This is a genomic window from Citrobacter sp. CtB7.12, assembly GCF_001297795.1.
Lineage (GTDB): Bacteria > Pseudomonadota > Gammaproteobacteria > Enterobacterales > Enterobacteriaceae > Citrobacter_A > Citrobacter_A amalonaticus.
The window spans coordinates 1-56697 of sequence record NZ_LIFT01000022.1; the positions used below are offsets into that span (position 1 = coordinate 1).

57 protein-coding genes are annotated in these 56697 nt (G+C 51.3%); 23 read left to right on the forward strand and 34 right to left on the reverse strand.

Translation table 11 applies throughout. The annotated features are described in order from the left end of the window. The first annotated feature begins 51 nt into the window (after positions 1–51). Positions 52–1415 (forward strand): IS3 family transposase gene (locus AOY24_RS25060; protein ID WP_099433379.1). Its coding sequence is split into 2 segments (ribosomal slippage): positions 52–520 and positions 520–1415, totalling 1365 coding nucleotides; the frame shifts between segments, so codons are not numbered across the junction. A gap of 60 nt (positions 1416–1475) precedes the next feature. Here the strand turns inward: AOY24_RS25060 and aldB are convergent. The 7 genes from aldB to AOY24_RS19775 all read right to left on the reverse strand — a co-directional run bounded on the left by aldB (position 1476) and on the right by AOY24_RS19775 (position 9953). Further along, positions 1476–3008, reverse strand: coding sequence for an aldehyde dehydrogenase AldB (gene aldB, locus AOY24_RS19745; RefSeq protein WP_042998591.1), 1533 nt, complete (start codon positions 3006–3008; stop codon positions 1476–1478). A gap of 92 nt (positions 3009–3100) precedes the next feature. Further along, the gene (yiaY, locus tag AOY24_RS19750; RefSeq protein ID WP_054177203.1) at positions 3101–4252 is read right to left on the reverse strand and encodes an L-threonine dehydrogenase; all 1152 of its coding nucleotides are present in this window, start codon (positions 4250–4252) and stop codon (positions 3101–3103) included. 184 nt (positions 4253–4436) lie between these two features. Then, on the reverse strand, positions 4437–6284 hold the full coding sequence (selB, locus tag AOY24_RS19755) for a selenocysteine-specific translation elongation factor (RefSeq protein WP_054177204.1): 1848 nt from the start codon (positions 6282–6284) through the stop codon (positions 4437–4439). Beyond that, on the reverse strand, positions 6281–7672 hold the full coding sequence (gene selA / locus AOY24_RS19760) for an L-seryl-tRNA(Sec) selenium transferase (RefSeq protein ID WP_054177205.1): 1392 nt from the start codon (positions 7670–7672) through the stop codon (positions 6281–6283). Before selA ends, selB begins: the two co-directional genes overlap by 4 nt. A gap of 98 nt (positions 7673–7770) precedes the next feature. After that, a complete protein-coding gene (locus AOY24_RS19765; RefSeq protein WP_042998595.1) occupies positions 7771–8379 on the reverse strand; it encodes a glutathione S-transferase in 609 nt (202 codons plus the stop codon). 72 nt (positions 8380–8451) lie between these two features. Further along, positions 8452–9588, reverse strand: coding sequence for an HlyD family secretion protein (locus AOY24_RS19770; protein WP_044254327.1), 1137 nt, complete (start codon positions 9586–9588; stop codon positions 8452–8454). A gap of 2 nt (positions 9589–9590) precedes the next feature. Continuing rightward, positions 9591–9953 carry a DUF3302 domain-containing protein gene (locus tag AOY24_RS19775; RefSeq protein WP_044254559.1) on the reverse strand — a complete coding sequence of 121 codons (363 nt, stop codon included), beginning with the start codon at positions 9951–9953 and terminating at the stop codon, positions 9591–9593. Positions 9954–10483: 530 nt separating this feature from the next. On the opposite strand from AOY24_RS19775, the gene mtlA reads away from it, so the two are divergent. The 3 genes from mtlA to mtlR all read left to right on the forward strand — a co-directional run bounded on the left by mtlA (position 10484) and on the right by mtlR (position 14269). Next, complete coding sequence (mtlA, locus tag AOY24_RS19780; protein ID WP_042998597.1) at positions 10484–12397, forward strand: PTS mannitol transporter subunit IICBA; 1914 nt, start codon at positions 10484–10486, stop codon at positions 12395–12397. Between the two features lie 136 nt (positions 12398–12533). Next, on the forward strand, positions 12534–13679 hold the full coding sequence (mtlD, locus tag AOY24_RS19785) for a mannitol-1-phosphate 5-dehydrogenase (RefSeq protein WP_042998598.1): 1146 nt from the start codon (positions 12534–12536) through the stop codon (positions 13677–13679). Between the two features lie 2 nt (positions 13680–13681). Then, complete coding sequence (gene mtlR, locus AOY24_RS19790; protein ID WP_072185421.1) at positions 13682–14269, forward strand: mannitol operon repressor MtlR; 588 nt, start codon at positions 13682–13684, stop codon at positions 14267–14269. 15 nt (positions 14270–14284) lie between these two features. On the opposite strand, the gene AOY24_RS19795 is transcribed toward mtlR, so the two are convergent. Continuing rightward, entirely contained in the window at positions 14285–14491 is a 207-nt protein-coding gene (locus tag AOY24_RS19795; protein ID WP_042998600.1) for a hypothetical protein, read from the reverse strand. A 287-nt stretch (positions 14492–14778) separates the two neighbouring features. On the opposite strand from AOY24_RS19795, the gene AOY24_RS19800 reads away from it, so the two are divergent. The 5 genes from AOY24_RS19800 (at position 14779) to trmL (ending at position 19526) form a co-directional block, all read left to right on the forward strand. After that, entirely contained in the window at positions 14779–15141 is a 363-nt protein-coding gene (locus AOY24_RS19800) for a YibL family ribosome-associated protein (protein WP_042998601.1), read from the forward strand. 256 nt (positions 15142–15397) lie between these two features. Further along, a complete protein-coding gene (gene lldP / locus AOY24_RS19805) occupies positions 15398–17053 on the forward strand; it encodes an L-lactate permease (RefSeq protein WP_054177207.1) in 1656 nt (551 codons plus the stop codon). Next, on the forward strand, positions 17050–17826 hold the full coding sequence (gene lldR / locus AOY24_RS19810; protein ID WP_042998603.1) for a transcriptional regulator LldR: 777 nt from the start codon (positions 17050–17052) through the stop codon (positions 17824–17826). Before lldP ends, lldR begins: the two co-directional genes overlap by 4 nt. Next, on the forward strand, positions 17823–19010 hold the full coding sequence (gene lldD, locus AOY24_RS19815) for an FMN-dependent L-lactate dehydrogenase LldD (protein WP_054177208.1): 1188 nt from the start codon (positions 17823–17825) through the stop codon (positions 19008–19010). Before lldR ends, lldD begins: the two co-directional genes overlap by 4 nt. A 39-nt stretch (positions 19011–19049) precedes the next feature. Next, positions 19050–19526 (forward strand): tRNA (uridine(34)/cytosine(34)/5-carboxymethylaminomethyluridine(34)-2'-O)-methyltransferase TrmL, encoded by a 477-nt coding sequence (gene trmL / locus AOY24_RS19820; protein ID WP_042998605.1) that lies wholly within the window; start codon positions 19050–19052, stop codon positions 19524–19526. 78 nt (positions 19527–19604) lie between these two features. Here the strand turns inward: trmL and cysE are convergent, their stop codons facing one another. From cysE to AOY24_RS19845, 5 genes are all read right to left on the reverse strand, one after another. After that, the gene (cysE, locus tag AOY24_RS19825) at positions 19605–20426 is read right to left on the reverse strand and encodes a serine O-acetyltransferase (protein ID WP_042998606.1); all 822 of its coding nucleotides are present in this window, start codon (positions 20424–20426) and stop codon (positions 19605–19607) included. A gap of 79 nt (positions 20427–20505) precedes the next feature. Next, on the reverse strand, positions 20506–21525 hold the full coding sequence (gene gpsA, locus AOY24_RS19830; RefSeq protein ID WP_042998607.1) for an NAD(P)H-dependent glycerol-3-phosphate dehydrogenase: 1020 nt from the start codon (positions 21523–21525) through the stop codon (positions 20506–20508). Further along, positions 21525–21992 (reverse strand): protein-export chaperone SecB, encoded by a 468-nt coding sequence (secB, locus tag AOY24_RS19835; protein ID WP_003024155.1) that lies wholly within the window; start codon positions 21990–21992, stop codon positions 21525–21527. The genes gpsA and secB overlap by 1 nt, the downstream gene beginning before the upstream one ends. Positions 21993–22054: 62 nt before the next feature. Further along, positions 22055–22306 carry a glutaredoxin 3 gene (gene grxC / locus AOY24_RS19840; protein WP_012908148.1) on the reverse strand — a complete coding sequence of 84 codons (252 nt, stop codon included), beginning with the start codon at positions 22304–22306 and terminating at the stop codon, positions 22055–22057. Positions 22307–22338: 32 nt separating this feature from the next. Continuing rightward, positions 22339–22770, reverse strand: a complete 432-nt coding sequence (locus tag AOY24_RS19845; protein ID WP_042998608.1) for a rhodanese-like domain-containing protein — start codon at positions 22768–22770, stop codon at positions 22339–22341. A gap of 247 nt (positions 22771–23017) precedes the next feature. Here AOY24_RS19845 and gpmM point away from each other — a divergent pair, with 247 nt between their 5' ends. From gpmM to AOY24_RS19860, 3 genes are read left to right on the forward strand one after another with little or no spacing between them, the layout of a single operon-like run. Then, positions 23018–24562 (forward strand): 2,3-bisphosphoglycerate-independent phosphoglycerate mutase, encoded by a 1545-nt coding sequence (gene gpmM / locus AOY24_RS19850; protein ID WP_054177209.1) that lies wholly within the window; start codon positions 23018–23020, stop codon positions 24560–24562. 9 nt (positions 24563–24571) lie between these two features. Then, complete coding sequence (envC, locus tag AOY24_RS19855; RefSeq protein WP_042998610.1) at positions 24572–25855, forward strand: murein hydrolase activator EnvC; 1284 nt, start codon at positions 24572–24574, stop codon at positions 25853–25855. 3 nt (positions 25856–25858) lie between these two features. Continuing rightward, entirely contained in the window at positions 25859–26818 is a 960-nt protein-coding gene (locus AOY24_RS19860) for a divergent polysaccharide deacetylase family protein (RefSeq protein WP_054177210.1), read from the forward strand. Here the strand turns inward: AOY24_RS19860 and AOY24_RS19865 are convergent. The 3 genes from AOY24_RS19865 to kbl all read right to left on the reverse strand — a co-directional run bounded on the left by AOY24_RS19865 (position 26805) and on the right by kbl (position 30307). Further along, entirely contained in the window at positions 26805–27839 is a 1035-nt protein-coding gene (locus AOY24_RS19865; protein ID WP_042998612.1) for a glycosyltransferase, read from the reverse strand. The two genes, AOY24_RS19860 and AOY24_RS19865, sit on opposite strands and share 14 nt — an antisense overlap. 236 nt (positions 27840–28075) lie before the next feature. Then, entirely contained in the window at positions 28076–29101 is a 1026-nt protein-coding gene (gene tdh / locus AOY24_RS19870) for an L-threonine 3-dehydrogenase (RefSeq protein ID WP_042998613.1), read from the reverse strand. Between the two features lie 9 nt (positions 29102–29110). Then, positions 29111–30307 (reverse strand): glycine C-acetyltransferase, encoded by a 1197-nt coding sequence (gene kbl / locus AOY24_RS19875; protein ID WP_042998614.1) that lies wholly within the window; start codon positions 30305–30307, stop codon positions 29111–29113. 215 nt (positions 30308–30522) lie between these two features. On the opposite strand from kbl, the gene rfaD reads away from it, so the two are divergent. Genes rfaD through AOY24_RS19895 form a run of 4 tightly spaced genes read left to right on the forward strand, consistent with a single transcriptional unit; the run spans position 30523 to position 34762 of the window. Beyond that, positions 30523–31455 carry an ADP-glyceromanno-heptose 6-epimerase gene (gene rfaD, locus AOY24_RS19880; RefSeq protein ID WP_042998615.1) on the forward strand — a complete coding sequence of 311 codons (933 nt, stop codon included), beginning with the start codon at positions 30523–30525 and terminating at the stop codon, positions 31453–31455. Between the two features lie 12 nt (positions 31456–31467). Further along, positions 31468–32514 (forward strand): ADP-heptose--LPS heptosyltransferase RfaF, encoded by a 1047-nt coding sequence (gene rfaF / locus AOY24_RS19885; RefSeq protein WP_042998616.1) that lies wholly within the window; start codon positions 31468–31470, stop codon positions 32512–32514. A 3-nt stretch (positions 32515–32517) separates the two neighbouring features. After that, positions 32518–33480, forward strand: coding sequence for a lipopolysaccharide heptosyltransferase RfaC (gene rfaC, locus AOY24_RS19890; RefSeq protein WP_054177211.1), 963 nt, complete (start codon positions 32518–32520; stop codon positions 33478–33480). Positions 33481–33490: 10 nt separating this feature from the next. Further along, entirely contained in the window at positions 33491–34762 is a 1272-nt protein-coding gene (locus AOY24_RS19895; protein ID WP_054177212.1) for an O-antigen ligase, read from the forward strand. A gap of 26 nt (positions 34763–34788) precedes the next feature. On the opposite strand, the gene AOY24_RS19900 is transcribed toward AOY24_RS19895, so the two are convergent. From AOY24_RS19900 to rfaQ, 10 genes are all read right to left on the reverse strand, one after another. Continuing rightward, complete coding sequence (locus AOY24_RS19900; protein ID WP_054177213.1) at positions 34789–35865, reverse strand: glycosyltransferase family 9 protein; 1077 nt, start codon at positions 35863–35865, stop codon at positions 34789–34791. Positions 35866–35902: 37 nt separating this feature from the next. After that, positions 35903–36757 carry a 3-deoxy-D-manno-oct-2-ulosonate III transferase WaaZ gene (waaZ, locus tag AOY24_RS19905; RefSeq protein ID WP_042998620.1) on the reverse strand — a complete coding sequence of 285 codons (855 nt, stop codon included), beginning with the start codon at positions 36755–36757 and terminating at the stop codon, positions 35903–35905. A 180-nt stretch (positions 36758–36937) separates the two neighbouring features. Next, positions 36938–37636, reverse strand: coding sequence for a lipopolysaccharide core heptose(II) kinase RfaY (gene rfaY, locus AOY24_RS19910; protein ID WP_044267560.1), 699 nt, complete (start codon positions 37634–37636; stop codon positions 36938–36940). A 13-nt stretch (positions 37637–37649) separates the two neighbouring features. Then, a complete protein-coding gene (locus tag AOY24_RS19915; protein ID WP_054177214.1) occupies positions 37650–38666 on the reverse strand; it encodes a glycosyltransferase in 1017 nt (338 codons plus the stop codon). Positions 38667–38686: 20 nt separating this feature from the next. Beyond that, complete coding sequence (gene waaO / locus AOY24_RS19920) at positions 38687–39700, reverse strand: lipopolysaccharide 3-alpha-galactosyltransferase (RefSeq protein WP_054177215.1); 1014 nt, start codon at positions 39698–39700, stop codon at positions 38687–38689. A 5-nt stretch (positions 39701–39705) separates the two neighbouring features. Further along, positions 39706–40785: a lipopolysaccharide 1,6-galactosyltransferase gene (gene waaB / locus AOY24_RS19925; RefSeq protein ID WP_054177216.1), complete on the reverse strand. Its 1080-nt coding sequence runs from the start codon at positions 40783–40785 to the stop codon at positions 39706–39708. Between the two features lie 34 nt (positions 40786–40819). Continuing rightward, entirely contained in the window at positions 40820–41764 is a 945-nt protein-coding gene (locus tag AOY24_RS19930; RefSeq protein WP_054177217.1) for a hypothetical protein, read from the reverse strand. A gap of 50 nt (positions 41765–41814) precedes the next feature. Further along, positions 41815–42612, reverse strand: coding sequence for a lipopolysaccharide core heptose(I) kinase RfaP (rfaP, locus tag AOY24_RS19935; protein WP_054177218.1), 798 nt, complete (start codon positions 42610–42612; stop codon positions 41815–41817). Further along, on the reverse strand, positions 42605–43729 hold the full coding sequence (locus AOY24_RS19940) for a glycosyltransferase family 4 protein (RefSeq protein WP_042998627.1): 1125 nt from the start codon (positions 43727–43729) through the stop codon (positions 42605–42607). Before AOY24_RS19940 ends, rfaP begins: the two co-directional genes overlap by 8 nt. Beyond that, positions 43726–44796 (reverse strand): lipopolysaccharide core heptosyltransferase RfaQ, encoded by a 1071-nt coding sequence (gene rfaQ / locus AOY24_RS19945; protein ID WP_072185418.1) that lies wholly within the window; start codon positions 44794–44796, stop codon positions 43726–43728. The genes AOY24_RS19940 and rfaQ overlap by 4 nt, the downstream gene beginning before the upstream one ends. 411 nt (positions 44797–45207) lie before the next feature. On the opposite strand from rfaQ, the gene waaA reads away from it, so the two are divergent. Both waaA and coaD read left to right on the forward strand, forming a co-directional pair. After that, on the forward strand, positions 45208–46485 hold the full coding sequence (gene waaA / locus AOY24_RS19950) for a lipid IV(A) 3-deoxy-D-manno-octulosonic acid transferase (RefSeq protein ID WP_042998628.1): 1278 nt from the start codon (positions 45208–45210) through the stop codon (positions 46483–46485). Positions 46486–46493: 8 nt separating this feature from the next. Then, positions 46494–46973, forward strand: coding sequence for a pantetheine-phosphate adenylyltransferase (gene coaD / locus AOY24_RS19955; protein WP_042998629.1), 480 nt, complete (start codon positions 46494–46496; stop codon positions 46971–46973). A 25-nt stretch (positions 46974–46998) separates the two neighbouring features. On the opposite strand, the gene mutM is transcribed toward coaD, so the two are convergent. The 4 genes from mutM to radC all read right to left on the reverse strand — a co-directional run bounded on the left by mutM (position 46999) and on the right by radC (position 49263). Beyond that, a complete protein-coding gene (mutM, locus tag AOY24_RS19960) occupies positions 46999–47808 on the reverse strand; it encodes a bifunctional DNA-formamidopyrimidine glycosylase/DNA-(apurinic or apyrimidinic site) lyase (protein ID WP_044328861.1) in 810 nt (269 codons plus the stop codon). A 98-nt stretch (positions 47809–47906) separates the two neighbouring features. Then, positions 47907–48074: a 50S ribosomal protein L33 gene (rpmG, locus tag AOY24_RS19965; protein ID WP_003024094.1), complete on the reverse strand. Its 168-nt coding sequence runs from the start codon at positions 48072–48074 to the stop codon at positions 47907–47909. A gap of 20 nt (positions 48075–48094) precedes the next feature. Beyond that, a complete protein-coding gene (gene rpmB, locus AOY24_RS19970; protein ID WP_002436699.1) occupies positions 48095–48331 on the reverse strand; it encodes a 50S ribosomal protein L28 in 237 nt (78 codons plus the stop codon). A 266-nt stretch (positions 48332–48597) separates the two neighbouring features. Then, positions 48598–49263 carry a DNA repair protein RadC gene (radC, locus tag AOY24_RS19975; protein ID WP_042998631.1) on the reverse strand — a complete coding sequence of 222 codons (666 nt, stop codon included), beginning with the start codon at positions 49261–49263 and terminating at the stop codon, positions 48598–48600. Positions 49264–49436: 173 nt separating this feature from the next. On the opposite strand from radC, the gene coaBC reads away from it, so the two are divergent. From coaBC to slmA, 3 genes are all read left to right on the forward strand, one after another. Further along, positions 49437–50657 carry a bifunctional phosphopantothenoylcysteine decarboxylase/phosphopantothenate--cysteine ligase CoaBC gene (gene coaBC / locus AOY24_RS19980; protein ID WP_104446880.1) on the forward strand — a complete coding sequence of 407 codons (1221 nt, stop codon included), beginning with the start codon at positions 49437–49439 and terminating at the stop codon, positions 50655–50657. Beyond that, positions 50635–51093, forward strand: coding sequence for a dUTP diphosphatase (gene dut / locus AOY24_RS19985; protein ID WP_042998633.1), 459 nt, complete (start codon positions 50635–50637; stop codon positions 51091–51093). Before coaBC ends, dut begins: the two co-directional genes overlap by 23 nt. A 108-nt stretch (positions 51094–51201) precedes the next feature. Beyond that, positions 51202–51798, forward strand: a complete 597-nt coding sequence (gene slmA / locus AOY24_RS19990) for a nucleoid occlusion factor SlmA (RefSeq protein WP_042998634.1) — start codon at positions 51202–51204, stop codon at positions 51796–51798. A 39-nt stretch (positions 51799–51837) separates the two neighbouring features. Here slmA and pyrE read toward each other — a convergent pair whose 3' ends face one another. Together pyrE and rph are read right to left on the reverse strand one after the other, a co-directional pair. Beyond that, positions 51838–52479, reverse strand: a complete 642-nt coding sequence (pyrE, locus tag AOY24_RS19995) for an orotate phosphoribosyltransferase (protein ID WP_042998635.1) — start codon at positions 52477–52479, stop codon at positions 51838–51840. Positions 52480–52557: 78 nt separating this feature from the next. Then, entirely contained in the window at positions 52558–53274 is a 717-nt protein-coding gene (gene rph / locus AOY24_RS20000; protein ID WP_042998636.1) for a ribonuclease PH, read from the reverse strand. Positions 53275–53398: 124 nt separating this feature from the next. On the opposite strand from rph, the gene AOY24_RS20005 reads away from it, so the two are divergent. Then, on the forward strand, positions 53399–54262 hold the full coding sequence (locus AOY24_RS20005) for a YicC/YloC family endoribonuclease (protein WP_042998637.1): 864 nt from the start codon (positions 53399–53401) through the stop codon (positions 54260–54262). A 194-nt stretch (positions 54263–54456) separates the two neighbouring features. After that, the gene (locus AOY24_RS20010) at positions 54457–55719 is read left to right on the forward strand and encodes a site-specific integrase (RefSeq protein WP_054177220.1); all 1263 of its coding nucleotides are present in this window, start codon (positions 54457–54459) and stop codon (positions 55717–55719) included. A gap of 57 nt (positions 55720–55776) precedes the next feature. Here the strand turns inward: AOY24_RS20010 and AOY24_RS25065 are convergent, their stop codons facing one another. Both AOY24_RS25065 and AOY24_RS20015 read right to left on the reverse strand, forming a co-directional pair. Continuing rightward, positions 55777–56130: a hypothetical protein gene (locus AOY24_RS25065; protein WP_072185419.1), complete on the reverse strand. Its 354-nt coding sequence runs from the start codon at positions 56128–56130 to the stop codon at positions 55777–55779. 18 nt (positions 56131–56148) lie between these two features. Continuing rightward, positions 56149–56694 (reverse strand): hypothetical protein, encoded by a 546-nt coding sequence (locus AOY24_RS20015; RefSeq protein ID WP_152967214.1) that lies wholly within the window; start codon positions 56692–56694, stop codon positions 56149–56151. Positions 56695–56697: the final 3 nt, after the last annotated feature.

Below are 56697 nucleotides of genomic sequence, written 5' to 3' on the forward strand. Positions count from 1 at the left end.
TGGACTGCACCCCAAAAGTTGGACACTCAACTGAGTAAGGTGCAGTTTTTTATGGCAAAGCCAAAATATTCCCCTGAAACAAAACTGGCTGTGGTTAATCATTATTTGTCCGGAAAAGACGGAGAAGAGCGTACAGCCGACCGTTTTGGTGTTGAAAGAACTTCCGTCCGTCGCTGGGTCAGGGCGTGGCAACTCCACGGTATGGAAGGGCTGTCAGGGAAAAATAAACATCATTCAGCTGAATTTAAACTCGTCGTCGTCCGGGCGGTTATCCGTGACCACCTGACGATGCGTGAAGCAGCTGCCCGGTTTAATCTCTCTGCAGAAACGCTTGTCCGACACTGGGTCTGCGTGTACAACGATGCCGGAGCGGAAGGACTGCTAAACATTCAACGCGGACGGCCTGGAAAAATGACAAAACAAAAAATCCCCCCATCCCCTACAGATAAAGAACTGGAAAAACTCTCCCCCGAAGAACTCCGGGCTGAACTCCGTTACCTGCGGGCAGAGAATGCCTATCTAAAAAAGTTGAAGGCCTTGGTTCAGAGCGAAAAAAACGGCAGCAAGCCCTGATAATCAGTGAACTGAGGCATAAGCACGCTCTGCGAGACCTCCTGCGCGCGGCAGGCATGTCCCGCAGTACATGGTATTACAATATGAATGCCCTGAAGCAGGTGGACAGGCATGCCGGGCTGAAAGATAAAATCCGTGAGATATACGCCTGGCACAAAGGCCGTTATGGCTACCGCAGGATCACGCTTTCGCTGAGAAAGCAGGGTCTGCTGGTGAACCATAAAACCGTGCAGCGGCTGATGACAGAGCTGTCGCTCCGGTCTCTGATAAGGGCGAAGAAATACCGCTCATGGAAGGGGGAAACAGGCAAGGCAGCCCCCAATATCCTGAGCAGGAACTTCAGTGCATCAAAAGCCAATGAAAAATGGGTTACGGATGTTACAGAGTTCTCGCTGCAGGGTAAAAAGCTGTACCTGTCGCCGGTACTCGATCTTTTTAACCGGGAAATAATCTCCTACAGCCTGTCGGAAAGGCCGGTGATGGAGATGGTTAATACCATGCTGCGGGATGCGTTCTTAAAGCTCGGACCAGACGACGCCCCCTTGCTGCACACAGATCAGGGCTGGCAATATCGGATGGCAGGCTATCAGGCAAAGTTAAAGGCGCAGGGCATGACGCAAAGTATGTCCCGAAAAGGAAACTGTCTGGATAATGCCGTGATGGAAAACTTCTTCGGGACGCTGAAATCGGAGTGTTTTTACCTGAGTCAGTTCAGCAATATCAGCGAACTGAGGAAGGCGATAGAGGATTATATCCGTTACTACAACAACGAGCGGATAAGCCTGAAACTAAAAGGCCTGAGTCCGGTAGAGTACCGGGCCCAGGCTCTGAAGGCCGCTTAATATAAACTGTCCAGATTTATGGGGTCAGTCCAAAAGCGCCATCGGGCATAACGCGGTCAGTTAAAAGAGTCCCAGCGGTTTATCGGAGTAGCTCACCAGTAAACATTTTGTCTGCTGATAGTGCTCCAGCATCATCTTGTGGGTTTCGCGTCCAATCCCCGACTGCTTGTAGCCACCAAAGGCCGCATGAGCCGGGTAAGCATGGTAGCAGTTGGTCCATACGCGTCCTGCCTGAATACCGCGTCCCATTTTATACGCCAGGTTACCGTTACGGCTCCAGACGCCCGCTCCGAGGCCGTACTGGGTATCGTTGGCTAGCTCAAGCGCCTCGTCCATTGTTTTGAACGTGGTCACCGCCAGTACCGGGCCAAAGATCTCCTCCTGGAACACGCGCATATTATTCTTACCAGACAGGATGGTCGGCTCGAGGTAATAGCCGTCTTTCAGTTCACCTTCAAGCTGCTTACGCCGCCCACCGGTCAGGACATCCGCCCCTTCTTTCTTACCGATATCAATGTAATTCAGGATAGTTTCCATCTGCCCATGAGAGACCTGTGCCCCCATTTGCGTCACGCTGTCCAACGGGTTACCGCTGCGGATGCTTTCTACGCGGCGAATGGCGCGCTCCATAAAGCGTTCGTAGATGGATTCCTGCACCAGCGCGCGGCTCGGACAAGTGCACACTTCACCCTGGTTAAAGGCAAAGAGCGCAAAACCTTCCAGCGCCTTATCGAAAAATGCATCCTCTTCGTCCATCACGTCGGCGAAGAAAATGTTCGGTGATTTCCCGCCCAGCTCCAGAGTGACCGGGATGATATTCTGCGTGGCATATTGCATGATCTGCTGCCCGACTTCCGTCGAGCCGGTGAATGCCACTTTAGCAATACGCTTCGAGGTTGCCAGATACTCGCCAATCTCTCCACCCGCGCCGTTCACTACGTTCACCACGCCAGGCGGGAGGAGATCGCCAATCACTTCCATCAGCAGTAAAACGGATAGCGGCGTCAGGCGGGCAGGTTTAAGCACTACGCAGTTTCCTGCCGCCAGCGCGGGCGCCATTTTCCAGCTCGCCATCAATAAGGGGAAGTTCCACGGGATAATTTGTCCGACCACGCCGAGTGGTTCGTGGAAGTGATAAGCTACAGTGTCGCTATCCACTTCACTGATCCCGCCCTCCTGGGCGCGAATACAGGAGGCGAAATAGCGGAAATGGTCGATTGCCAGCGGGACATCCGCCGCGCTGGTTTCACGGATCGGCTTACCGTTATCCCAGGTTTCCGCCGTCGCCAGCAGTTCGAGGTTCTGCTCCATACGGTCGGCAATCTTGAACAGAATCGCCGCCCGATCCTGAACAGAAGTATGCGCCCACTGGTCTTTCACCTTGTGGGCCGCGTCGAGCGCCAGGTCAATGTCCCTTTTACCGGAAGAAGCCACTTCGCATAACAGTTGCCCGGTGACGGGCGTCAGGTTCTGGTAATACTCGCCGTCACTCGGGGCAACCCAGTCACCACCGATAAAGTTGTCGTAACGGGCCTTTAACTTCAGGGGAAAACCGTACTCGCCGGGCTGAATACGGGGAGGGTTATTGGTCATGATCGTCTCCTTGCTCCAGGTGTATAACAAGGGTAGACGGGGCTGGCGATTTTCTCGCCAGCCGCTTATAGGTTTACGATAGCGGTCACGAATTACATCGCCGCACGATAGATCGCCATAATCTCGTCGTGCGTGGCCTGAATTGGGTTAGTCAGACCGCAGGCATCTTTCAACGCATTAGCCGCCAGCACCGGAATATCTTCTTCTTTCACGCCCAGGGCTCGCAGACCCGCCGGGATATTCACCTGCTGCGCCAGCGCGCGGATCGCCTCGATACAGGCTTCTGCGCCTTCGGCGTCGGTCATCCCTGCAACTTGAACCCCCATAGCTGCCGCGCAATCACGCAGACGCGCTGCGGCCACCTGGCTGTTGAATACCTGAACGTGTGGCAGCAGGACGGCATTACACACACCGTGCGGCAGGTCATAGAAACCGCCTAACTGGTGCGCCATCGCGTGGACGTAACCTAATGACGCGTTATTGAAGGCCATCCCCGCCAGGAACTGCGCATAGGCCATCGCTTCACGCGCATGCACATTGCCGCCCGATTCCACGGCAACGGCCAGATTATCAGAAATCATGGTCATTGCTTTCAGGGCGCAGGCATCCGTGATCGGCGTGGCGGCTACAGAAACATAGGCTTCAATCGCATGGGTCAGCGCGTCCATGCCGGTCGCCGCCGTCAGCGATTTTGGCATGCCGATCATCAGCGAAGAGTCATTTACCGAGAGCAGTGGCGTGACGTGTTTATCCACAATCGCCATTTTGATGTGGCGATCAACGTCAGTGATGATGCAGAAACGCGTCATTTCAGAGGCGGTTCCTGCCGTGGTGTTAATCGCAATCATCGGCAACTGTGGTTTTGCCGAGCGATCAACGCCTTCATAATCGCGAATATCGCCGCCATTGGCGGCCACCAGCGCAATCCCTTTGGCACAATCATGTGGGGAACCGCCACCCAGCGAAATAACGCTGTCACAATCATTTTCTTTCAGGATCTTCAGGCCGTCGGCGACATTAATTGTCGTCGGATTAGGGTGTGTACCATCAAATATGACGCTGAAAATATCATGTTTCTGCAATGCTTTTTGAATATCACCCGCCATGCCTAATTTCGTCAGCACACTGTCGGTGACAATTAACGTCCGACGAAAGCCATATTCCACCATAGCATTCATTGCATCTTTTAATGAATCAGCCCCAATTATATTCACAGAAGGAATATAAAATGTAGAAGCAGCCATATGCTCAATCCTTAATCGTTTTTGAAGGGATTGCAGCATACGAACGAATCTCAGGAGAAAATATGATCACAGCGGTGTTTATTTAATGAAAAAATAAAAGAGCACATTAGGCTACAAATTAATGGGCTCTTTTCGTCTCAACCTATTTATTAGGTCAATTCTTTCTTATTTTTAATAAATTGTATTATTCCTTTGCCGGAAATAATAACGCATCGCGTAACAGGTGATCATTTCCACGACGACGCGTAAAGCCAATCCGGTCGAAATATTCCAGTATCTGAATCGCCAGCTTTCGCCCTACGCCCAACCGATCGCGAAAATCCGCCGCGCAGGTTGAGCCTTTCTCCTGATCCAGTTCGCGGATCATGCTGGCGAAAGCCACAATGCGATCGTTACGGTAGTAACGATCTTTTACGATCGCCGTAATCATCCCCTGCTGCGCCGCCTGCCGCAACACCAGACGCATGGTCTGCTCCTCGGTCGCGGTTTCACGCGCGAGATCGCGGACCCACCAGGGCTCGTCACCAAATAACGGCGCGGCTTTAAGCCAGGTAGCCTGCTGTTCGTCAGTAAACCCTGCCTTGTGATCCGGCAGATGCAACCAGCCATGGTGGCTGTGAATATCGCCGCTGTCGCGCATTTGTTCAATCAACAACAGCACCAGCGCTTCATCTTCCATCGGCAGCGCCATACGACGCAGGCGTTCGCGCCCCGGACCAGGCTCATCGCGATGTTGTTCGTGGTAAGTCGCCAGCGTGTCGAGGATTTTGCGCTGCCAGCGCGCGGCAACGTCCGCATTCAGCAGGCTGTAACCTGCCTGAATAAATCCATGCTGGTGAATGAGTGAACGCATACCGTCGCCATTTAACTGGCGCGCCCACGCAAAGTCGGGCAGATTGACCGCACCGCGTTGCAGGTGCACCGCCAGCGCGGCACCGTCATCTTTCGCCGCCGCCAGTGACGCCAACCATTGCAGATACTCGGGTTTACGTTTGCCGCGACGTGGCGGATTAAGCGCAACCACCCGCGCCCCGGCCAGCGTCGCGCGCGCGGAGATATCGCGCAGCACCAGCCGGTCGTTATCGGCCAGCAGCAGGGGCGTATCAAACACTAGTTCCGCCAGGTTAGCTTCCAGCAGCGATACCCGCCCGGTCACATGACTCGCCGCATGGTGAATATGTAGCGGCTGCCACTGCGTAAGCGGGACGTGGCTTTCCAGCGCGACAATCACCCGCGTGAACGGCTCAGGCGGGGCGTCTGAAAGCAGCCAGTCACCCCGGTTAAGCTGCTCCTTTTCAGCATCGCCGACGATATTCAGCGCGATGCGCTGCCCGGCATGAGCATGCTCACTCGCCTGGTTTTGCGCGTGAAGTCCGCGCACGCGCACAGATGCGTTCACGCCGGTCAGCCACAGCGTATCCCCAACGTTTACTTCACCGCTCAGCGCAGTACCGGTCACCACCAGCCCGGCGCCTTTTACAGTAAAGGCACGATCGATAGCCAGTCTGAACGTCTGATTCATGGCGTGTTCGCGGGCGGGCAGTTGCTGCAAATGTTCGCGTAACGCCTCAATCCCGCGGCCTTCATTCGCGGCCGTCACAAATAGCGTCGCCTGCGCAAAGCCATACTCGCGCAGGACATTCTCCACCTGCTGTTGGACCTCCTGCACCCGCGTATCATCCACACGGTCGGCTTTGGTCAGCGCCACCGTCAGCGTCGGATTCCCGGTCAATTGCAGGATCGCCAGGTGTTCGCGCGTTTGCGCCATCACGCCATCGTCACAGGCTACCACCAGCAACGCATGATCGATTCCGCCCACGCCCGCCAGCATGTTTGAGAGAAACTTCTCGTGACCGGGAACATCGATAAAGCCCAGCACGCGCCCGTCTGGCTGCGGCCAGTAGGCATAGCCCAAGTCGATGGTCATGCCACGCTTTTTCTCTTCCGGCAGGCGATCGGCATTCACGCCGGTAATGGCCTGCAGCAGCGTCGTTTTCCCGTGGTCGACATGTCCGGCGGTCGCAATAATCATTTCAACAACATCTCCATAAACCGGGTCTCATCTTCAAGACAGCGTAAATCCAGCCACAGTCGGCCCTCGTAAATCCGGCCGATAACCGGAACCGGTAGCTCACGCCAGCGGGTCGCCAGGGCTTCAAGACGGCTTCCGCGGCCGTCGTGCGGTGTAAAGGTTAATGCCGCGCTGGGGAGCCGATCAACTGGTAAAGAGCCACTGCCGATTTGCGACAGGCAGGGCTGTACGCTCACCACAAACTCCGCACCATAGTGCGCGGCCAGCGGCGCCAGAAGCCGCTCCGCCTGAGACTGAATCGCGTCTTTGCGTCGGGTCAACAGGCGCAGCGTCGGCAGTTTCTCGGCCAGCGCTTCCGGGTGGAGATACAGACGCAACGTCGCTTCCAGCGCAGCAAGAGTCATTTTATCCGCCCGCAACGCACGTTTAAGCGGATGACGCTGCAATTGCGCAATCATCACTTTCTTACCGACGATGATCCCAGCCTGCGGACCGCCCAATAGCTTGTCGCCCGAGAAGCTCACCAGGCTGACACCCGCGGCAATCAACTGCTGCGGCATTGGCTCTTTCGGCAGGCCGTACTGGCTCAAATCGACCAGCGAACCACTACCAAGATCGGCCACAACAGGAATATCCAGCGCCTGGCCGATCTGGACCAGCTCCGTTTCATCAACAGAGTGGGTAAACCCTTCGATGCTGTAATTACTGGTATGTACCTTCATCAGCAGGCCGGTGATTTCATTTACCGCCTGGCGATAGTCATCGGCATGCGTCCGGTTAGTGGTTCCCACTTCATGTAGCGTACACCCAGCCTGACGCATCACATCCGGGATGCGAAACGCGCCGCCGATCTCCACCAGCTCACCGCGTGATACCACCACCTCTTTACCGGCGGCGGTGGCGGCCAGCATCAGCAGTACCGCCGCCGCGTTGTTATTCACAATGCAGGCATCTTCCGCGCCGGTGATACGGCACAGCAATTCCGCCAGTGCGCGGTCACGATGCCCGCGTCCCGCGCCGTCCAGATCATACTCCAGCGTCACCGGCGAGCGCATGGCCTGCGTGACAGCCGCGACGGCCTCTTCAGCCTGTAAAGCGCGACCCAGATTGGTATGTAACACCGTGCCCGTCAGGTTAATCACCGGGCGCAGCGCACTCTGGGCCTCTTTTTCCAGCCGAAGGTTCACCTCCTGCGCCCAGTCTTCACACCACGCTGGCAACGCCTGCGTGTCGCGTATCACCTCTCTTGCTTCATCAAGCAATTGACGAAGCAGATCAACGACACGGGTATGCCCGTGAGTCTCACGCAGGGTAAGAAATTCACTTTCACGCAATAAGCGATCAATGGCGGGAAGCTGACTATAGAGCGAACGGGTTTCGGTCGTCATGAAAAGGCCTGGCTGTTGGTGACCCTCCCCACAACGGGGAGGGATATCGACATAGAGGGGATTGTAACGTGAGATTGCCTGGACGGACAGAATATGAATCAAGCCTTTGGGGGTTCAGTGCGGGCAAAACTCTCGCGCTGAAACAGCGTCTCCACCAGCTTGACCAGGTGAGGTCGGCTCACGCACCAGCCCGGTGAGACGCGGCGGAAGTTGAGATAGCCCACCGCGCAGGCAATGGCGATGGTCGCCAGATCAACCGTGTCAGGTTTAATCGTCCCGTCGACCAGGTACGCTTCCAGCGCATCCAGACTGCGGTTAATTTTCTCGCGCTGGCGCAACAGTTCGGTTTCCGATTGCTGCGCGGCGGGACGTGCCTGCTCGCGCACCGACACCAGACCGGCGTCCATAATCCCATCGGCCAGTGCCTCAAGTTGACGGACTTTCAGCGAGGCCAGCGGTTCACGCGGCAGCATCGCTGGCGCAATATCCAGCAGTTCAATGTATTCGGCGATAATTGGCGAATCGAACCAGTACTCCCCATCGTCAGTCACCAGCGCCGGTACTTTTCCTAACGGATTGTACTGCGCGACGCCATTTTCCGCGTTGTAGGGCAGTTCATTAACAAATTCGAATGTGATGCCTTTTTCCAACAGCAGGATCGAAATTTTTCGTACAAACGGGCTGGTGTAGCTACCAATGAGTTTCATGATCAGTCCTTTTCGCCAACACAAAACAATGAGTATGGCTCACGCAGCGGGAAAAGGCAGGTGACGGCGTTCTCAATGATCCAAATAAAGGTAGTGCATCCAACTGGTCATGCGCAGTAACACCTTACGCATGACCGAAACATGGGCGAAATGGTCGGAATAGACTGCCACTTGCGCGTAGATGCCGTCGGGTAACGCATCCACATCGGCATTCGGGTCCAGTTCAATCGTCGCCAGGACGCCATCGGTCCCGGGCACCACCGTCAGGGACTGTAATGCTCCCTGAGCCTGATACGAGCCGCCCGGCACCACAGGCAATATGCTGGTCAACTTACCGTGAAAAACTTGCCCAGGAAGCGCGTTAAATACCACCTCCGCGTCGTCGCCGGGTTCAAGACGAAGCAGCGAGTTCTGCCGGAACTGAGCGACAATCTGCCGCTTTTGTTCGGGGATAAAGACCATCACCGGACGCAGCGGTAGCGCGGCAGCGTAGGTACCGGGTCGTATCAGCACCTGGGTGACGTAGCCGTTGCTGGGCGCGCGAATAATGGTCTGTTCGAGGTTGTATTTCGCCTCTGCCAATTGCGCCCTCAGGCTGGCAATCTGCGACTGTTCGCCGTTAACCATGCTGTCTAACTGGCTTTGAATTTGCACCTGCTCAGCCACTGAACCCTTCACCAGCGCATCCTGCGCCAGATAATTTTGCCGGGCGTTATCAATATCGCTTTCTGAGAAGGGGTTCACCCGCGCCTGGCTGCCCTTCAGGTAACGCTGATAATCTTTATACAGCCGATCGCGCTCCGCAGAGACCCGCGTCGTATTAGCCTGCGCTTCTGAGAGCTGGGCTTTCAGCGTCTGGATATTATGCGTGGCGGTCACCAGATCGGCCTGTAACCTGTCCACGCGCGCCTGATAGCGAACCGGGTCGAGTTTAAATAGCACTTCACCCTTTTTAATCAGTTGGTTATTTTTATCCGTCACCTCGCTGACAATTCCGGTAACCTGCGGCGTAACAGGAATGGAAATAACGGCTTTTTGCGCAGTAAAGGTATACGGATGGTTATAGTTCATTAACAGGATCAGGCCGCTGACCAGAAATACACCGCCTAATGCCGCCGTCGCCAGCGTCCATTGATTCACCGGTATGCGGAATATTTTGAAGACTGCCCACGCCAGCGCGACGTAGGTTAATACAATCAACAGATCCATGATTAACTCTCCGGAAACGTCGTATTGTCAGCCGTGTTAACTTCGGCCAGTTTTTTCTCGAGTTGTGTAATACGCGCAGATAACGCGGCAATTTCAGGATCAGGATCTTGTCCCGGCGACGTGATGTGATTATGCATCCCCCAGCCGCGTTCCGGTTGGTAGAGGGTTGCCCAAATCCACAAAAACGGCCAGATCACATGGAGCGTAAACAGACTCACCCAGCCTGCGGTATGAATAGCATCGGCATGCGGGTGGTTGCGTTTCTTCGCAATTAAATAGGGGATATCATGGATGGCAATAACGCCGTAAAAAATCACCAGAAAGACGAAAATCAGCACACCTAACGCGAAATAATTTAGAAACATATCCGCCTCGACTTCACGCCCATTTGAGTTTTTATTGCAGGCAGCCGAATGCAATTTGGCTGATGATTTGAACATAATGGGAGTTATGCATTTTCGCCATCACGCCAAAGACTATTTTTCACGCCAGATGGTTATTTAATGACATCAGGCCAAGTGACAACGAGAGGAATCTGCCCAGGATCACATCGGGACAAATCTGGATGAATATTTCTTGTGATTCAGATCACAAACATTCAACAAATAGCCAAATATAAAACGTGAATTACATCACAAATTAATGCCATTAATGGTTCAGAACGACGGTTTGTTGTTTTTTTACACAGCATTTTTGTGATTAATGTCACATCAATTACCTCCCTACCCCCTATATTTATGTGACACAAATCACATTAAAGGTCGCTGACTGGACAGCTTAACGATTCAGTGCCAGATTTCGCAGTATCTACAGGGTCCGGCTACCTCTGCCGCTACATTAACAAAACCTCGGGCTTCCAGCCTGCGCGATAGCAAACATAAGAAGGGGTGTTTTTATGTCATCCGATATTAAGATCAAGGTGCAAAGCTTTGGTCGATTCCTCAGCAATATGGTGATGCCAAATATCGGCGCGTTTATCGCGTGGGGTATTATCACTGCACTATTTATTCCGACAGGGTGGTTGCCAAACGAAACGCTGGCGAAGCTGGTTGGCCCAATGATCACCTATCTCCTGCCGCTGCTGATCGGTTATACCGGCGGTAGACTGGTGGGTGGCGAACGCGGCGGCGTGGTGGGCGCAATCACCACCATGGGCGTGATCGTCGGCGCAGACATGCCGATGTTCCTCGGTGCAATGATCGCCGGTCCTCTGGGCGGCTGGGCAATCAAACATTTCGATGGTTGGGTAGACGGTAAGATCAAATCCGGTTTTGAGATGCTGGTGAATAACTTCTCCGCTGGCATCATCGGTATGATCCTCGCCATTCTGGCATTCCTCGGCATTGGTCCAGCAGTTGAAGTTCTGTCGAAAGTGTTGGCTGCAGGCGTTAACTTCATGGTTGTCCATGACATGCTGCCGCTGGCGTCTATCTTCGTTGAACCAGCGAAAATCCTGTTCCTGAACAACGCTATCAACCACGGTATCTTCTCACCTCTGGGTATTCAGCAGTCCCATGAGTTGGGTAAATCCATCTTCTTCCTGATTGAAGCCAACCCGGGTCCGGGGATGGGTGTTCTGCTGGCGTACATGTTCTTTGGTCGCGGTAGCGCTAAACAGTCTGCAGGCGGTGCGGCAATCATCCACTTCCTGGGCGGTATCCACGAAATTTACTTCCCGTATGTGCTGATGAACCCGCGTCTGATCCTCGCCGTTATCCTCGGCGGTATGACGGGTGTGTTTACGCTGACTCTCCTGAATGGCGGTCTGGTTTCTCCGGCTTCTCCGGGTTCAATCCTGGCAGTGCTGGCGATGACGCCAAAAGGCGCCTACTTCGCTAACATCGCGGCAATCTGTGCGGCGATGGCGGTCTCCTTCGTTGTCTCTGCCATTCTGCTGAAAACCAGCAAAGTGAAAGAAGACGATGACATTGAAGCGGCGACCCGCCGTATGCATGACATGAAAGCAGAATCCAAAGGCGGTACTCCGCTGTCTGCTGGCGATGTCACCAACGACCTGAGCCACGTGCGTAAAATCATCGTTGCCTGTGATGCCGGTATGGGTTCCAGCGCAATGGGCGCCGGCGTACTGCGTAAGAAAGTGCAGGATGCCGGTCTGAGCCAGATCTCGGTCACCAACAGCGCGATTAACAACCTGCCGCCGGATGTTGACCTGGTCATCACTCACCGCGATCTCACCGAACGTGCAATGCGTCAGGTTCCGCAGGCGCAGCATATTTCGCTGACCAACTTCCTCGACAGCGGCCTGTACTCCAGCCTGACCGAGCGTCTGGTTGCCGCTCAGCGCCACACTGACAATGAAGTCAAAGTCCGCGACAGCCTGAAAGACAGCTTTGACGAAGGGGATAACAACCTGTTCAAACTGGGTGCGGAGAATATCTTCCTCGGACGTACGGCAACGACCAAAGAAGAAGCGATTCGCTTCGCCGGTGAGCAGTTGGTGAAAGGCGGTTATGTTGAGCCAGAATATGTCGATGCGATGCTGGAACGTGAGAAACTGACCCCAACCTATCTGGGTGAGTCTATCGCCGTTCCGCACGGTACCGTTGAAGCGAAAGACCGCGTACTGAAAACCGGCGTCGTGTTCTGCCAGTATCCGCAAGGCGTTCGTTTCGGTGAAGAAGACGACGACATCGCCCGTCTGGTGATCGGTATCGCCGCTCGCAACAACGAGCACATTCAGGTGATTACCAGCCTGACCAACGCGCTGGATGACGAATCCGTCATCGAACGCCTGGCTAACACCACCAGCGTTGATGAAGTGCTGGCGCTGCTGGCAGGTCGTAAGTAAACCCCGAGGCCCGGTGACACTGCGCTTATCGGGCCGACCCAATCCTCTCCTTTGCGGAGAGGGTTTGGGTGAGGGAGCAACAGATAACCCCTCACCCCAGCCCTCTCGGGTAAAAACATTAATGAAGGTTACTACTATGAAAGCATTACATTTTGGCGCAGGTAATATCGGTCGTGGCTTTATCGGCAAACTGCTGGCGGACGCGGGGATACAACTGACATTCGCTGATGTAAATCAGGTCGTGCTCGACGCCCTGAATGCCCGTCATAGCTACCAGGTTCACGTTGTGGGTGAAAATGAGCAGGTGGATACCGTGACTGGCGTCAATGCGGTAAGCAGCATTGGCGATGATGTTGTTGAGCTGATCGCCCAGGTTGACCTGGTCACCACGGCCGTTGGCCCGGTCGTGCTGGAGCGCATCGCTCCGGCCATCGCCAAAGGCCTGGTCAAACGCAAAGCGCAAGGGATCACCACCCCGCTGAACATCATCGCCTGTGAAAATATGGTACGAGGCACCACTCAACTGAAAGGTCATGTGCTGAACGCGCTGGCTGAAGACGACAAAGCCTGGGTTGACACCCATGTCGGCTTCGTGGATTCCGCCGTTGACCGCATCGTGCCGCCGTCAGCCTCTGCGACCCACGACCCGCTGGAAGTGACTGTCGAAACCTTCAGCGAGTGGATCGTTGACCAGACCCAGTTCAAAGGCGAGCTGCCGAACATCCCGGGAATGGAATTAACTGATAACCTGATGGCATTTGTCGAACGTAAACTCTTCACGCTGAACACCGGGCATGCTATAACCGCGTACCTCGGAAAATTGACCGGTCATCAGACCATCCGCGACGCGATTCTCGACGAGAAAATCCGCGCAGTGGTCAAAGGGGCAATGGAAGAGAGCGGCGCGGTGCTGATCAAACGCTACGGTTTTGATGCCGACAAGCATGCGGCATACATTCAGAAAATCCTCGGTCGTTTTGAAAACCCGTATCTGAAAGATGACGTTGAGCGCGTTGGTCGCCAGCCGCTGCGTAAACTGAGCGCGGGTGACCGTTTAATCAAACCGTTGCTGGGTACGCTGGAATACCATTTGCCGCACGCTAACCTGGTCAAAGGGATTGCTGCCGCGATGCACTTCCGTAGCGAAGACGATCCGCAGGCGCAGGAGCTGGCCGCGCTGATCGCCGAGAAAGGCCCACAGACTGCGCTGGCCCAGATTTCCGGGCTGGATATCAACAGCGATGTCGTTGCCGAGGCCGTTAGCGCATATAACGCAAAGTAATGATGCTGGAACTGGCGCAGGAGCCCCTGCGCCTGATTAATAGATTGTCAGATATGCAGGCAATAATGGAACAAACCCAGGCCTTTGAAAATCGTGTGCTTGAGCGTCTGAATGCTGGCAAAACCGTACGGAGCTTCCTGATCACCGCCGTGGAGTTACTCACCGAGGCGGTAAACATTCTGGTGCTTCAGGTGTTTCGCAAAGATGACTACGCAGTGAAGTACGCTGTAGAACCGTTACTCGACGGCGACGGACCGCTGGGCGATCTGTCTGTGCGCCTGAAACTGATCTACGGTCTGGGCGTCCTCAGTCGTCCTGAATATGAAGACGCAGAGCTGCTGATGGCGATGCGCGAAGAGATGAATCATGACGGCAATGAGTATGCCTTTACGGATGATGAGATTCTCGGGCCGTTCGGTGAACTGCACTGCGTACTGGCGCTGCCACCCCCGCCGCAGTTTGACGCCGCCGACCCCAGTTTGTACGCCATGCAAACCCAGCGCTACCAGCAAGCGGTGCGCTCGACGATGGTTCTCTCCCTGACTGAGCTGATTTCTAAAATCAGCTTAAAAAAAGCCTTCCAGAAGTAGGCCTCGCTCTGCCTGCTACTCCTTTTCCTGCACGGGTTGATACAGACGCCGGTAATAATTCAGTCGTTGCAGGTACATCTGCGCATTTTCTGCAGGCACTTCGCTCGGAACGTCATCACGCGCAGGCATTTTATTCAGATACTCTTTAAACGCCTGACTTGAGGCCATAAAATCCACAGCTTTATCAATCAGAAGCGGAACATTCTCGCCTATTTTTGCCATGTTATCTCCTCCATGCGGTCCCGCCGTGCTTAAGCGCAACGGTCAATTTTAGTGTAGGATCGCCCGCGTCATAACATTAAGGAAAACGTGCTTAATCCATTGGCGGCAAATTATCTCTTACATGATCCTGTTATGGTCTAAAATGTTTAATTAATCAGTCAGTTATAAAAATAGTTAGCAAATGAATACTCGCGTTATTTGATTATTATTATCCCATTAGTTGTGAATAAACCCGCTCTGCGCGCATACTATAGGCCATTCACTATATTTCTATCAGAAGCCATCCCATGAAAGAAGTCGAAAAAAACGAAATCAAACGTCTGAGCGATCGCCTCGACGCTATCCGCCACCAGCAGGCCGATCTGTCCCTGGTTGAAGCCGCCGATAAATACGCTGAGCTGGAAAAAGAGAAAGCCACACTGGAAGCAGAAATCGCCCGTCTGCGTGACGTTCACAGTCAAAAACTGAGCAAAGAGGCGCAGAAACTGATGAATCTGCCGTACCGTCGTGCGATCAGCAAAAAAGAGCAGGCCGATATGGGCAAGCTGAAGAAAAGCGTGCGCGGTCTGGTAGTGGTTCATCCAATGACCGCCTTAGGCCGCGAAATGGGCCTGCAAGAGATGACTGGCTTCGCAAAGACCGAGTTTTGATTTTTTATACCGGGCAGCACGTCCGCTGTCCGGTCCTCCCTTAATTGGCCCTACCAATCCCCTTCAGTTACGACCACTGGTTCACAATTCATTAATTTAAGCCTACACTGCCGTTGCCAATAAATAACATTTGATTAACCATTCGTTGTCATTATCCCTACACAACAATATTGGCTGGACCACTTTTACACATAATGTGACGAAAAGATGAGCACAGACTCACTGCATTGTGCGTGTGGTCCTCAGGAGACCTGCAATGAATCTCTGGCAACAAAACTACGATCCGGCCGGTAACATCTGGCTTTCCAGTCTGATCGCATCGCTCCCGATTCTGTTTTTCTTTTTCGCGCTGATTAAGCTCAAGCTGAAAGGCTATGTTGCCGCTTCGTGGACGGTGGTGATCGCGCTGGCCGTGGCGCTGCTCTTCTACAAAATGCCGGTCGATCACGCACTGGCCTCGGTGATGTACGGTTTCTTCTACGGTCTATGGCCGATTGCCTGGATCATTATCGCCGCAGTGTTTGTTTACAAAATCTCGGTGAAAACCGGGCAGTTCGACATCATCCGCTTGTCCATTCTGTCGATTACCCCTGACCAGCGTTTGCAAATGCTGATCGTCGGCTTCTCATTTGGCGCCTTCCTCGAAGGGGCGGCGGGATTTGGTGCCCCCGTTGCCATCACTGCCGCGCTGCTGGTAGGTCTCGGGTTTAACCCGCTGTATGCCGCTGGACTGTGCCTGATCGTCAATACCGCGCCCGTGGCGTTTGGTGCCATGGGGATCCCGATTCTGGTCGCCGGCCAGGTGACCGGGCTGGACAGCTTTGAAATCGGCCAGATGGTGGGTCGTCAGTTACCGTTCCTGACAATTATCGTACTGTTCTGGATCATGGCGATCATGGATGGCTGGCGCGGCGTGAAAGAGACCTGGCCTGCGGTCATGGTGGCGGGTGGTTCATTCGCTATTGCTCAGTACCTCAGCTCCAACTTTATCGGCCCGGAATTGCCGGACATCATCTCCTCGCTGGTCTCGCTGGTCTGTCTGACGCTGTTCCTGAAACGCTGGCAGCCGGTTCGCATCTTCCGCTTTGGCGATATGGGCGCATCACAAGTTGATCAGACGCTGGCACGCACGAACTATACCGCCGGACAGGTTGTTCGCGCCTGGTCGCCGTTTTTGTTCCTGACGGCCACCGTAACCCTCTGGAGCGTGCCGCCGTTTAAAGCCCTGTTCGCTCCCGGCGGCGCGCTGTACGACTGGGTGATTAACATCCCGGTCCCGTTCCTCGACAAACTGGTTGCCCGCATGCCGCCCGTGGTTCACGAAGCCACCGCCTACGCGGCAGTGTATAAATTTGACTGGTTCTCCGCGACCGGCACCGCCATCCTGTTCGCCGCACTGCTGTCAATCGTCTGGCTGAAGATGAAGCCTTCCGCCGCCATTCAGACCTTCGGCAGCACGCTGAAGGAACTGGCGCTGCCGATCTACTCCATCGGGATGGTGCTGGCCTTTGCGTTTATCTCCAACTATTCCGGGCTCTCTTCGACGCTGGCGTTAGCGCTGGCGCACACGGGCAGCGCCTTTACCTTCTTCTCGCCGTTCCTCGGCTGGCTGGGGGTATTCCTGACCGGTTCAGATACCTCATCTAACGCGCTGTTTGCCGCCCTGCAGGCAACTGCCGCACAGCAAATCGGCGTGTCCGATGTGCTGATGGTGGCGGCCAATACCACCGGTGGCGTCACCGGAAAAATGATTTCGCCACAGTCCATCGCCATCGCCTGTGCGGCGGTCGGACTGGTCGGCAAAGAGTCGGATCTGTTCCGTTTTACCGTCAAACACAGCCTGATTTTCACCTGCATGGTGGGCGTGATCACCACGCTTCAGGCTTACGTCTTAACCTGGATGATTCCATGATCGTGATGCCCAGACGCCTGTCGGACGAGGTTGCCTCTCGTGTGCGGGCGCTGATTGAAGAACAACAGCTGGAAGCGGGCATGAAATTGCCCGCCGAGCGCCAACTGGCGGTACAGCTTGGCGTCTCGCGTAACTCGCTGCGCGAAGCGCTGGCAAAGCTCGTCAGCGAAGGTGTGCTACTCAGCCGTCGCGGCGGCGGCACGTTTGTCCGCTGGCAGCATGAAGAGTGGTCTGAACAGAACATTGTTCAGCCGCTGAAAACCCTGATGGCCGACGACCCGGATTACAGTTTCGATATTCTCGAAGCCCGACACGCCATCGAAGCCAGTACGGCCTGGCATGCGGCGATACGCGCCACCACGGCCGACAAAGAGAAAATCAAACTCTGCTTTGACGCCACGCTCAGCGAAGACCCGGATCTTGCCTCACAGGCCGACGTTCGTTTTCATCTGGCTATCGCCGAAGCCTCGCATAACGTGGTGCTGTTACAAACGATGCGCGGGTTCTTCGACGTTCTGCATTCGTCGGTGAAGCAAAGCCGACAGCGCATGTATCTCGTTCCGCCCGTCTTTTCCCGGCTGACGGAGCAACATCAGGCCGTACTGGATGCCATTCTCGCGGGCGACGCCGACGGCGCGCGTAAGGCGATGATGGCGCACCTCAGTTTCGTCCATACCACCATTAAACAATTTGATGAAGACCAGGCTCGCCAGGCGCGCATTACCCGTCTGCCCGGCGACCACAATGAAAATCCCAGGGAGAACAAAGCATGATTATTTCAGCCGCCAGCGATTATCGCGCCGCAGCCCAGCGCATTCTGCCCCCGTTCCTGTTTCACTACATCGACGGCGGCGCGTATGCGGAGCATACCCTGCGGCGTAACGTGGAAGACTTATCGGACGTGGCGCTACGCCAGCGCGTGCTGAAAAACATGTCTGACTTGAGCCTGGAAACCACGCTGTTTAACGAAAAACTGTCGATGCCCGTGGCGCTGGCGCCGGTCGGGCTGTGCGGCATGTATGCCCGCCGTGGCGAAGTGCAGGCTGCAGCGGCAGCCGATGCGAAAGGGATCCCGTTTACCCTTTCCACCGTCTCCGTGTGCCCGATAGAAGAAGTCGCGCCCACTATTAACCGTCCGATGTGGTTCCAGTTGTATGTTCTGCGCGACCGTGGATTCATGCGTAATGCGCTGGAACGCGCAAAAGCGGCGGGCTGCTCAACGCTGGTCTTTACGGTCGATATGCCGACGCCGGGGGCACGCTATCGTGACGCTCACTCCGGGATGAGCGGCCCGAATGCCGCGCTGCGTCGCTACTGGCAGGCGGTCACTCATCCACAGTGGGCGTGGGACGTCGGTCTGAACGGTCGTCCTCACGATCTCGGCAATATCTCCGCTTACCTCGGCAAGCCAACCGGACTGGAAGATTACATCGGCTGGCTGGCAAACAACTTTGATCCGTCAATTTCATGGAAGGACCTTGAGTGGATCCGGGAGTTCTGGGATGGTCCGATGGTGATCAAAGGGATCCTCGATCCGGAAGACGCCCGCGACGCCGTTCGCTTTGGTGCAGATGGGATTGTGGTCTCTAACCACGGAGGCCGTCAGTTGGACGGCGTGCTCTCTTCCGCGCGCGCACTGCCCGCCATTGCCGATGCGGTGAAAGGCGATATCGCCATTCTCGCGGACAGCGGTATCCGTAACGGGCTGGACGTGGTGCGAATGATTGCGCTGGGCGCAGATACCATTTTGCTGGGCCGTGCGTATCTGTACGCGCTGGCGACGGCAGGTCAGGCGGGAGTGGCAAACTTGCTGAATCTGATTGAAAAAGAGATGAAAGTTGCCATGACGCTGACCGGTGCGAAATCCATCACCGACATCAGCAAGGATTCCCTGGTACAGGAAATCAACAAGCTCCCTGCCGCACTGGCACCGCTATCGCAAGGTGATGCGGCGTAATGAAAGTGTTATTCTGCCCCCCGTAATTAAGGGGGCAGCATGCTCAACATCGTCTTATTTGAACCAGAAATCCCGCCGAACACGGGCAACATCATTCGTCTGTGCGCAAACACAGGCTTTCGTCTGCATATTATTGAGCCTATGGGCTTTACCTGGGACGACAAACGCCTGCGCCGCGCGGGACTGGATTATCATGAATTTACTGCGGTGGTTCGCCATCATGATTACGCTGCATTTCTCGAAGCTGAAAAACCGCAGCGCATGTTCGCGCTGACGACCAAGGGCACGCCTGCACACAGCGCGGTGAGCTATCAGGATGGCGACTATCTGATGTTTGGTCCGGAGACGCGCGGTCTGCCAGCCAGCATTCTCGATGCCCTGCCCGCTGAACAAAAAATACGTATTCCGATGATGCCGGACAGCCGCAGTATGAACCTGTCAAATGCCGTGTCGGTGGTGGTGTATGAGGCGTGGCGCCAGTTGGGATATCCTGGCGCAGTCTTGCGCACACTTTGAATCGTCGGATGGCGGCTGTCGCCTTATCCGACCTACGGTTTTGTAGGCCCGGTAAGCACAGCGCCACCGGGCAAGAGATCAAATACCGTCGCCGTACTCAAACGTATGGTGTATCCCGTTGAAATGCTGATCCATATCCATTGACGGCTTATCGCTGTCTGGCTTACCGACAATGCGCGCCGGGACGCCAGCGGCGGTGGTGTGCGGCGGAACGGGCTGTAACACCACGGAACCGGCGCCAATTTTTGCCCCACGTCCGACTTCGATATTGCCGAGGATTTTCGCCCCCGCGCCAATCATCACGCCTTCACGAATTTTGGGATGACGATCGCCACTGGTTTTACCGGTACCGCCGAGGGTGACCGATTGCAGGATCGACACGTCATCTTCGATCACCGCCGTCTCACCGACGACAATGCCGGTGGCATGATCGAGCATGATCCCACGACCAATCTTCGCCGCGGGGTGAATATCCACCTGGAACGTCACGGAGACCTGGTTTTGCAGGAAGATTGCCAGCGCGCGGCGGCCTTCATTCCATAACCAGTGACCAATACGGTAGGCCTGCAAGGCATGAAAACCTTTCAGGTACAAAAGCGGAGTGGAGTATTTATCGACCGCCGGGTCACGCGTGCGGACGGCCTGAATATCACAGGCTGCTGAGGCGATCATTTCCGGGTCTGCTGCGTACGCTTCTTCGACCACTTCACGGATCGCAATGGCGGGCATAATGGGCGATGCCAGTTTGTTCGCCAGCATGTAGCTTAGCGCACTGCCCAGATTCTCATGCTTGAGTAGCGTTGCGTGGTAAAAACTGGCCAGCATAGGCTCACAGTCTGCCAGAGCGCGGGCTTCGGTTTTTATATTGTTCCAGACGATATCCAGTTCTTCACACGGCATTGCGGGCTCCAGGTAATGAGGCTAACGACCGGCCCGTTCTTCGCGGGCCGGGTCATTTTTTAAAAACGGATCCTTGAGACTAGTGGCTGCTTCGCTCATCCTTGCGTGCACGACCTAATAACGTCAATGCTGCCTCGCGCGCGTTTTTTCCGCAATATAATACTTGATAAATTTCCTCGGTTATTGGCATTTCGACACCAAAACGGTGCGCCAACTCGCGAACTTCTTTTGTATTGCGGTAGCCTTCAACCACCTGTCCAATCTTGTCCTGCGCGCCTTGTACATCCATGCCCTGACCGAGCATCATGCCAAAACGGCGGTTGCGCGACTGGTTGTCGGTACAGGTCAGCACCAGATCGCCTAACCCGGCCATTCCCATAAAGGTCTGGGGATCGGCGCCCAGCGCCGCGCCCAGACGCGACATCTCTGTCAAGCCACGCGTAATTAGCGCAGTACGGGCGTTAGCGCCAAAACCAATGCCGTCAGACATTCCTGCGCCGATCGCAATCACGTTCTTCACCGCGCCGCCCAACTGAACGCCGATAAAATCCGGGTTGCTGTAGACACGGAAACTCTTACCGCAGTGCAGCAGTTGCTGTAAGTCATCAGCAAAGGTGTCGTCAGTGGAGGCCAGGGAGATGGCCGTCGGCATGCCTGCCGCCAGCTCTTTCGCGAACGTCGGTCCGGAAATCACTGCCAGCGGGATTTTATCGCCCAGCGCTTCACGGGCAACATCCTGCAACAGGCGTCCCGTCTCTGCTTCCAGCCCTTTGGTTGCCCAGACCAGACGCGCGTCAGGACGCAGCAGAGGCTTAATCTGTCGCAATACTTCGCCAAAGACATGGCTTGGCACGACCACCAGAATATCGCGGCTGGCCGCCAGCGCAGTAGCTAAGTCGCTTTCGAGGCGTAACGTATCGGGGAAAGGCACATCCGGGAGGAACGCGACATTGCAGCGATCGTGCTCAAGGGTCGCGATATGTTTAGGATCGTGGCCCCACAGGACAACCTGGTGGCCATTTCTTGCCAGGGTGATGGCAAGAGCGGTGCCGTACGAGCCGGCACCGATCACAGTCATTGAAGCATTACTTTGGTTCATCAGGCATCCTGATGTTCTTCAGTACCTTCGCCAGCCTGCTGCTGTAAATAGTTCATGAACAGCGCATCAAAGTTAACCGGCGCAAGGTTCAGTTGCGGGAACGTACCGCGTGAAACCAGGCTGGTGATGCATTCGCGGGCATACGGGAACAGAATGTTCGGGCAGTATGCGCCCAGGCAATGCGCCATCTGGGTGCCTTCGATTCCGCTGATAGAGAAGATACCGCCTTGCTGAACTTCGCACAGGAACGCCGTTTCTTCACCGAGGGAAGCCGTTACGGTAACACGCAGCACCACTTCGTATACGTCATCTGCCAGTTGAGTAGATGCTGTATCCAGATCAAGTTTAACCTCTGGCTGCCAATCTTTCTGAAAAACATGCGGCGCATTTGGCGCTTCGAAAGAGACATCTTTGGTGTAAATACGCTGGATCTGGAAAGCCATTTCGGTGTTGTTTTGTTCTGACATGTGTAGAAAACCCTTTAGTGTTGTCCTTAAATAGCGCTTGATGCCAATAACATGGCCCAGCGTTAGCTCAGCAGGGGATCAAGTCCACCACGCGCATCCAACGCATACAAGTCATCACAGCCGCCAATGTGCTGTGCATCAATAAAAATCTGTGGAACCGTCGTACGACCGCTGCGCTTGATCATCTCTTCACGCTTCACGGCATCGCCGTCGATCGGCAGTTCCTGGAAGCTCACACCCTTGCTGTTCAGCAGCGCTTTCGCACGATGGCAAAACGGGCAGGTTGCTTTAGTGTAGATCTCGATATTGGCCATACTTATCTCCAAATTCGTTTACGTCGGGAAAATTATTTCCCACGAACCAGCGGCAGATTCTCACCGCTCCAGCCCGCAACGCCTTCTTTCAGCACAGACACGTTCTCAAAGCCCGCTTTGATCAGCGCGTTTGCCGCTTCCTGGCACTGCATGCCGGAACCATCGACCACGATAACCGGTTTGTCTTTGTGTTTTTCCAGCTCGCCCACGTTGTTCGCTTTGATTTCGCTCGGCAGCAGGTTAATGGAACCCGCGATATGGCCTTTGCGGAAATCGTCACGCTGACGTAAATCCACGATAACGGCGTCTTCTTTGTTGATACGACGCGTGGCTTCGCCGCGAGTGATGACCTTAACTTTCGACGTCAGGCCTTTAAACGTGGTGAACAAAACCGCCACCAGTAACGCAATCCAGGCGATACTCAGTATGGGATGGCGGCTAACAAATTGCATAATTTCTTGCATGGGGGGTAACAACTCCCGACTCAGTGATTAAAAAAACCAGGACAGGAGTATACCTGCGCGTTGGCGCAAATACAGCCAGCGCGTGCAATGGATTGCATTTTTGCGGGGCACTACGGAAAAAAAAGTGCAAATCCGTACCATCCGTGAACCAGCCTGCCCCATTCTTTGATCTTCTGAGGCTATTTTATCGATTCAGCTGTAGTAAAATTACGCAATTATTTTTGTCTCTTGAGTGTGAGGTTTCGCAATGTCGGTTTCTAAAAAACCTATGGTACTGGTGATTCTGGATGGCTATGGCTACCGTGAAGACAGCCAGGATAACGCCATTTTTAATGCCAAAACCCCGGTAATGGATGTGCTGTGGGCAAAACGCCCGCATACCCTGATCGATGCTTCCGGTCTGGAAGTGGGCCTGCCCGATCGTCAGATGGGTAACTCCGAAGTCGGTCACGTTAACCTGGGCGCGGGCCGCATCGTGTATCAGGACCTGACCCGTCTGGACGTTGAAATTAAAGAACGCACTTTCTTTGCCAACCCAACGCTGACCGCCGCGGTTGACCAGGCGAAAAACGCCGGTAAAGCCGTGCACATCATGGGTCTGCTCTCTGCCGGTGGCGTCCATAGCCACGAAGATCACATCATGGCGATGGTTGAACTGGCCGCTGAGCGTGGCGCAGAAAAAATCTATCTGCATGCTTTCCTCGATGGCCGCGATACGCCGCCACGCAGCGCTGAGTCATCACTGAAAAAATTCGAAGAGAAATTTGCCGCGCTGGGCAAAGGTCGCGTCGCCTCTATCATTGGCCGGTACTATGCGATGGACCGCGACAACCGTTGGGATCGCGTGGAGAAAGCGTATGACCTGATGACGCTGGCGCAGGGTGAATTCCAGGCTAATACCGCCGTTGAAGGTCTGCAGGCCGCCTATGCCCGCGATGAAAACGATGAATTCGTGAAAGCCACCGTGATCCGCGCCACAGGCCAGGCCGATGCCGCGATGGAAGACGGCGACGCGCTCATTTTCATGAACTTCCGTGCTGACCGCGCGCGTGAAATCACCCGTGCTTTTGTTAACGCCGACTTCGACGGCTTCGCGCGCAAGAAAGTGGTTAATCTGAACTTCGTGATGCTAACCGAATACGCTGCGGACATCAAAACGGCCGTTGCCTATCCGCCCGCCTCGCTGGCGAACACGTTTGGCGAGTGGATGGCGAAGAATGACAAAACGCAGCTGCGTATCTCTGAAACCGAAAAATACGCCCACGTCACCTTCTTCTTCAACGGCGGCGTTGAAGAACCGTTCACCGGTGAAGACCGCATCCTGATCAACTCACCGAAAGTGGCGACCTACGATCTGCAGCCGGAAATGAGCTCCGCAGAGCTGACCGAAAAACTGGTGGCCGCTATCGAAAGCGGGAAATACGACACCATCATCTGTAACTACCCGAACGGCGACATGGTCGGTCATACCGGTGTGATGGAAGCGGCGGTTAAAGCGGTTGAAGCGCTGGACCACTGTGTTGAGCAGGTGGCAAAAGCGGTTGAGTCCGTTGGCGGTCAACTGCTGATCACCGCTGACCACGGCAACGCCGAGCAAATGCGCGATCCGGCAACCGGTCAGGCGCACACCGCGCACACTAACCTGCCGGTTCCGCTGATTTATGTCGGCAACAAAAATGTGAAAGCGGTGGAAGGCGGCAAACTTTCCGATATCGCCCCCACCATGTTGACGCTAATGGGCATGGAAATCCCGCAAGAGATGACTGGTAAGCCGCTGTTCATCGTGGAATAATCCTTCCCCATGAGGGGAAAGACGATAAATAGCGAAAATGGGGCCATGAAACCAAGACGGTTTTCAGTCAGGCCCTTGATTTACGCCAGCGTGGTGAGCGCTGGCGTATTGTTGTGCGCCTTTTCCGCCCACGCGGATGACCGCGATCAGCTTAAATCCATTCAGGCAGATATCGCCGCCAAAGAACGTGCTGTTCGTCAGCAACAGCAACAACGTTCTGGCCTGCTTGCGCAACTGAAGGCGCAGGAAGAGGCCATCTCCGCCGCCGCACGCCAGTTACGTGAAACGCAAAACACGCTTGCGCAGCTGAACAAACAAATCGATGAGATGAATGCTTCTATTGCGAAGCTGGAACGGCAGAAAGCCAACCAGGAGCGCAGCCTCGCCGCGCAGCTGGATGCCGCGTTTCGCCAGGGTGAACACACGGGTATTCAGCTTATCCTCAGCGGTGAAGAGAGCCAGCGCGGTCAGCGTTTGCAGGCCTACTTTGGTTATCTGAACCAGGCGCGCCAGGAGACGATCAACGAGTTGAAGCAGACTCGCGAAGAGGTCGCCGCCCAGCGTGCCGAACTGGAAGAGAAGCAGAGTCAGCAACAGACGCTGCTGTATGAACAGCGCGCCCAGCAGGCGAAGCTTGAACAGGCGCGTAACGAACGTAAGAAAACCCTCGCCGGGCTGGAATCCTCCATTCAGCAAGGCCAGCAACAGCTCAGTGAACTGCGCGCCAACGAATCCCGTTTGCGTAACAGCATTGCCCGTGCCGAGGCGGCCGCCAAAGCCCGTGCCGAACGCGAAGCACGCGAGGCGGAAGCGGTACGTAATCGCCAGAAAGAGGCCACCCGCAAAGGCACCACGTACAAGCCCACAGACAGTGAGAAATCGCTGATGTCGCGTACCGGCGGTCTGGGTTCGCCACGCGGCCAGGCATTCTGGCCCGTTCGCGGTCCCACGCTGCATCGCTATGGCGAACAACTGCAAGGTGAGCTACGTTGGAAGGGGATGGTTATCGGTGCGTCTGAAGGCACTGAAGTGAAAGCCATTGCCGATGGTCGCGTCATTCTGGCGGACTGGCTGCAGGGATACGGACTGGTCGTCGTCGTTGAACACGGCAAGGGCGACATGAGTCTTTATGGCTACAACCAGAGTGCGCTGGTCAGTGTCGGTACGCAGGTTCGCGCCGGCCAGCCGATTGCGCTGGTAGGTAGCAGCGGGGGTCAGGGTCGACCGTCGCTCTATTTCGAAATTCGTCGCCAGGGTCAGGCCGTCAATCCACAACCGTGGTTGGGAAGATAAGTTTTGCCTCAGTTTCGTCGTACTGTTCTTTCATTCGCCAGCCTGCTGGCATTCGCCTCCCCTGTTTTTGCTGGCAAACTCGCCATCGTCATTGACGATTTTGGCTACCGCCCACATTACGAGAATCAGGTGCTGGCGATGCCCTCTCAAATCTCCGTCGCCGTGCTACCCAATGCGCCTCATGCGCGCGAAATGGCGACCAAAGCGCATAACAGCGGTCATGAAGTGCTGATCCATCTGCCGATGGCACCGCTGAGTAAACAGCCGCTGGAGAAAGACACCCTACGTCCGGAGATGAGCAGCGACGAAATTGAACGGATCATTCGCGAGGCGGTTGGCAAAGTGCCTTACGCGGTGGGGCTCAACAACCACATGGGCAGCGCAATGACTTCCAGCCTGTTTGGTATGCAAAAAGTGATGCAGGCGCTGGAACGCTACGATCTCTATTTTCTCGACAGTATGACCATCGGTAACAGTCAGGCGATGCGTGCCGCATCCGGAACCAGCGTAAAGGTGATTAAGCGGAAAGTGTTTCTCGACGACACGCAAAACGACGCGGACATTCGCCGCCAGTTTACCCGCGCGATTGATCTGGCACGCCGCAACGGTTCTGCCATCGCGATAGGCCACCCTCATCCGTCGACGGTACGTGTGTTACAGCAAATGGTGTATAACCTGCCAGCCGACATCACCCTTGTCCGTCCGAGCAGCCTGCTCAATGAGCCGCAGGTAGATACCTCCACGCCGAATTTGACACCGCCGAAAACCAACGACGCCCCGCGAAATCCATTCCGCGGCGTGGCGTTGTGTAAAGCGAAGAAACCTGTAGAACCGGTCTATACCAGTCGATTCTTCAGCGTGTTAAGCGAAAGCATCAGTCAGAGCACGCTGGTGAACTGGTTCCAGAATCAGTGGCAAGGCTGGGGAAAATCGCCCCGCGATAACAGCGTTAACCCAGGTTAAGCGCTTTACGTGCAGTACGATGGTGCGAACGCGTTTTGTCGCGCCATTGGTACAATCTCACTGACCACAGTAACGCCTGATAGGCGACCTTGGCGCTGCGCACGTTCATTATCATACGTTTATACATCCCCGAGGTAAAAATCTCGGCAATCATTCGCTGACGCGTCAAAATATCGGGTTCTTTGCGCACGGAATGACAAACACGCAATGCTTCATACGTTATTTGTTGATGAAATTCAGGATAGATAGTAATCCTGTCTGCGTAATTCCGATTCAGCTTCTCTAATAAGCGGGTAATCTTAATGTAATGTCGCTGATAGTTCAGGTTTTTATTACCCTGACGTTTCAGTCGGCTGACAGAATTATTATGTAAGAAATATTTATACAAGGATTCTTCCGTATAACGCGCACGCAGCGCGTTAAACATAAATTCCGTGGTCCACACAATATCCTGATGATGTAATCCGGGAATAAAGCGGATGTTATTCTTTTCAATCACATCCCGACGATAAACCCCCATCCACACCACGTGGGTCCAGCGGCGGGATGAAAGCGCCATACGCAGCCAGTCAGGACCGGTGAGTACGCCGGTTGAACGGATCCGGTCGGTCGGAATAGATTGCCAGGTCACGCCGGTATCCCGCTCGCTCCAGTCGGCATTGCACTGCGCGACGTCCAGATCGTCCTCCAGCGCCATTGTCATTAGCGTTTCGTACATGTGCGGATAGACGAGGTCATCGGCATCAACAAATGCGATGTACTTACCACTCGCCACCTCCATCCCGCGGTTACGGGCGACCGATGCTCCGGCATTCGCCTGGTGGAGCAGTCGTACATGAGGATAGTTTTCGGCGTAATACTTTGCTATATCAACAGAATTATCCGTTGACCCGTCATTGACAATAATAATTTCCAGGGCAGTCCATGTTTGCGCGATGAGAGATTCCATGCAGGCTTTAAAATCATTACCCGCATTATATAACGGGATAATAACACTGAGTCTGTTTGTACTTTTCATCATAATAAATTACCGAATGCCTTTGAAGTTATCCGCCTTTTTACAGCCTTTGTATTAAGAAACGATTAAGGCTGATAATAATATTTGTAAAGGCTCCAGGAGACTTCAGCTTAGGGGCATCAGGTAAACAGCAATATAAGACTACGACGCAATTACGAATTATTTATGACAATGACAATTCTTTACAGCTTTCCAGATATTCCTCAGGAAATAAGGCCGGATTTTCCGGCCTTATCTGATTAATTCCAGCTGAGAATGACTTTCCCGGACTGGCCTGAACGCATGGCGTCAAAGCCTTTCTGGAACTCATCAATCGAGAAGCGGTGGGTGATGATCGGCGACAGATCCAGACCAGACTGAATCAGCGCGGCCATCTTGTACCAGGTTTCGAACATCTCGCGGCCGTAAATGCCTTTAATGAACAGCCCCTTAAAGATCACCTTCGTCCAGTCGATAGACATGTCTGAGGGAGGAATGCCCAGCATCGCAATCCGACCACCGTGATTCATGGTGTCAAGCATCGCGCGGAATGCTGGCGGCGCACCGGACATCTCCAGGCCAACATCAAACCCTTCAGTCATGCCCAGTTCGTCCATCACCTCATTCAGGCTCTCTTTCGACACGTTGACTGCGCGGGTGATACCCATCTTACGCGCCAGTTCAAGACGGTATTCGTTCACGTCGGTGATCACCACGTTGCGTGCGCCCACGTGCTTCGCTACCGCCGCCGCCATGATACCGATAGGGCCAGCCCCCGACACCAGCACGTCTTCGCCGACCAGATCGAACGACAACGCCGTATGCACCGCATTGCCAAACGGGTCAAAGATGGAGGCCAGGTCATCCGAGATATTGTCCGGAATTTTGAACGCGTTGAACGCCGGGATCACCAGGTATTCTGCGAAACAGCCCGGACGGTTCACGCCCACACCTGTGGTATTACGGCACAGGTGCGTGCGTCCGCCACGACAGTTACGGCAGTGTCCGCAGGTAATGTGCCCTTCCCCAGACACGCGGTCGCCGATTTTGAAGCCTTTCACTTCCTGACCGATACCGACCACTTCGCCAACGTACTCATGGCCGACAACCATAGGAACCGGGATGGTTTTTTGCGACCATTCATCCCAGTTATAGATGTGAACGTCAGTGCCGCAGATGGCTGTTTTACGGATTTTAATCAGTAGATCGTTGTGGCCGACTTCCGGTTCCGGAACGTCGGTCATCCAGATGCCCTCTTCCGCTTTCAGTTTGGATAACGCTTTCATCTCACATCCTCAGGCAATAACGCCCAGTTGTTTACCAATGCGGGTGAAGGCTTCCACCGCGCGGGTGATTTGTTCCGGAGTATGCGCCGCAGACATCTGAGTACGAATGCGCGCCTGGCCTTTCGGAACAACCGGATAGAAGAATCCTGTGACGTAAATGCCCTCTTTTTGCAGCTCGCGGGCAAAATCTTGTGCAATCACCGCGTCACCCAGCATCACCGGGATAATCGCGTGATCGGCACCCGCCAGGGTAAACCCGGCGGCAGACATTTGCTCACGGAACTGACGCGCGTTAGCCCACAGGCGATCGCGCAGTTCACCGCCAGACTCAACCATCTCCAGCACTTTGATGGAGGCAGCGACAATCGCCGGCGCCAGCGAGTTAGAGAACAGATACGGGCGAGAGCGCTGACGCAGCCATTCAACCACCTCTTTGCGCGCGGCGGTATAGCCACCAGACGCGCCGCCAAGCGCTTTACCCAGCGTGCCGGTGATGATATCTACGCGGCCCATCACGTCGCAGTACTCATGGGAACCACGACCGTTCTCTCCGACAAACCCCACCGCGTGAGAGTCATCGACCATCACCAGCGCGTTGTATTTGTCAGCCAGATCGCACACGCCCTTCAGGTTGGCGATGACGCCGTCCATTGAGAACACGCCGTCAGTGGCAATCAGCACATGACGAGCCCCGGCGTCGCGCGCTTCTTGCAGACGCGCTTCCAGTTCCTGCATATCGTTGTTGGCATAGCGGAAGCGCTTTGCTTTACACAGACGCACGCCGTCAATGATAGAGGCATGGTTCAGGGCATCGGAAATAATCGCATCCTCGGCGCCGAGCAGCGTTTCGAACAGGCCGCCGTTGGCATCAAAGCAGGAGGAGTAAAGAATGGCATCTTCCATGCCGAGGAATTCAGCCAGCTTTTGCTCAAGCTGTTTATGGCTGTCCTGGGTGCCGCAGATAAAGCGCACCGACGCCATCCCGAATCCGTGAGAATCCATACCGGCTTTTGCCGCAGCAATCAGCTCTGGATGGTTCGCCAGCCCCAGATAGTTGTTGGCACAGAAGTTAATGACGTGGCTACCATCCGCCACCGTGATATCGGCCTGCTGAGCAGACGTAATAATGCGCTCTTCTTTAAACAATCCTTCCGCACGGGCGGTTTGCAGATCGTTGGTTAACTGTTTGTAAAAATCCCCACGCATTGCGATTCTCCAGACTGGGCAAATTTCAGCACATCTTACCTAACCCTGGACGCTGATACGAGATGACGCATTATCACTTCTTTAAAATGCAGGATAAATCACGCGTACCCACACGACCATTCGGTGAATGGCTGAAGCCAACGCTATGTAGTGATATGATAAGAGGTATTCGTGTCTGAGATTGTCTCTGACTCCATAATTCATAGGTTACAGTTATGATCATCGTTACCGGCGGCGCGGGCTTTATCGGCAGCAACATCGTTAAGTCCCTGAATGATAAAGGTATCACCGATATCCTGGTGGTGGACAACCTGAAAGACGGCACCAAGTTTGTTAACCTGGTGGATCTGAACATTGCCGACTATATGGATAAAGAAGATTTCTTAATCCAGATTATGGCGGGCGAAGAGTTCGGCGAGATCGAAGCCATTTTCCACGAAGGGGCCTGCTCTTCCACCACCGAGTGGGACGGCAAGTACATGATGGATAACAACTATCAGTACTCCAAAGAGCTGCTGCATTACTGCCTGGAGCGCGAAATTCCGTTCCTGTATGCCTCTTCCGCTGCCACCTATGGCGGTCGCACGTCTGACTTCATCGAATCCCGCGAATATGAGAAACCGCTGAACGTTTACGGTTACTCTAAATTCCTGTTTGACGAGTATGTGCGTCAGATCCTGCCAGAAGCCAATTCACAGATCGTCGGCTTCCGTTACTTCAACGTCTACGGACCCCGCGAAGGCCATAAAGGTAGCATGGCAAGCGTGGCTTTCCATCTCAATACGCAACTCAACAACGGCGAAACGCCGAAGCTGTTTGAAGGTAGCGAAAACTTCAAGCGTGACTTCGTGTACGTCGGCGACGTGGCGGATGTAAATCTGTGGTTCTGGGAGAACGGCGTGTCCGGCATCTTTAACCTGGGTACCGGTCGTGCAGAATCTTTCCAGGCGGTGGCAGATGCCGCGCTGGCATACCATAAGAAAAGTGAACTTGAGTACATTCCGTTCCCGGAAAAACTGAAAGGTCGCTACCAGGCATTTACTCAGGCCGATCTGACCAACCTGCGCGCTGCGGGCTACGATAAGCCCTTCAAGACCGTTGCCGAAGGCGTTACGGAATATATGACCTGGCTGAACCGCGACGCGTAAGGCAGGCAATCTATGAGGATTCTGGTGATTGGCCCGTCATGGGTAGGCGACATGATGATGTCGCAAAGTCTCTATCGCACGCTCAAGGCGCGCTATCCCCAGGCGATAATCGATGTGATGGCACCGGCATGGTGCCGTCCGTTGTTATCGCGGATGCCGGAAGTCAACGAGGCAATTCCAATGCCGCTCGGCCACGGCGCACTCGAACTTGGCGAACGCCGCAAACTGGGTCACAGTCTGCGTGAAAAACGCTATGATCGCGCTTACGTGTTGCCCAACTCGTTTAAATCAGCGCTGGTTCCTTTCTTTGCCGGTATCCCTCACCGTACGGGCTGGCGCGGTGAAATGCGCTACGGCCTGCTTAACGATGCGCGCGTACTGGATAAAGCCGCCTGGCCCTTAATGGTCGAGCGTTACGTGGCGCTGGCCTACGATAAAGGCGTGATGCGCACGGCGAAAGATCTGCCGCAGCCGCTATTGTGGCCGCAACTCCAGGTGAGCGAAGGTGAAAAGTCGTTAACCTGCAGCGCGTTTTCGCTTTCTGACGAACGTCCGATGATTGGCTTTTGCCCCGGCGCGGAGTTCGGTCCGGCAAAACGCTGGCCGCACTACCATTATGCGGAACTGGCGAAACAGCTCATCGATGAAGGCTATCAGATAGTGCTGTTTGGCTCGGCGAAAGATCATGAGGCTGGAAACGAAATTCTGGCGACATTGAGTGATGAACAACAGGCGTGGTGTCGTAACCTGGCGGGCGAAACACAGCTCGAACAGGCGGTCATATTGATTGGCGCGTGTAAAGCCGTTGTCACCAACGACTCCGGCCTGATGCACGTCGCCGCGGCGCTGAATCGCCCGCTGGTCGCTCTCTATGGCCCAAGTAGCCCGGATTTCACCCCGCCTCTGTCACATAAAGCACGTGTAATTCGCCTGATAACGGGCTATCACAAAGTACGCAAAGGCGATGCCGCCGAAGGCTATCATCAGAGTCTGATCGACATTACGCCGGCGCGCGTACTGGAAGAACTCAACAGTCTGTTACTACAAGAGGAAGCCTGACGAATGCGGGTTCTGATCGTCAAAACGTCCTCAATGGGTGATGTGCTACATACCCTGCCGGCACTCACGGATGCACAACAGGCCATCCCCGATATTCAGTTTGACTGGGTGGTTGAAGAAGGGTTTGCGCAGATACCGTCCTGGCATGCCGCGATGAACCGTGTCATCCCCGTGGCGATTCGCCGTTGGCGTAAAGCCTGGTTTTCCGCGCCGATTAAAGCAGAACGCAAAGCCTTTCGCGATGCCGTACAGGCTGAGCACTATGACGCTATCATCGACGCCCAGGGACTGGTGAAAAGCGCGGCGCTGGTCACACGTCTGGCGCACGGGGTAAAACACGGCATGGACTGGCAAACCGCGCGTGAACCGCTGGCCAGCCTGTTCTATAATCGCCGCCATCATATTGCCAGACAACAGCATGCCGTAGAGCGTACGCGCGAACTGTTTGCAAAAAGTTTAGGCTATCAAAAACCGGCGTCGCAGGGCGATTATGCCATTGCGCAGCATTTCCTTACCTTCGGAAGTACGGGTGAACAGCCCTATGCCGTCTTTTTGCATGCCACAACGCGCGATGATAAGCACTGGCCGGAGGCAAACTGGCGAGCGTTAATCGGTCTGTTAGCTGACAGTGGGATAAGCATTAAATTGCCCTGGGGCGCGCCTCATGAAGAAGCACGGGCGAAGAGGTTATCTGAGGGATTCGCTCACGTTGAGGTATTACCGCGAATGACGTTGGAAGGCGTCGCACGCGTACTGGCGGGAGCAAAATTTGTCGTTTCAGTCGATACGGGGTTAAGCCATCTGACCGCCGCACTCGATCGACCTAATGTCACGTTGTACGGTCCTACGGATCCAGGGCTCATTGGTGGTTACGGGAAGAACCAGGTGGCGTGTCGTGCGCCAGGAAATCAATTAGCAATGCTAAACGCTGATTCAGTCCGCGACGAACTATCATCATTATTATAAAGGTAATTGAATGCCAACCTTGAGTCTTATCAGTCCCTGGCGTCACTACGCCACGAAGACGTCTTCAGCACTGGAAGTAACAACTTATTTGCTCTGTGCCATCACGCTGATTGTCGCAATGTTTGATAATACGCTAAGCATGAAGTTATATAATGTTACGGCGATATTGGGTCTGTTGGCGCTGCTATTACGCGGTAAACCTGAAAGCTATTCGGTACAGTATTGGTTGCTACCGCTCGCTATTTTTATCATCGGCGCGCTGGACGTCGTCTGGTATTCCGCCTTTAAGGTTGATCATTCTCCCTTTCGCGCGACCTATCACAGTTATTTGAACACGGCGAAAATCTTTCTCTTTGGCGCTTTTCTTACTTTGCTGGCGCTGACGTCAAGAATTCGCATTAAGAAAGAGTTACCGCTTTATATCCTGTATTCGCTGTCATTTTTTATCGCGGGATATGCATATTACATAAAATCCACTACTGGCATGGCTCGTCTTGATTTCGGCATTGGTACGGCTACGGGCGCCGCCTACTCCATTATGTTTGTCGGGATTGTCAGCGGAATATCGATTCTCTACACCCAGCGGAATCACCCGATATTATTTTTATTGAATGCCATCGCGATATTCTATGCCCTGGCACTTACCCAGACGCGTTCCACGCTGTTGATCTTCCCGGTGATCTGTGCGCTGTCGTTGGTTGCCGGGTATATCAAGTCGCCAAAAAAACTCTTCTTTTCAGTCATTGGCTTTTTGATTGCGCTGGTTGTCCTGATCGCCATATTCAGTAAGCCGATTTATAACCGTTATCATGAAGGTGTTTCAGATTTGAATCGCTACAGTCAGGGCAACAGTAATAGTTCTCTGGGCGCACGGCTGGCGATGTATGAGATTGGCTTTGATATCTTTAAAGACGCGCCGTTCGCGGCACGCTCGGCCGATACGCGGGCACAGCGAATGACGGAATTAGCGAAAGAACATAAGTACCTGCAAGGCGCACTCGAATTTTCGAATGTCCATTTGCACAATGAGCTCATCGAAGCCGCCTCACTGAAAGGGATTGCCGGGGTTCTGTCGACGCTTTTCTTCTATATCGCGTTGTTCTTTACGGTCTATTATCACCGTTCGTTGGGACTGTTTGCATTAACGTTAGCCGCCATTGGAATCGGGCTGAGTGATGTTATTCTCTGGTCTCGGAGCGTACCAATCATCTTAATAACCGCGATCGTTTTAATGCTTTTCCTCAAGAAAAACCGACAGCACGGCGATATTGCGTCACAATAACCTGACGATCAGAAGTGAGCTATCACTCACTTCTGGTGTTTTGACAGCAACCCCTCTACCGATTCAGTCAGCACCTTCAGGCTAATATCCTTCACCGTATACGTCGGAGAGACCACCTGTAACGCATTGCAGTTATTCGGTGCCCAGATAAGGTGTGAGGGGTAGGTCGTTTGTCGCGCATTTGGATAAAGCGCGAGCGTTGGAATTTCATATGCCGATGCAATATGGACCAGTGCAGTATCCACGGAGATGACATACTGACTGAATTTTGTCAGTGCAACCGTATAAATGAATTCTTTAAAGGGCAGTGATTCAATGCCCGGTATCGCAATAGAGCGAATATCTTCGGCTAAGCCGGTAAAAATAATTCGGTAATCCGGATACTGTTTACAGAGATGCGAATAAATCGTACCGATCTGCTCATCAGACAGCCGGCAGATTTTCTTTGCCCCTAATGCATTGATAATAATTATTTTTGAGTCGCCAACAAAATTCAGAACATCTTTTTCAACCGACTCTGGCAGAGGTAAATCATAACTCACATCAAATTCATGACGTTCATCGCCATAAAAATAACGCAGTATTTCACTGGCCCGTGTACACATGTGCGCCGTTAACTTCTCATCATGCGGATGGTAAACGGTGTAGTAACGTTTATACCACTTATCAAAACCCAGGATATGAGCGTGTCTGACACCCGACAGCAACAGGCTGTGACCAAAGGAAGGCATGGTTTCAAAAGGATCAAGTACGATATCGAAAGATTCGCGGGAAAGACATTTACGTAATGCCAGTACATCACTGATTGCATTTGATTTTTTAATATAAAACTGATGTATGCGACGATTACCAGAAAGAAACGCTTTCCCCGTTTCCGTGGTTAATATTGACAGTTGTACACCACGATTAGTCAGTTCGCGATACAGCGAACTCAATACAATTAAATCGCCTAACTTGTTGTTATCATGGATTAGCAAGCAAGTCTGAATCTTGTCTGCATTAATTTTTGCATTCTTTTTCCTGGTGAAGAAAAATGACAAAAAATTAATCTTGATTTTATTAATGCAGAATCTTTTTTTCTTATGAAAAGCACCTAAACCCATGCGAGTTACCACACTACAAATATAAAAGAGGTTAATACTAACTTACATAAGAATCGGCACGATCGTGAAGATCGTGCGCATTGTTCCTGATGTGCTGTCTGGAGGGTAACGCTGCGACATCCGCTGCCTTAATATAGGGAATAATATCATAGCTTATTGCGGTATCGTCAGACAGATTATAGATATTAAAGTCATCAACGCTCTCACACATGAACTGGAAAAATGGCAGAATTTTGATTAAATCCTTGCTCAGTTCAGAAGGCATTGGATTGCGACTCTCATCATAAAAACGCGCACAGCTCCCGGTGATATCTAATCCGGAACAGATCGTGTTGTCATAACCTAATGAATACGCTATCTGCATCGCCGTATACGCCACTGTATGGCATGAGCAGTAACCTAAACTGATATCTTTACTAAATCCCACCAGTCTTTTACGTTTAGAAATGGGCACCCGAATCAAGAGATTCTTATTCCATTTTGAAAGCATTTCTAGCTTCAGTTTCTTGAAAAAGCCGCCTTTTTCACGTTTATAAAATGCGCGTAAAATCAAACAATGAGTCCGCATATATTTCTTATCTTCTTCAGTAGCGGCTTCATAAACATCCATATTAACGACTGTAAACTTACTCGCCCGGCTAAATTTATAAAAATCGTGACGTCTTTGTAGCAAAAAACGCGCATCTGTTAAGACATAAATGAAGGGAGTAATACTATTACTGAGCAAGTATTCCGCAGCGCCGTTAACAGTAATGACATCATTGTTCTGCAAAAGAGAAAGCGGTGTCCCTCGGGAGGTGGGTCCCGATAAGAAAATGATCACGTTATCAGATGTTCTGTTGGCAATAAGTTGCTGAACACCTGCTCGAGTTATAAACTTAACATTACTCATATGAAACCTGTAGGTTTGTCATGCAACTTAAATCACGATGAATCTTTGAGGAAAGTGTTCATGGTTTATCTTTAGCGAGGATGAGCAAACCAGACCGACCAGATTTGCTCACAAAATATACAAACTCATTTTTGCATTTAGAACGACTAAAAGCAATATTCTAAATAATCACAATGAAGCTTAGCGCACACTTTTACCTTTCAGACGGCGCAGGAAATTCCGCCATTTTTTCTTATAAACCAGCAGATAAAACCCCAAGTCTTTTCTATTATTTTCAATACCATAGTGGCGTTCTAAATCAATACGATCTTTCGCCATTCTCTGTCGGGAAGGTCTTTTTCCGGACAGATCGATTATTCTTATTTCATCATTTTGTAATATGAAGTTACCTTTATGCGGATCACCTGAGACCATACCATGCTGATGCAACCCTTGAATGGATTGCTTTATCTTCTCTTTCACATCATCGGAGATGACAGGCAGGTCTACCAGTTCAACCCCCTCGATATACTCAATGATCATGATGTAAGTATGCACATAACGAAGGGTCTTCACTTCAGCAAGCAAATAAAAGTCATTTAAGGCGTCAAAACCTTCCTGCCGCACGCGATCGGTCTGGTAAAAAAGCTTTTCGTAGTAATCCCCTTTAACCAACGACTTAAAAAATCGCTCAGTATTTTTTACTTTAGGGTGAAATACTTTCAGGATATATTTTCCATGGTCAGTATCAATTAATACGACCTTGGTATCCTCAATACTACGAAAGACTCTTAACACTTTAAGATTATGCGTTAAAAAATCATTGAAAATATCAATGTATTTCTCGCCATCTTGTTTTACAAATACGGTATAGTTTTTAATTTTTGTTTCAGTGATCATAATTATAAAGGTATTATTTCGCTAAAATTTTACGATAGAGGTACGCTGCACCCGCAATTACTCCACGCAGATAATGTTTTTGAACCAAAAGATGTTTATATCTTTTTTTATACTCAACCATCGTTCGCGCATCTTTGGCAGGAACCCCTTTCCACGGTGATTTAATAAATGCATTAGTATAATAAATCGCGGAGGGATAATTTGCCCAGGCATGCCAGGGTTTTGTCGCCCCTGTATAGTGAATCAGTTTTGTATCAGCATGGATTATATTTAAATATTTTTTATGCGTCTTATCGCTTAATTCACTTTTAATGGTATAAATTGTATTGTATTCACGAGGTAAAAAATAAACTTTATCGCGCAGCAGTATATTCAGGACATCCTGATCCGGATATTTAAAAAAGGTTGCACTTCCATCACTGTCTGTCAAAAGAGACAACGCCCTGGCAGTTAATTGGTTCTCAGCCCATCGCCTGAGATTTATCAAGACAACACCGGAGTTGAAATATCGACCCTGAAGATTAAAAGAGGGTAGCCTTTCATTTACCCTGGACTGTATTGAGTCAACATCTTTTACCACGGCAGCGACGTTATCATTGAGATCAAGGTCCAGAAGATAGTCCAGAGAGCCTTTGCAAATGACATCAGCATCAAGGTACAGCAATTTTTCCAGTTTATAGTGAAAAAAATCAAAAGCGAAAAGTCGAAAATACATGGCTCTTGACCAGACCTGTGTTTTCGGCAATACCTCAAGGCATTTGACATTGATAAGGTATAATGAAATTTTTATCTTATGCTCTTGCACCAGCGCTTCAATCTTATCAACGAAGCTTTGTGTATAGTTATCGCAGATAATATGAAAAGCAACATTTATATCATTATGAATTAATACCGAGGTAATAGACACCCCGACACCATCAAGATAGTTTTCATCAATTCCATAAGAAATATTTAATGTATTACCATTAGTATCATAGCGCTCATCAAAAACTTTATATTCTGCTATCTCTATTTCAGGAAATGAGTCCACTGCGCCACCTATAATTATATTTATTTAATAATTTTGCTTTTAAAGTAAAGTGCATAATCTACCAGACCAGAGAAATATTGCTTCTGGTTGAACATATGCTTCGCCGCATAACGCAACTGATGACTGTTGTTAGGTTTCAGCAATTCAACATTACACCAGGGTGATAACTTTTTCGCATTCAAAAAGCTTTGCGCGATAGGGTAGTTGCCCCATTGATGCCAGGGCTTAGTCGGCCCAATATAATGAATGAACACCGTATTTTCATCCACAGGGTTAACCACATCACGCTTTAATTCGTAATTGATGCTGAATTGGGTATTAAACTTCTTGCCAATAAAACGCGCCTTGCCGACCAGCAACATATTCAGTACATCCTGGTCCAGGTGAGTGATACGCTGTACTACATCCGGATCGCGTAACATCTCGATAGCCTTGCGGGAAATATCTTCAGCAGTCCAGACAGGAAGATTAATCAGCAAAAAGCCCGCATTAAAGTAGCCAGAAACCAGTCCCGGCATTGCCAGACTGACTGAGCGTTTCGTCCACCACTCTGACTCTCCCTCCGCTACCACGGCCGCAATTTCATGTTCAGCAAACTGGAGGTCAATCAGTTCTTGTACACTTCCCTGACAGGCAATATCTGCATCCAGATACAGTACCCTGTCTATTTTTCCAGCGAAGTGGTCGGCGATAATAAACCGGAAGTACGTTGCATATGACCAGTTTTTAGTACTTGGTAATAATTTCAACTGCTCACAGTCAACGAGATACACCACGATTTGGGTGGCGTATTGCTTTGCCAACGCATTAAATCGCGCCTGTTCATCATTGCTAAATGAGTCCGTAAAGACATGAAAGGAAAATGGTGTATCGGGGTTAGCAATCAGTATTGACGCAATGGACACACCGCAACCAAAAAGGAAGTTCTTGTCGATGCCATACGCAATATTAAAGTTATCAACATCACTATATTCTGCATAGTTATAATCTAAAGTCTGCTGAATGACTTTTTCTTCAAAATACGTTTGAGTCATAGTGATCACTTATTGATTTTGGAAAATATCGCACTTCTTAAATGCTGGAAATAGACTTCATTATAGAAGTTTTCTATCGTCTCAGGAATAAGATGACTATCATACTTCATCTGACCTGAGAGGATTTGATTGAGCAGATGAGTAAACTGTTGGAGATCCTTCGGAGGATACAATTCACCATTGATACCCGGTTTGATCATATCCCGTGGACCAGACATACAGTCAGAGCTAATGCAAGGAATGCCATACGACATGGCTTCAAGTATCGCCATGCCAAATCCCTCAAAGGATGACGTGAGCAACAATGCCGATACTTTTTTAATGTCATTTCGAACCACCTGCCATGGATTGACCTGCCAACCATGCCAGGTAATACGATTATCAATCCCCAGTTCTCGTCCATAGGACTGACATTTTTCAAAATCTGAACCGTCACCAACGACATGCAACCGCCATTCGCCTTCCGCATGGGATAATCCATCCAGCAGATCCTTAATCCTTTTTTGCCCTTCAAACTTCATCCTTCCGACATACAGAAAGACTGCGGGTTGGCCTTTTTCTGGTTGTGGAATAATTTCTGACTTTCTGGAAACGGGATTATAAACAACGGTAATATTTTTTTGATCAATACCCCGTTCGATCATCTGGTGTTTGATACCACTACTGATTGCCAGATGATAATCTGCCCAGCTAACACATTCGGCGTGTTTTTTATGATCCAGCGAAAAATGTGGCCAGGAGAATATCGTAAAATTCTGCTCTGCTTTCTTCCGCGCTTTACTGGCGAACAGGCAAGACAGCACATCAATACAGATCACCACATCGGGTTCTGTTTTCTTTAGCCAGTGGCTAAACGTGTGGATATGCTTTGCCCGACGTAAAAAGCCCAGACGGATAGTGGAGAAAGAGCATGAGTAGTTAATACCGCTTAACCATGCCTTATCCATTTTGTCATGTCGGCAAAAGAAAAACATCTCACACTGGATTGCAGAATGTTCAGCCTGAAAGTTGTTGATAACATCCCGGATGACCGTTTCCATTCCACCAAACCCGGACACAGCTTCGCCAATAAATGCGATTTTCATAATTTTTTGCTTTACATTAAATATTGAGCCATCGTTATTGATACTCATTGTTCTTGAATTCGTTGATTATCGTTTCCAACATGCAGTCAGGACTGTATTTATATAAAATATCATGTGTAACAGGCTCGACAGGCGCATCAAGAAAAGACTCAAACTGATCCCACACATGATATCCTAGGATAAAGAAACGTTCTTTTACATATATATCAGAATTCAATATACTTTTATTATTGGTGATTACTTTTTTATTAAAATACAGGGCTTCTAATATACGTAAAGTCCAGCCAGTTTGATCTTCCCGTGTTATGTCAATAAGTACATCTGATGCCAACGAGCGTTTTAAATTTTCATTAAAGGATAAAGGTTTATTTATTATATAACTCGAATCATACTTGATGTTATCATCACCGACAACGTTAAAATCCAGGGTGACATTGTATGACATTAACGTGCTTGCAAGTTCCGTTAATAGCTTTAACCTGTTTTTATCTTTACCCAAGAAATAGCAAACTGATTTTTCGTTTCTTCTTTCATCAGAAATATACTGTGTTACTTCATGGAGTCCAACAGGGAAAAATTGCTCTAAATGTTTTACTTTTTGAACCTTAATATCCTTTCGCTCAAAATCATAAATAAAATCAAAAGAGTCTGCATGTTTTTCAATAAATGACTCATTCACAGAGTTTCTTAACAGAAGAACTTTATGACATTTTAGATTAGTAATGATTTGAGGGGTGATGCCTTTAGTTATAACACTATCATTAAATACGGCAATGTCGTGTGATTCCAACCCCTGGAGATAGGTTTTAATAAACTGCTTCCCCAACCAATTGGTATTGATGTCTAGTTTTCTTATTTTTTTTGCAACCCACACATACCGGGATGGGACTGAAATATTAGCTACCTGATAATGTTTTTGTAGGTAACCAATCATGTTTAGTTCATAATCAGCTTTCCAGTTTATAAAATATACTGTCATCTAAGATCACACTATCAGTGTTTTATAAATACACAAATAAAAAATCTAAATCATAGACCTTTACGTTGTGTCCGCTCTCTGATTTGCACAGCTTTTGTCTCGGCATGTGATATCAGGTTCGATTCTTCGTGCAGAATCGTTTTCAGCGAAGCATCAAAATAAACCCGCATAAACCGCCAGATATCCCGCTGTGTCAACCCGATGTTTAGCGACGAAAAATAGAGGCCAATCAGGTCTTTATCACGCCAGCGGCGAGGAACTTTCGTACGAATCTGTGCCCTGTGTAGATCAATAACCGAAATCTTTAAGTCTTCTTTATTGCCTGAAAAAGGCAGATGCAGCAGGAAGTGGCAGATATAGCAATCACGGTGATTGATTCCACCTGCGTGCATCTTGCGCACCATCGTGGCCACACGGTCAATAATCATCCACTTGACGTTGACGTCCGGTGGATTCGTTGCCCAATCCGCACAATAGTCTTCCAGACTGATGGTCGGCGCGAGATCTTCGGTAATAATGAACGACGTTTTGGTCAGAGGGTTGAGCCCTTTCTCACCGAAACCAACGCCATACATCGTATCCACGCCTAAATCCTGGAGGCGATGAATAGCGTTCCATTCTCTGTCAGCGCCCAAAACCGGCATCCGCAGCGAGAGAAGGTTTTTGACAATTTCCTTGAGAGAAGTACCCCGATGCCATTTAAGGAAATAGCTTTTCCCCGCCAGTTCAAATCGCAGCGTACGACGAGTTTCCAGCTCCCTGAAGACTTCACCCTGCAGCGTTTTGACTTCCTCAAACGCGTCTTTCCCGCGCCATAATGTGGCTAACGGTTCTTTCAATTCAACCATCCAGACCACCTGTAATAATGTCCGCCGCCTTTTCCGGCAGACTGTACAAATCTTGCGTATCCGCATAATGCCGCGCGTTTTCTGCCCACGCTGCACGCAATGACGGCTGGGTCAGCGCTTTACGCAAAATGTCGTTCAACGCGTCCTGCCGCCAGGGTTCTTCAATGACATCGCCACAGTTAGCCTGCGTAATATAATGCGCATAACCGCAAACGGCCGTGGTCAACACTGGCAAGCCAGCAGTAATCGCCTCCAGCAGAACAATACCTGCCGCTTCCTGATAGGCCGGGTGCAGTAACAAATCGGCGGCAGCCATCAACTCCGAGACATCATTGCGTCCGGAGAAAAAATGTACATTACTGCGCACGCCGCGTTTTTCTGCCAGCGCTTCAAATTTGCGTGGCTTATCCTGACCGACAATATACAAAAGTGTGTTATGCCGCAGCGCCGCCGGAAGTGACGCAAGTGCTTCAATCGAACGATCCACCCCTTTGCGGGTAAAATCAGAGCCAACCTGCAACAGTAAGTTTTGCTGCTCCGAAATACCGTTCTTCTGGCGAACGATTTCACGGGCATTCGGGATTTGCGCACTGTATTTTCTGTCCGGGTAAATCCCCGGAGGGAGAATATGAAAACGCTCCGCTTCGGTTTGATAATGCTTCTGGAAATCAGCAATCTGCGTATCCGTCAGCATTAATAACTGCGTCGGTTTACCCTGTTCAAACGTTGCCCGTTCAAACGCCGCATAATGACGATAACGGGAGGTCAGACGATAGAAAAAGCCTTTTTCTTGCTCAACTTTTTCGGCATAACAGACATCCGCGGCAAAATAGACATCCAGGCCTGGCATCTTGTTAAACCCTACGACCCTGTCAACGGGATGCTCACGCAAATGCGCCTGTACCCAGGCATAATATTCCGCATTACGCCCATGGTTGGTCCGCGATTTAACCGGTACACGAATGAGCTCAAAAGCATCCGGGCATTCTCCGTCCCACGATTGGGTATAAATACGGACCTGATGACCTCGGGCTGCGACGGTTTGCGCAATGCGCATAAAGTCACGTTGTAGTCCGCCGAACGGAAAATACTTATACAAACAAAAAGCCACGATCATACTGGCGCATCCATTTCGATAATTTGCGCGTTCTGCGGCAACAGTTTTTCCGTTGCCGCAATCACATCCTCAACGGGAATAACGGACATATATTTTTTGTTACGGTCCAGTTCAGATCGTTTAGGCATCGGCTGATAGTCCCCTGCCCAGAACTGAATAATATTGTCAGTCCAGGGGCGCCAGAAGACATGGTCTGTCGCGCCAAATAGACATATCACCGGCGTTTTGACCGCCGCGGCGATATGCCCTGGGGCTGAATCAACGCCAATAAAAAGGGCGGCATGATCAATCAGCGCGCCTAATTCCGGGAATCGGGTTTTACCTGCCAGCCCGGTTACCGGTTTGGTTTCGCACCCCAGCGCAATCTCTTCCACACAGGCTAAATCGTCAGCAGAAGGGCCGGACGTCAGCACGACCTGATAACCACGACGTTCAAGAGCATCAATGACGCGGGAAAATTTGTCATTATCCCAGCACTTAAATAACTGCCTTGCCGTAGGTTGAATCACCACATACTGATGCGTCACGCCAAGCTGGCGCAACTGTCGACGCATATTCTCCCAGTGTTCAGGTCGATAGCTCATCGTCGTTTCAGTAACAATATGCTCCAGCCCCAGCGGTTTGAGTGCTGACAGCGTACGTTCGACAACGTGTTCGCCGGAATAGGGAACGAGATGGGTAAAACTCTGTTTCCAGAATGCAGACTGCCGGTTGGCGAAATCCTGGGATATTTTTACTTTTGCGTGTAAAAAACGGACAATCAGCGCCACGATCCACTGATCGGTCAGGTTGATGACCAGATCATATTGGTTGTTGCGTAAGGTCTTAATCAGCGAAAGCGTATTTTTAATTTTCTCTGCCGCCCCTGTTCCCTTATTACTGATGCCATAAAGGGTATTAATCTCGGGGTTTTCCGACAAAATAGGCATCGTATCCTGGTAAAGAAGCATATCGATTTTGGCGTCAGGATAGTTCTGCTTCAGCGTACTGATAACGGGAGTGGTTAATAGCATATCCCCGTGGAAACGCATCTTGATGACCAGAATTTTTCGAAAAGGCTTTTCCACACGCGACTCTTTTGTTGTGATTGTCCGATAAAGTTAAGCAGAAAACAGCACGCTACCGCCCCAGGCTCAACAGCTACCCGATCACTGATATTGCACTGACTTTTACGCGCTAGTGTATCACTTCTTTCGCTGCGATCCGACTCGAATAAATTAACCGCAAAGTGGGTGTTTTTCTTTTTTAAATCAAATCGATATTAACCTGAGCATCGTTTTTTTCGTCACCGATTGGCTCGGTTAACAACGGCAATAGCAGTAAAAATCAATAAATGGCATAAAAATTCAAAAAAGATGAGCCGGGCTGGCGGAATAAGTCGGACTTAAAGCTATTTAAGTCAAAAACAGGAAAAGTAATGGTAAAGCCCTGGCTAAATACATAGAATCCCCAGCACATCCATAAGTCAGCTATTTACTATGCTCGAATTGCTTTACACCGCCCTTCTCTACCTTATTCAGCCTTTGATCTGGATACGGCTTTGGGTGCGCGGACGTAAGGCCCCGGCCTACCGTAAACGCTGGGGTGAACGCTACGGTTTTTACCGTCGCCCCCTGAAACCGGGCGGGATTATGCTCCATTCCGTCTCTGTCGGCGAAACACTGGCAGCCATTCCTTTGGTTCGCGCCCTGCGACATCGCTACCCCGATCTACCGATCACGGTCACCACGATGACGCCAACCGGCTCCGAGCGTGTCCAGTCAGCCTTCGGTAGCGATGTTCAGCACGTCTACCTGCCTTACGATTTACCCGATGCGCTGAGTCGCTTTCTGAACAAGGTTGATCCTAAGCTGGTGCTGATTATGGAAACGGAGCTATGGCCGAACCTGATTGCCGCGCTTCATAAACGGCATATTCCACTGGTCATCGCCAATGCGCGTCTTTCTGCCCGCTCCGCTGACGGTTACGCGAAGTTGGGGAAATTTATCCGCCGAATCCTTCGTCGTATTACGCTAATTGCAGCGCAAAATGAAGAGGATGGTCAGCGCTTTGTGACGCTGGGCGCGAAGAACAATCAGGTGACCGTCACCGGCAGTCTGAAGTTCGATATTTCCGTGACGCCACAGCTTGCCGCAAAAGCTGTTACGCTGCGTCGCCAGTGGGCGCCGCATCGCCCGGTGTGGATCGCAACCAGTACTCATGATGGTGAAGAGAGTATTATCATCGCCGCGCATCAGGCATTGTTACACCAGTTCCCCAACCTGCTGTTGATTCTGGTCCCGCGTCATCCGGAACGCTTCCCGGATGCGATTAACCTCGTGCGTGAAGCCGGGCTAAGCTATACCACCCGTTCCTCCGGCGAAGTCCCCTCGGCCAGTACCCAGGTCGTTGTAGGTGACACGATGGGTGAACTGATGCTGCTTTACGGAATTGCGGATCTGGCATTTGTCGGAGGATCACTGGTTGAACGTGGCGGACATAACCCGCTGGAAGCCGCGGCACACGCAATTCCGGTGCTAATGGGACCCCATACCTTCAATTTCAAAGATATTTGCGCCCGTCTGGAGCAGGCCAGCGGTTTGATTACGGTCACGGACGCCACAAGTCTTGCCAAAGAGGTTTCCTCTTTACTGACCGATGCCGATTATCGTAATTTCTATGGTCGTCACGCAGTTGAAGTTCTCTATCAAAACCAGGGGGCGTTACAGCGCCTGCTACAGCTGCTGGAACCTTATCTGCCACCGAAAACGCATTGAGGGCTGTTATGCAAAAACGGGCGATTTATCCAGGTACTTTTGATCCGTTGACGAACGGCCATATCGATATCATCACGCGTGCTACGCAGATGTTTGATCATGTCATTCTGGCGATTGCGGCAAGTCCCGGTAAAAAACCGATGTTCAGCCTTGAAGAACGTGTCGCGCTGGCTCAGCAGGCCACTGCCCATCTGTCTGGCGTTGAAGTGCTAGGTTTTAGCGATCTGATGGCCAACTTTGCGCGTGAGCAACAGGCCAACATCCTGATTCGTGGATTGCGCGCCGTCGCGGATTTTGAATACGAAATGCAGTTGGCCCACATGAATCGGCATTTGATGCCAGAGCTGGAAAGCGTCTTTCTGATGCCTTCTAAAGAGTGGTCCTTCATCTCATCGTCACTGGTGAAAGAAGTGGCCCGCCATCAGGGTGATGTCACCCACTTCCTGCCCGAGAATATTCATCAGGCGCTGTTGGCAAAGCTCAAATAGCGCCCCGCATCCGGGACGCCCCGTCTTACTTCTGGCACTGACGGCAATAGAACGTCGCACGCTGCGCGTGTTTCGATGCTACGATCGGCGTTCCGCACACTCTGCATGGCTCACCTTTACGGCCATAGACCTGCAACTCTTGAGCAAAATAGCCCGGTTTACCATCGCTTTGCAGAAAATCTTTCAGCGTCGTTCCCCCCTGTTCTATTGAACGCAGCAGGACGGCCTTAATCACGCGCACCAGCAGTTCATATTCAGCCGGCGACAATGACGACGCCAGACGGTCAGGATGAATACCCGCAGCAAACAGAGATTCACTGGCGTAGATATTTCCGACCCCCACGACCAGCTTATTATCCATCAACCAGGGTTTAATCGCCGTTTTCTTCTTCGCACATTTCTGTTGCAGGTATTCGCCGTTGAAAGTATCGCTTAGCGGTTCAGGACCGAGATGCGCCAGTACGTTGTGCCCTTCCAGTTCTTTCGTCCACAGCCAGGCACCAAAGCGACGGGGATCGGTGTAGCGCAGGACTTTACCGTTACTCATCACTAAATCGACATGGTCATGTTTTTCTGCCGGCAGTTCTTCAGGAAGGATACGTAGACTGCCTGACATCCCCAGGTGAATGATGATCCAGCCATCGGGTAGCTCCAGCAGAAGGTATTTCGCACGGCGCTGAACGCTGAGCACCGGTTTGTCGCTCAGACGGTAGATCTCTTCTGATACCGGCCAACGCAGACGTCCATTACGCACATTGGCATGCAGAATGGTTGCCCCGACCAGATGCGGTTCAATACCGCGGCGGCTGGTTTCGACTTCAGGTAATTCAGGCATAACGTCTCCGGCTGTGTATCAGGTCTCACTAATATGGGGATGGCCAGAAAACAAAAAACCCCGCCGAAGCGAGGTTTTTCATTACAGCAAAGCGAGACTTACTTAATTTTCGCTTCTTTGTAGAGAACGTGCTGACGGACAACTGGATCGAATTTTTTCAGTTCCAGTTTTTCCGGCTTAGTACGTTTGTTCTTCGTGGTGGTATAGAAGTGACCAGTACCAGCAGAAGAAACCAGCTTGATCTTCTCACGAATACCTTTAGCCATGATTTATTTCCTCTTAGTACTTAGTACTTTTCGCCACGGGCACGCAGTTCAGACAGAACTGTATCGATGCCTTTCTTATCAATTACACGCATACCTTTAGCAGATACACGCAGGGTGACAAAACGCTTTTCGCTCTCAACCCAGAAACGGTGAGAGTGCAGGTTAGGCAGGAAACGGCGTTTAGTCGCGTTCAGTGCGTGGGAACGGTTGTTACCGGTCACCGGACGCTTGCCAGTAACTTGGCAGACTCGGGACATGTCTATTCTCCAAAAATCAAATTAGCTCGAGCTTCGTATGGGGTATCGGCGCCTCGTCAGGCTTTACAGCCCGGTCATCGCGGTTCTACACCTCACCCTTCAAGCTGCCTTAACGCAACGTGAATGATTGGGTGTCTAAGTGAACACTCGATTGCCAGGCCCAAATGCCAAACCCGAGATTCTCAAAGGTGGCGTAGTATACGCTGAGTCAGCGATGTGCTCAAGTCCCGAACAGACAAAGATCCCGATGGATCGCGCAAAGTGCGTCAAATCCAACCTCGTTCCGCAAACGAAACGTACTCTCCGCGTCCAATGACAAGGTGATCAAGCACACGGATATCCATGAACTGACAGCATTTTACGACACGCTCGGTGATAAGTTTATCCGCTTTGCTCGGCTCTGCACACCCCGACGGATGATTATGGGCAAGGATCACCGCAGATGCATTGATTTTTATCGCTTCACGAATAATTTCACGCGGATGGATCTCAACATGGGTGAGTGTGCCAGAGAAAAGGCGGCTATGTTTAATGACATGGTGTTGAGAATCGAGAAAAACCACCATGAAAACTTCCCGCGCCTCCCCCGCTAATTGGCTCTGCAAAAAATCCCGTGTTAACACCGGGCTGAGTAATGGGTTCGTACCTTTTATTTGCACTTCATAAAAGCGCCTGGCCAGTTCCGCGATGCCTTTAAGCTGCGCATACTTTGCTACGCCAATCCCTGTCACCGCGCTGAATTGAGAGTAGTCCGCCGTCAACAAGCTATAAAGAGAGCCAAAATGTTCCAGGATCTCTTTTGCCAGCGCAAAGACATCTTTCCCGGGCGTTCCGGTCCGTAAGAAGAGCGCCAGTAGTTCGTCATCCGTCAGCGTATCGACCCCAAGCGCCAACAGTTTTTCCCTCGGCAGCACATATTCAGCAGTTTCCATCCCCACACCTCCTCATGCCAGCACGCATGGTGGCATGGGCCGGAGGGGGAATCGACGTACAATTTCCACTCCTGCGTAGCGCCTCGCAAAGTGATTCATGGGTGAACGCACGACAGTTTACGGATTGTGATAAAATATCCGCCTTCTGGTGTAATCCAACAGGAATGATCATGATGAGCCTGGCCGGTAAAAAAATCGTTCTCGGCGTCAGCGGCGGCATTGCTGCCTACAAAACCCCTGAACTGGTGCGTCGTCTGCGCGAACGCGGCGCTGATGTCCGAGTGGCAATGACCGAGGCGGCTAAAGCCTTTATTACCCCACTCAGCTTACAGGCGGTTTCCGGGTATCCCGTTTCCGACAGCCTGCTGGATCCCGCGGCAGAGGCCGCAATGGGCCATATTGAGTTAGGAAAATGGGCCGACCTGGTGATTCTCGCCCCGGCCACCGCAGACCTTATCGCGCGTGTCGCAGCCGGCATGGCAAACGATCTGGTGTCTACGATTTGTCTGGCTACTCCTGCGCCCGTTGCTGTTTTACCGGCAATGAACCAGCAGATGTACCGGGCTGCGGCAACGCAGCATAATCTGGGCGTTCTGGCTTCTCGTGGGTTGCTCATCTGGGGACCAGACAGCGGCAGCCAGGCATGCGGTGATGTAGGGCCGGGCCGTATGCTGGATCCTTTAACGATTGTCGATATGGCCGCGGCACATTTCGCCCCTGTCAACGATCTGCAACATCTTAACATCATGATTACCGCGGGCCCGACGCGCGAACCGCTCGATCCGGTGCGCTACATTTCCAACCACAGCTCCGGCAAAATGGGGTTTGCCATCGCCGCCGCCGCAGCCCGTCGCGGGGCGAACGTTACGCTGGTCGCCGGCCCGGTATCATTACCCACGCCGCCTTTTGTACAGCGTGTTGATGTGATGACCGCTCTGGAAATGGAAGCGGCGGTGCAATCCGCCGTCCAACAGCAACATATTTTTATCGGCTGCGCTGCCGTAGCAGACTATCGCGCCGCGATTGTCGCCCCGGAAAAAATTAAGAAACAGGCAACACAAGGTGATGAATTAACAATAAAAATGGTCAAGAACCCAGACATCATCGCCGGGGTTGCCGCACGTAAAGACCATCGCCCCTATGTCGTTGGGTTTGCCGCGGAAACGAATAATGTGGAAGAATATGCCCGGCAAAAACGTATCCGTAAAAACCTTGATTTGATCTGTGCAAACGATGTTTCGCTTTCAACTCAAGGGTTTAATAGCGACAGCAACGCTTTACACCTTTTCTGGCAGGATGGAGATAAAGTCTTACCGCTTGAGCGCAAAGCACTCCTGGGCCAATTATTACTCGACGAGATCGTGACCCGTTATGATGAAAAAAATCGACGTTAAGATTCTGGACCCGCGTGTCGGCAAGCAATTCCCGCTGCCGACGTATGCCACCTCCGGCTCCGCCGGACTTGACCTGCGGGCTTGTCTCGATGACGCCGTAGAACTGGCGCCGGGCGCAACCACGCTGCTGCCAACCGGGCTGGCTATTCACATCGCCGATCCGTCTCTGGCTGCCGTCATCCTGCCGCGTTCGGGTCTGGGCCATAAGCATGGTATCGTGCTGGGCAACCTGGTGGGGTTGATTGATTCTGACTATCAGGGGCAGCTAATGGTATCCGTCTGGAACCGTGGTCAGGACAGTTTTACCATTGAGCCGGGCGAACGTATCGCACAGATGGTCTTTGTGCCAGTCGTGCAGGCCGAATTTAATCTGGTGGAAGAGTTTGATGCCACCCACCGTGGTGAAGGCGGTTTCGGCCATTCCGGTCGTAAGTAAGAAAGTTACGCATCCCGATAACGTCATAACATCACCGCAAGCCCTGGGTTTGCGGTCATAGTGTGGATGCTCGCCTGCAAGTGCTTATTTTCAGGGGTATTTTGTAACATGGCAGAAAAACAAACTGCGAAAAGGAATCGTCGCGAAGAAATACTTCAGTCTCTGGCGCTGATGCTGGAATCCAGTGATGGAAGCCAGCGCATCACAACAGCAAAACTGGCGGCTTCTGTCGGCGTTTCCGAAGCGGCATTGTATCGCCACTTTCCCAGCAAGACCCGCATGTTCGATAGCCTGATTGAGTTTATCGAAGACAGCCTGATCACCCGTATCAATTTGATTTTGAAAGATGAAAAAGATACTCACGCGCGTGTGCGCCTGATTGTGTTATTGATTCTGGGTTTCGGCGAACGCAATCCTGGCCTGACGCGCATCCTGACTGGACATGCGTTGATGTTTGAACAAGATCGCCTGCAAGGACGTATCAACCAACTGTTCGAACGCATTGAAGCACAACTGCGCCAGGTATTGCGGGAAAAGCGGATGCGTGAAGGTGAAGGGTACGTGACGGATGAAACGTTACTGGCAAGTCAACTGCTCGCCTTCTGCGAAGGTATGCTGTCGCGCTTTGTGCGTAGCGAATTCAAATACCGTCCTACGGATGATTTTGATGCCCGCTGGCCACTGCTCGCCGCGCAACTGCAGTAATGTTTGCCGGATAGCGCACGCGTTATCCGGCCACTCACGTTAAACGCCGAACGCTTCCCGATACGCCCGCACCGCTGCCAGATGCTCTGCCATTTCCGGCTTCTCTTCCAGATAGGCAATCAGGTCTTTCAGGGTGATGATGGAAATCACCTTACAGCCATAATCGCGCTCGACTTCCTGAATGGCAGAAATCTCGCCACGTCCGCGTTCCTGACGATCCAAAGAGATCAGCACACCAGCCAGCGTTGCACCATTGGCCTGGATGATTTCCATCGATTCCCGGATGGCCGTACCAGCGGTGATCACATCATCTACCAGCATCACGCGGCCTTGTAATGCGCTGCCAACCAGATTGCCACCTTCTCCGTGATCTTTGGCTTCTTTGCGGTTAAAGCAGTACGGCAGGTCTTTGTCATGATGTTCCGCCAGCGCAACCGCCGTGGTCGTCGCAATGGGAATGCCTTTGTAAGCCGGGCCAAAAAGCAGATCAAATTCAATGCCAGAATCCACTAATGCTTCAGCGTAAAAACGGCCTAACAGTGCCAGATCGCGCCCGGTATTAAACAGGCCGGCGTTGAAGAAATAGGGGCTCTTGCGCCCGGATTTCAGCGTGAACTCGCCAAACTTGAGTACCTGTTTGTTAAGCGCAAACTCAATAAACTGGCGTTGATAGGGTTTCATGGATTCGCTCCTCATTTCACTTTCATCATTGACAAAATCTACGGACAAAAAAAAGGCGACTCATTGGTCGCCTTAAAATCAATTCTCTAGCGCCGCCTTCTGCGTCGCAACAATGGATTCGATTCCCCCTCGGGCCAGTGCCAGCAAGGTGAGAAGTTCTTCATGGCTGAACGGCTCACCTTCTGCCGTCCCCTGCACCTCAATGATTCGTCCATCTTCGGTCATCACCACGTTCATATCGGTTTCCGCCGCTGAGTCTTCAACGTACTCCAGATCGCAGAGCGCTTCGCCGTTAACGATCCCCACGGATACCGCAGCAACCATCCCTTTCATCGGATTAGTTTTCAGCTTACCGCTGGCCACCAGTTTGTTCAGCGCATCTGCCAGCGCCACACAGGCACCGGTAATGGAAGCGGTACGCGTGCCGCCATCGGCCTGGATCACATCGCAGTCCAGGGTGATAGTAAATTCACCCAACGTTTTGAGATCGACTGCAGCGCGCAGCGCACGGGCGATCAGACGCTGAATTTCCATAGTACGGCCGCCCTGCTTGCCTTTTGCGGCTTCGCGCGCGTTACGGGTATGTGTTGCACGCGGCAACATGCCATATTCAGCGGTGATCCAACCCTGGCCCTGACCTTTCAGAAAACGCGGTACGCCTTCTTCAATTGAGGCCGTGCACAGCACTTTGGTATCTCCAAATTCGACCAGCACCGAGCCTTCAGCGTGTTTTGTATAGTTACGGGTCAGGGTTACGGGACGCACCTGATTAGCGCTACGGCCTGCTGGACGCATATTGAGATCTCCGGCTTAAACGAATGTGGCTGCGCATTATACGGACTTCCGGCGGTTATTCCTATCCTGACAAGGCCGGGATGGCTATAATCCTCCCATCTCTCCTTTAAAAACAGGAACGTCTATGATCCGCAGTATGACCGCCTACGCCCGGCGTGAAATCAAGGGTGAATGGGGTAGCGCCACCTGGGAAATGCGCTCGGTAAACCAGCGTTATCTGGAAACTTACTTTCGTCTGCCGGAACAGTTCCGTAGCCTTGAGCCTGTTGTTCGTGAACGCATTCGTACGCGCCTGACGCGCGGTAAAGTCGAATGCATGCTGCGCTTTGAACCCGATGCCAGCGCGCAGGGCGAGCTCATCCTGAATGAAAAGCTCGCAAAACAACTCGTGAATGCAGCTAACTGGGTCAAAATGCAGAGTGATGAAGGGGAAATCAATCCGGTCGATATCCTGCGCTGGCCCGGTGTTATGGCAGCACAGGAGCAGGATCTGGACGCCATTGCTGCAGAAATCCTGACCGCACTCGACGGCACGCTCGACGATTTCATCGTTGCCCGCGAAACGGAAGGTCAGGCACTGAAAACGCTGATCGAACAACGTCTGGAAGGCGTCAGCGCTGAAGTTGTTAAGGTCCGCGCCCATATGCCAGAAATTCTACAATGGCAGCGCGAGCGTCTGGTCGCTAAGCTTGAAGACGCTCAGGTCCAACTGGAAAATAACCGTCTGGAACAAGAACTGGTCCTGATGGCACAGCGCATTGATGTGGCAGAAGAACTGGATCGCCTGGACGCCCACGTTAAAGAAACCTACAACATCCTGAAGAAAAAAGAGGCAGTAGGCCGCCGTCTGGACTTCATGATGCAAGAATTCAATCGAGAATCGAATACGCTGGCGTCAAAATCCATTAATGCGGAAGTGACCAATTCCGCCATCGAACTGAAAGTTTTAATCGAGCAAATGCGCGAGCAGATTCAGAACATTGAGTAATATCTCAGACGATCTCACTTTGTCTCACCCAAGTTAAAACCTCCTCTAAGAGCCCGTATTAAAGGGCTCTTTCTTTATCGCCTTGTCTCATGGTGTATCACTACAGCGCATGTTTAGCGTGTACTTATCTATGTACATAATGACTTTTATGGCATCATGAATATGTACGCACAGCACATAAGCAAGAGTCATACATGGCAAAAATGACAGACATACAAATCAAGGCATGGATCAGAGCTGACGAACGCTTCGAAGCAAAGTCGGATGGTAACGGCTTATATCTTTGTTTTCCAAAGAAGTATGCAGCTCCATTCTGGCGCTTTCGCTATCGTTTCTCTGGAAAACAGCGGGTAATGGGTATCGGTTCCTATGCTGAACTCTCACTAGCAAGGGCGCGAGAGACCGCCAAAGAGCTCTCAGCACGTGTAGCATTGGGTTATGACGTAGCCGGAGAGAAGCAAGAGCGCAAAGCTGATGCTCTCAAAAAAATCGAGTCTGAAAAACACGCACTGAGGGTTTCCCAATTAGCCAGCGAATATTTTGAACGCCAGATACTTAAACGCTGGAAGCACCCCGACATACTGCGCCGACGAATCGAAAAAGATATAAATCCTAATTTAGGCAATCTACGAATAGAAGACGTTCGCCCATATCATATTGATGATATGTTGCAAAAGATCCTTCTACGAGGAGCCCCTACCGTTGCCAATGACGTCCTGAGGTGGACTCGACGGATCTTTGATTATGGAATCAAGCGGCACATGCTAGCTTCGAATCCAGCAAGTGCATTTGATATATCTGATGCAGGAGGACAAGAACAAAGCCGCGAGCGCTGGTTAAGTCGGGATGAACTGGTACAGCTCTTTCAGGTAATGCCTTTAACCAAAGGTTTTTCTCGTCAGAATGAACTAACAATGAAGCTCATTTTAGCCCTCTGCTGTCGAAAGATGGAATTGTGTGGTGCCAGATGGTCAGAAATTGATCTGGACGAAGGCGTCTGGCATTTGCCAGCTGAGCGCGTTAAAAATGGCGATGGTATCGATATCCCACTAGCGGCACCCGTTGTTGGCTGGTTTAAAGAATTACAAACCATGTCCGGCAACAGTGAATGGGTTCTCCCGGCAAGAAAAATGCAGCACCGCATGATTCCTCATATTCAGGAAAGTACCTTGCCCGTCGCGCTAGCTAAAATAAGGTCAAATATGCCAGATGTGCCAAATTTCACAATACATGATTTTCGGCGAACTGCCCGCTCCCATTTAGCTGCACTGGGGGTAGATCCGGTGATAGCAGAACGCTGTTTAAATCATAAAATCAAAGGTGTTGAAGGTATATATAATCGCTATCAATATTTTGAAGAACGTAAGCAAGCTCTAACTATATGGGCTGAGCTACTTACAACATTGGAAAAAGGTAATGATTACAACGTTGAACCAATAAGAAAAGAAATAGCGTAACATTGCACACTATTAACATTTACTTTAGCCTGAAAACAATCAGGCTAAAGTAATCATTCATTTATTATATGTGCCGTCTATAGAACCTATAGATGTTACACCACAATGTTGATCACAATCCTTCGAAATAACCTGCATGGCACCATTTTCTAATTCACTTATCAACACGACACACATGCTTGACTGGTCACTATAAATCCAACGGTTACGTTGCCCTTTACGAGCGTCAATAGGTGTTAATTCACCTCCTATCTCGCATACTCCCGATGTAGTTCCATATGAAGAATTAATACCGAAATGGGTGTGGTTTTCGCTCTGATACAAAGAGAGTATTCCATTTGTTTTTTTAAAATCACTCGCTTGAACTGAAAAACATAAAATCATCAATGGTAGGGTAGTCAAATATTTCATATCTATACCTATATAAGGTTAATATTTAACACCATTCTTATTAAATACGACAAAAGCAACTGAGTAATATGAGTTAAATACTAGGCCTTCTTCTTCGATATTCTCAGCAGCAATGAGTCCTTTATCATTTATAACACCCTTCAAGAAATATTCATTATCCTCTTGATAGAGTGCAAATCCTGTTGCAGGACGCCCAGCAAGTTTTACTTTGAAACCTATATAATTATTATACTTAACAAGTTTAACTGACTGAAGGTTTGGAAGGTCGAAAAAAACAGAGACAAACTGTTTCAGATTTGAGAAAAATACAAAGTTATCATTCAAACTTGCACGAACATAAATATTAGAATTGAGTTGCTCCTCTGTAAGTCCTAAACTTGATATTTCATTACTATATTTTTCAGACAAATATTTTAATACATCTTCGTTTGTCACTCCATCTTGCTGAGTTGACGTTGAGCTTACTGTTTCTTGTAGATGGATATTATTCGGAGATGAATAAACAACATTACAAGAAAAAAACAACGAGATACTTAATATTTTAGCGATAGATGAATTTTTCATATT

What these genes read in the sequence shown, in the direction of transcription:
- rfaF (WP_042998616.1), top strand. Translation starts at nt 31,468, where the DNA reads ATGAGGATTCTGGTGATTGGCCCGTCATGGGTAGGCGACATGATGATG.
- trmL (WP_042998605.1), top strand. Translation starts at nt 19,050, where the DNA reads ATGCTCAACATCGTCTTATTTGAACCAGAAATCCCGCCGAACACGGGC.
- AOY24_RS19800 (WP_042998601.1), top strand. Translation starts at nt 14,779, where the DNA reads ATGAAAGAAGTCGAAAAAAACGAAATCAAACGTCTGAGCGATCGCCTC.
- mutM (WP_044328861.1), bottom strand. Translation starts at nt 47,808, where the DNA reads ATGCCTGAATTACCTGAAGTCGAAACCAGCCGCCGCGGTATTGAACCG.
- grxC (WP_012908148.1), bottom strand. Translation starts at nt 22,306, where the DNA reads ATGGCCAATATCGAGATCTACACTAAAGCAACCTGCCCGTTTTGCCAT.
- gpsA (WP_042998607.1), bottom strand. Translation starts at nt 21,525, where the DNA reads ATGAACCAAAGTAATGCTTCAATGACTGTGATCGGTGCCGGCTCGTAC.
- AOY24_RS19770 (WP_044254327.1), bottom strand. Translation starts at nt 9,588, where the DNA reads ATGGATCTGTTGATTGTATTAACCTACGTCGCGCTGGCGTGGGCAGTC.
- mtlD (WP_042998598.1), top strand. Translation starts at nt 12,534, where the DNA reads ATGAAAGCATTACATTTTGGCGCAGGTAATATCGGTCGTGGCTTTATC.
- AOY24_RS19900 (WP_054177213.1), bottom strand. Translation starts at nt 35,865, where the DNA reads ATGGGTTTAGGTGCTTTTCATAAGAAAAAAAGATTCTGCATTAATAAA.
- AOY24_RS19775 (WP_044254559.1), bottom strand. Translation starts at nt 9,953, where the DNA reads ATGTTTCTAAATTATTTCGCGTTAGGTGTGCTGATTTTCGTCTTTCTG.
- AOY24_RS20015 (WP_152967214.1), bottom strand. Translation starts at nt 56,694, where the DNA reads ATGAAAAATTCATCTATCGCTAAAATATTAAGTATCTCGTTGTTTTTT.
- radC (WP_042998631.1), bottom strand. Translation starts at nt 49,263, where the DNA reads ATGGAAACTGCTGAATATGTGCTGCCGAGGGAAAAACTGTTGGCGCTT.
- coaD (WP_042998629.1), top strand. Translation starts at nt 46,494, where the DNA reads ATGCAAAAACGGGCGATTTATCCAGGTACTTTTGATCCGTTGACGAAC.
- AOY24_RS25065 (WP_072185419.1), bottom strand. Translation starts at nt 56,130, where the DNA reads ATGAAATATTTGACTACCCTACCATTGATGATTTTATGTTTTTCAGTT.
- waaO (WP_054177215.1), bottom strand. Translation starts at nt 39,700, where the DNA reads ATGACTCAAACGTATTTTGAAGAAAAAGTCATTCAGCAGACTTTAGAT.
- AOY24_RS19865 (WP_042998612.1), bottom strand. Translation starts at nt 27,839, where the DNA reads ATGATGAAAAGTACAAACAGACTCAGTGTTATTATCCCGTTATATAAT.
- dut (WP_042998633.1), top strand. Translation starts at nt 50,635, where the DNA reads ATGATGAAAAAAATCGACGTTAAGATTCTGGACCCGCGTGTCGGCAAG.
- yiaY (WP_054177203.1), bottom strand. Translation starts at nt 4,252, where the DNA reads ATGGCTGCTTCTACATTTTATATTCCTTCTGTGAATATAATTGGGGCT.
- rfaP (WP_054177218.1), bottom strand. Translation starts at nt 42,612, where the DNA reads ATGGTTGAATTGAAAGAACCGTTAGCCACATTATGGCGCGGGAAAGAC.
- waaZ (WP_042998620.1), bottom strand. Translation starts at nt 36,757, where the DNA reads ATGAGTAATGTTAAGTTTATAACTCGAGCAGGTGTTCAGCAACTTATT.
- envC (WP_042998610.1), top strand. Translation starts at nt 24,572, where the DNA reads ATGAGGGGAAAGACGATAAATAGCGAAAATGGGGCCATGAAACCAAGA.
- AOY24_RS19845 (WP_042998608.1), bottom strand. Translation starts at nt 22,770, where the DNA reads ATGCAAGAAATTATGCAATTTGTTAGCCGCCATCCCATACTGAGTATC.
- rfaD (WP_042998615.1), top strand. Translation starts at nt 30,523, where the DNA reads ATGATCATCGTTACCGGCGGCGCGGGCTTTATCGGCAGCAACATCGTT.
- waaA (WP_042998628.1), top strand. Translation starts at nt 45,208, where the DNA reads ATGCTCGAATTGCTTTACACCGCCCTTCTCTACCTTATTCAGCCTTTG.
- AOY24_RS19795 (WP_042998600.1), bottom strand. Translation starts at nt 14,491, where the DNA reads ATGGCAAAAATAGGCGAGAATGTTCCGCTTCTGATTGATAAAGCTGTG.
- kbl (WP_042998614.1), bottom strand. Translation starts at nt 30,307, where the DNA reads ATGCGTGGGGATTTTTACAAACAGTTAACCAACGATCTGCAAACCGCC.
- AOY24_RS19765 (WP_042998595.1), bottom strand. Translation starts at nt 8,379, where the DNA reads ATGAAACTCATTGGTAGCTACACCAGCCCGTTTGTACGAAAAATTTCG.
- tdh (WP_042998613.1), bottom strand. Translation starts at nt 29,101, where the DNA reads ATGAAAGCGTTATCCAAACTGAAAGCGGAAGAGGGCATCTGGATGACC.
- mtlA (WP_042998597.1), top strand. Translation starts at nt 10,484, where the DNA reads ATGTCATCCGATATTAAGATCAAGGTGCAAAGCTTTGGTCGATTCCTC.
- AOY24_RS19895 (WP_054177212.1), top strand. Translation starts at nt 33,491, where the DNA reads ATGCCAACCTTGAGTCTTATCAGTCCCTGGCGTCACTACGCCACGAAG.
- selB (WP_054177204.1), bottom strand. Translation starts at nt 6,284, where the DNA reads ATGATTATTGCGACCGCCGGACATGTCGACCACGGGAAAACGACGCTG.
- rpmB (WP_002436699.1), bottom strand. Translation starts at nt 48,331, where the DNA reads ATGTCCCGAGTCTGCCAAGTTACTGGCAAGCGTCCGGTGACCGGTAAC.
- gpmM (WP_054177209.1), top strand. Translation starts at nt 23,018, where the DNA reads ATGTCGGTTTCTAAAAAACCTATGGTACTGGTGATTCTGGATGGCTAT.
- rph (WP_042998636.1), bottom strand. Translation starts at nt 53,274, where the DNA reads ATGCGTCCAGCAGGCCGTAGCGCTAATCAGGTGCGTCCCGTAACCCTG.
- waaB (WP_054177216.1), bottom strand. Translation starts at nt 40,785, where the DNA reads ATGAAAATCGCATTTATTGGCGAAGCTGTGTCCGGGTTTGGTGGAATG.
- selA (WP_054177205.1), bottom strand. Translation starts at nt 7,672, where the DNA reads ATGACGACCGAAACCCGTTCGCTCTATAGTCAGCTTCCCGCCATTGAT.
- lldP (WP_054177207.1), top strand. Translation starts at nt 15,398, where the DNA reads ATGAATCTCTGGCAACAAAACTACGATCCGGCCGGTAACATCTGGCTT.
- rpmG (WP_003024094.1), bottom strand. Translation starts at nt 48,074, where the DNA reads ATGGCTAAAGGTATTCGTGAGAAGATCAAGCTGGTTTCTTCTGCTGGT.
- slmA (WP_042998634.1), top strand. Translation starts at nt 51,202, where the DNA reads ATGGCAGAAAAACAAACTGCGAAAAGGAATCGTCGCGAAGAAATACTT.
- coaBC (WP_104446880.1), top strand. Translation starts at nt 49,437, where the DNA reads ATGAGCCTGGCCGGTAAAAAAATCGTTCTCGGCGTCAGCGGCGGCATT.
- rfaC (WP_054177211.1), top strand. Translation starts at nt 32,518, where the DNA reads ATGCGGGTTCTGATCGTCAAAACGTCCTCAATGGGTGATGTGCTACAT.
- pyrE (WP_042998635.1), bottom strand. Translation starts at nt 52,479, where the DNA reads ATGAAACCCTATCAACGCCAGTTTATTGAGTTTGCGCTTAACAAACAG.
- lldR (WP_042998603.1), top strand. Translation starts at nt 17,050, where the DNA reads ATGATCGTGATGCCCAGACGCCTGTCGGACGAGGTTGCCTCTCGTGTG.
- AOY24_RS19930 (WP_054177217.1), bottom strand. Translation starts at nt 41,764, where the DNA reads ATGACAGTATATTTTATAAACTGGAAAGCTGATTATGAACTAAACATG.
- AOY24_RS19940 (WP_042998627.1), bottom strand. Translation starts at nt 43,729, where the DNA reads ATGATCGTGGCTTTTTGTTTGTATAAGTATTTTCCGTTCGGCGGACTA.
- AOY24_RS20005 (WP_042998637.1), top strand. Translation starts at nt 53,399, where the DNA reads ATGATCCGCAGTATGACCGCCTACGCCCGGCGTGAAATCAAGGGTGAA.
- cysE (WP_042998606.1), bottom strand. Translation starts at nt 20,426, where the DNA reads ATGCCGTGTGAAGAACTGGATATCGTCTGGAACAATATAAAAACCGAA.
- lldD (WP_054177208.1), top strand. Translation starts at nt 17,823, where the DNA reads ATGATTATTTCAGCCGCCAGCGATTATCGCGCCGCAGCCCAGCGCATT.
- mtlR (WP_072185421.1), top strand. Translation starts at nt 13,682, where the DNA reads ATGCTGGAACTGGCGCAGGAGCCCCTGCGCCTGATTAATAGATTGTCA.
- secB (WP_003024155.1), bottom strand. Translation starts at nt 21,992, where the DNA reads ATGTCAGAACAAAACAACACCGAAATGGCTTTCCAGATCCAGCGTATT.
- aldB (WP_042998591.1), bottom strand. Translation starts at nt 3,008, where the DNA reads ATGACCAATAACCCTCCCCGTATTCAGCCCGGCGAGTACGGTTTTCCC.
- rfaY (WP_044267560.1), bottom strand. Translation starts at nt 37,636, where the DNA reads ATGATCACTGAAACAAAAATTAAAAACTATACCGTATTTGTAAAACAA.
- AOY24_RS20010 (WP_054177220.1), top strand. Translation starts at nt 54,457, where the DNA reads ATGGCAAAAATGACAGACATACAAATCAAGGCATGGATCAGAGCTGAC.